General features: G+C 40.3%; 45 protein-coding genes, 2 tRNA genes and 2 pseudogenes (1 of these 49 cut by a window edge). 29 read left to right on the top strand and 20 right to left on the bottom strand.

The window, feature by feature from the left end:
- The 5 genes from FXV91_RS07980 to FXV91_RS07960 all read right to left on the bottom strand — a co-directional run.
- Positions 1-159, bottom strand: partial view of a hypothetical protein gene (locus FXV91_RS07980; RefSeq protein WP_229390053.1) — the 5' end (the start) only. The gene continues 270 nt to the left of window position 1, outside the view; the window shows 159 of its 429 coding nt (coding positions 1-159); its start codon is at positions 157-159; its stop codon lies off the left edge, out of view.
- Between the two features lie 394 nt (positions 160-553).
- Positions 554-628 (bottom strand) — tRNA-Pro (locus tag FXV91_RS07975).
- A 175-nt stretch (positions 629-803) separates the two neighbouring features.
- On the bottom strand, positions 804-1,355 hold the full coding sequence (locus FXV91_RS07970; protein WP_229390052.1) for a UbiX family flavin prenyltransferase: 552 nt from the start codon (positions 1,353-1,355) through the stop codon (positions 804-806).
- 2 nt (positions 1,356-1,357) lie between these two features.
- Positions 1,358-1,735: a hypothetical protein gene (locus tag FXV91_RS07965; RefSeq protein WP_229390051.1), complete on the bottom strand. Its 378-nt coding sequence runs from the start codon at positions 1,733-1,735 to the stop codon at positions 1,358-1,360.
- 35 nt (positions 1,736-1,770) lie between these two features.
- Entirely contained in the window at positions 1,771-2,988 is a 1,218-nt protein-coding gene (locus FXV91_RS07960) for an HD domain-containing protein (RefSeq protein WP_229390050.1), read from the bottom strand.
- A 122-nt stretch (positions 2,989-3,110) separates the two neighbouring features.
- Here FXV91_RS07960 and cofD point away from each other — a divergent pair, with 122 nt between their 5' ends.
- The 8 genes from cofD to pscS all read left to right on the top strand — a co-directional run bounded on the left by cofD (position 3,111) and on the right by pscS (position 12,911).
- Positions 3,111-4,040 carry a 2-phospho-L-lactate transferase gene (cofD, locus tag FXV91_RS07955; protein ID WP_229390049.1) on the top strand — a complete coding sequence of 310 codons (930 nt, stop codon included), beginning with the start codon at positions 3,111-3,113 and terminating at the stop codon, positions 4,038-4,040.
- Positions 4,041-4,475: 435 nt separating this feature from the next.
- Positions 4,476-6,584 carry an FmdE family protein gene (locus FXV91_RS07950; RefSeq protein ID WP_229390048.1) on the top strand — a complete coding sequence of 703 codons (2,109 nt, stop codon included), beginning with the start codon at positions 4,476-4,478 and terminating at the stop codon, positions 6,582-6,584.
- 418 nt (positions 6,585-7,002) lie between these two features.
- Complete coding sequence (hpt, locus tag FXV91_RS07945; protein WP_229390047.1) at positions 7,003-7,572, top strand: hypoxanthine/guanine phosphoribosyltransferase; 570 nt, start codon at positions 7,003-7,005, stop codon at positions 7,570-7,572.
- On the top strand, positions 7,553-8,560 hold the full coding sequence (gene dph2 / locus FXV91_RS07940) for a diphthamide biosynthesis enzyme Dph2 (protein WP_229390046.1): 1,008 nt from the start codon (positions 7,553-7,555) through the stop codon (positions 8,558-8,560). Before hpt ends, dph2 begins: the two co-directional genes overlap by 20 nt.
- Before the next feature lie 135 nt (positions 8,561-8,695).
- Complete coding sequence (locus FXV91_RS07935) at positions 8,696-9,289, top strand: METTL5 family protein (RefSeq protein ID WP_229390045.1); 594 nt, start codon at positions 8,696-8,698, stop codon at positions 9,287-9,289.
- A gap of 475 nt (positions 9,290-9,764) precedes the next feature.
- Positions 9,765-10,838, top strand: coding sequence for an exosome complex RNA-binding protein Csl4 (locus FXV91_RS07930; RefSeq protein WP_229390044.1), 1,074 nt, complete (start codon positions 9,765-9,767; stop codon positions 10,836-10,838).
- Positions 10,839-10,950: 112 nt separating this feature from the next.
- Positions 10,951-11,229 carry a DNA-directed RNA polymerase subunit L gene (locus tag FXV91_RS07925; RefSeq protein WP_229390043.1) on the top strand — a complete coding sequence of 93 codons (279 nt, stop codon included), beginning with the start codon at positions 10,951-10,953 and terminating at the stop codon, positions 11,227-11,229.
- Between the two features lie 521 nt (positions 11,230-11,750).
- Positions 11,751-12,911 carry an O-phospho-L-seryl-tRNA:Cys-tRNA synthase gene (gene pscS / locus FXV91_RS07920; RefSeq protein ID WP_229390042.1) on the top strand — a complete coding sequence of 387 codons (1,161 nt, stop codon included), beginning with the start codon at positions 11,751-11,753 and terminating at the stop codon, positions 12,909-12,911.
- 355 nt (positions 12,912-13,266) lie between these two features.
- On the opposite strand, the gene FXV91_RS07915 is transcribed toward pscS, so the two are convergent.
- Positions 13,267-13,605 (bottom strand): winged helix-turn-helix domain-containing protein, encoded by a 339-nt coding sequence (locus tag FXV91_RS07915; protein WP_229390041.1) that lies wholly within the window; start codon positions 13,603-13,605, stop codon positions 13,267-13,269.
- 98 nt (positions 13,606-13,703) lie between these two features.
- Between FXV91_RS07915 and FXV91_RS07910 the strand changes: the two genes are divergently transcribed.
- Positions 13,704-14,258 carry a ferredoxin domain-containing protein gene (locus FXV91_RS07910; RefSeq protein ID WP_229390040.1) on the top strand — a complete coding sequence of 185 codons (555 nt, stop codon included), beginning with the start codon at positions 13,704-13,706 and terminating at the stop codon, positions 14,256-14,258.
- A 161-nt stretch (positions 14,259-14,419) separates the two neighbouring features.
- Here FXV91_RS07910 and lysA read toward each other — a convergent pair whose 3' ends face one another.
- The 3 genes from lysA to FXV91_RS07895 form a co-directional block, all read right to left on the bottom strand.
- The gene (lysA, locus tag FXV91_RS07905) at positions 14,420-15,682 is read right to left on the bottom strand and encodes a diaminopimelate decarboxylase (RefSeq protein ID WP_229390039.1); all 1,263 of its coding nucleotides are present in this window, start codon (positions 15,680-15,682) and stop codon (positions 14,420-14,422) included.
- 212 nt (positions 15,683-15,894) lie between these two features.
- The gene (gene polX, locus FXV91_RS07900; protein WP_229390038.1) at positions 15,895-17,649 is read right to left on the bottom strand and encodes a DNA polymerase/3'-5' exonuclease PolX; all 1,755 of its coding nucleotides are present in this window, start codon (positions 17,647-17,649) and stop codon (positions 15,895-15,897) included.
- 196 nt (positions 17,650-17,845) lie between these two features.
- Positions 17,846-19,588, bottom strand: a complete 1,743-nt coding sequence (locus FXV91_RS07895; RefSeq protein WP_229390037.1) for an ATP-dependent DNA ligase — start codon at positions 19,586-19,588, stop codon at positions 17,846-17,848.
- 212 nt (positions 19,589-19,800) lie between these two features.
- On the opposite strand from FXV91_RS07895, the gene FXV91_RS07890 reads away from it, so the two are divergent.
- Positions 19,801-19,872: transfer RNA gene (locus tag FXV91_RS07890), tRNA-Gly, on the top strand.
- Positions 19,873-19,989: 117 nt separating this feature from the next.
- Here FXV91_RS07890 and FXV91_RS07885 read toward each other — a convergent pair.
- Positions 19,990-20,397 carry a PaaI family thioesterase gene (locus FXV91_RS07885; RefSeq protein ID WP_229390036.1) on the bottom strand — a complete coding sequence of 136 codons (408 nt, stop codon included), beginning with the start codon at positions 20,395-20,397 and terminating at the stop codon, positions 19,990-19,992.
- A 352-nt stretch (positions 20,398-20,749) separates the two neighbouring features.
- Here FXV91_RS07885 and FXV91_RS07880 point away from each other — a divergent pair, with 352 nt between their 5' ends.
- The 4 genes from FXV91_RS07880 (at position 20,750) to FXV91_RS07865 (ending at position 25,600) form a co-directional block, all read left to right on the top strand.
- Positions 20,750-21,430: a dienelactone hydrolase family protein gene (locus tag FXV91_RS07880; protein ID WP_229390035.1), complete on the top strand. Its 681-nt coding sequence runs from the start codon at positions 20,750-20,752 to the stop codon at positions 21,428-21,430.
- A gap of 320 nt (positions 21,431-21,750) precedes the next feature.
- The gene (locus FXV91_RS07875; protein ID WP_229390034.1) at positions 21,751-22,872 is read left to right on the top strand and encodes a hypothetical protein; all 1,122 of its coding nucleotides are present in this window, start codon (positions 21,751-21,753) and stop codon (positions 22,870-22,872) included.
- A 548-nt stretch (positions 22,873-23,420) separates the two neighbouring features.
- Positions 23,421-24,551 (top strand): hypothetical protein, encoded by a 1,131-nt coding sequence (locus FXV91_RS07870; protein WP_229390033.1) that lies wholly within the window; start codon positions 23,421-23,423, stop codon positions 24,549-24,551.
- A 278-nt stretch (positions 24,552-24,829) separates the two neighbouring features.
- Positions 24,830-25,600, top strand: a complete 771-nt coding sequence (locus FXV91_RS07865) for a potassium channel family protein (protein WP_229390032.1) — start codon at positions 24,830-24,832, stop codon at positions 25,598-25,600.
- Positions 25,601-25,748: 148 nt separating this feature from the next.
- Here the strand turns inward: FXV91_RS07865 and FXV91_RS07860 are convergent, their stop codons facing one another.
- Positions 25,749-26,000 carry a hypothetical protein gene (locus FXV91_RS07860; protein WP_229390031.1) on the bottom strand — a complete coding sequence of 84 codons (252 nt, stop codon included), beginning with the start codon at positions 25,998-26,000 and terminating at the stop codon, positions 25,749-25,751.
- 474 nt (positions 26,001-26,474) lie between these two features.
- Positions 26,475-27,149, bottom strand: coding sequence for a ferric reductase (locus tag FXV91_RS07855; protein ID WP_229390030.1), 675 nt, complete (start codon positions 27,147-27,149; stop codon positions 26,475-26,477).
- Between the two features lie 915 nt (positions 27,150-28,064).
- Between FXV91_RS07855 and FXV91_RS07850 the strand changes: the two genes are divergently transcribed.
- Positions 28,065-28,436, top strand: coding sequence for a hypothetical protein (locus FXV91_RS07850; protein ID WP_229390029.1), 372 nt, complete (start codon positions 28,065-28,067; stop codon positions 28,434-28,436).
- A 331-nt stretch (positions 28,437-28,767) separates the two neighbouring features.
- On the opposite strand, the gene FXV91_RS07845 is transcribed toward FXV91_RS07850, so the two are convergent.
- Both FXV91_RS07845 and FXV91_RS07840 read right to left on the bottom strand, forming a co-directional pair.
- Positions 28,768-29,259 (bottom strand): GNAT family N-acetyltransferase, encoded by a 492-nt coding sequence (locus FXV91_RS07845; protein WP_229390028.1) that lies wholly within the window; start codon positions 29,257-29,259, stop codon positions 28,768-28,770.
- Positions 29,260-29,507: 248 nt separating this feature from the next.
- Positions 29,508-29,984, bottom strand: coding sequence for a MarR family transcriptional regulator (locus FXV91_RS07840; RefSeq protein ID WP_229390027.1), 477 nt, complete (start codon positions 29,982-29,984; stop codon positions 29,508-29,510).
- Between the two features lie 451 nt (positions 29,985-30,435).
- On the opposite strand from FXV91_RS07840, the gene FXV91_RS07835 reads away from it, so the two are divergent.
- The gene (locus FXV91_RS07835; protein ID WP_229390026.1) at positions 30,436-30,825 is read left to right on the top strand and encodes a rhodanese-like domain-containing protein; all 390 of its coding nucleotides are present in this window, start codon (positions 30,436-30,438) and stop codon (positions 30,823-30,825) included.
- Positions 30,826-30,955: 130 nt separating this feature from the next.
- Here FXV91_RS07835 and FXV91_RS07830 read toward each other — a convergent pair whose 3' ends face one another.
- Positions 30,956-31,624, bottom strand: a complete 669-nt coding sequence (locus tag FXV91_RS07830; protein WP_229390025.1) for a hypothetical protein — start codon at positions 31,622-31,624, stop codon at positions 30,956-30,958.
- Between the two features lie 405 nt (positions 31,625-32,029).
- On the opposite strand from FXV91_RS07830, the gene FXV91_RS07825 reads away from it, so the two are divergent.
- On the top strand, positions 32,030-32,218 hold the full coding sequence (locus tag FXV91_RS07825) for a DUF2769 domain-containing protein (protein ID WP_229390024.1): 189 nt from the start codon (positions 32,030-32,032) through the stop codon (positions 32,216-32,218).
- A gap of 223 nt (positions 32,219-32,441) precedes the next feature.
- On the opposite strand, the pseudogene FXV91_RS07820 reads toward FXV91_RS07825, so the two are convergent.
- The 3 genes and pseudogenes from FXV91_RS07820 to FXV91_RS07810 all read right to left on the bottom strand — a co-directional run bounded on the left by FXV91_RS07820 (position 32,442) and on the right by FXV91_RS07810 (position 37,701).
- A pseudogene (locus FXV91_RS07820) lies at positions 32,442-33,695 on the bottom strand (transposase).
- A complete protein-coding gene (tnpA, locus tag FXV91_RS07815) occupies positions 33,658-34,098 on the bottom strand; it encodes an IS200/IS605 family transposase (RefSeq protein WP_229390023.1) in 441 nt (146 codons plus the stop codon). Before tnpA ends, FXV91_RS07820 begins: the two are co-directional and overlap by 38 nt.
- Before the next feature lie 489 nt (positions 34,099-34,587).
- Positions 34,588-37,701: a PGF-pre-PGF domain-containing protein gene (locus FXV91_RS07810; protein ID WP_229390022.1), complete on the bottom strand. Its 3,114-nt coding sequence runs from the start codon at positions 37,699-37,701 to the stop codon at positions 34,588-34,590.
- Positions 37,702-38,720: 1,019 nt separating this feature from the next.
- Here FXV91_RS07810 and FXV91_RS07805 point away from each other — a divergent pair.
- Positions 38,721-39,251: a serine protease gene (locus tag FXV91_RS07805; RefSeq protein WP_229390021.1), complete on the top strand. Its 531-nt coding sequence runs from the start codon at positions 38,721-38,723 to the stop codon at positions 39,249-39,251.
- A 46-nt stretch (positions 39,252-39,297) separates the two neighbouring features.
- Here the strand turns inward: FXV91_RS07805 and FXV91_RS07800 are convergent, their stop codons facing one another.
- A complete protein-coding gene (locus FXV91_RS07800; RefSeq protein WP_229390020.1) occupies positions 39,298-39,720 on the bottom strand; it encodes a secondary thiamine-phosphate synthase enzyme YjbQ in 423 nt (140 codons plus the stop codon).
- 1,183 nt (positions 39,721-40,903) lie between these two features.
- On the opposite strand from FXV91_RS07800, the gene FXV91_RS07795 reads away from it, so the two are divergent.
- The 5 genes from FXV91_RS07795 to FXV91_RS07775 all read left to right on the top strand — a co-directional run bounded on the left by FXV91_RS07795 (position 40,904) and on the right by FXV91_RS07775 (position 46,180).
- On the top strand, positions 40,904-41,260 hold the full coding sequence (locus FXV91_RS07795; RefSeq protein ID WP_229390019.1) for a circadian clock KaiB family protein: 357 nt from the start codon (positions 40,904-40,906) through the stop codon (positions 41,258-41,260).
- Complete coding sequence (locus tag FXV91_RS07790) at positions 41,250-41,636, top strand: circadian clock KaiB family protein (RefSeq protein ID WP_229390018.1); 387 nt, start codon at positions 41,250-41,252, stop codon at positions 41,634-41,636. The genes FXV91_RS07795 and FXV91_RS07790 overlap by 11 nt, the downstream gene beginning before the upstream one ends.
- A 42-nt stretch (positions 41,637-41,678) precedes the next feature.
- Positions 41,679-42,929, top strand: coding sequence for a histidine kinase dimerization/phosphoacceptor domain -containing protein (locus FXV91_RS07785; RefSeq protein ID WP_229390017.1), 1,251 nt, complete (start codon positions 41,679-41,681; stop codon positions 42,927-42,929).
- 912 nt (positions 42,930-43,841) lie between these two features.
- A complete protein-coding gene (locus FXV91_RS07780; RefSeq protein ID WP_229390016.1) occupies positions 43,842-44,219 on the top strand; it encodes a hypothetical protein in 378 nt (125 codons plus the stop codon).
- A 722-nt stretch (positions 44,220-44,941) separates the two neighbouring features.
- Positions 44,942-46,180 (top strand): hypothetical protein, encoded by a 1,239-nt coding sequence (locus FXV91_RS07775; RefSeq protein WP_229390015.1) that lies wholly within the window; start codon positions 44,942-44,944, stop codon positions 46,178-46,180.
- Positions 46,181-46,367: 187 nt separating this feature from the next.
- Here the strand turns inward: FXV91_RS07775 and FXV91_RS07770 are convergent, their stop codons facing one another.
- Positions 46,368-47,000 (bottom strand): hypothetical protein, encoded by a 633-nt coding sequence (locus FXV91_RS07770; RefSeq protein WP_229390014.1) that lies wholly within the window; start codon positions 46,998-47,000, stop codon positions 46,368-46,370.
- Positions 47,001-48,116: 1,116 nt separating this feature from the next.
- On the opposite strand from FXV91_RS07770, the gene FXV91_RS07765 reads away from it, so the two are divergent.
- The 6 genes and pseudogenes from FXV91_RS07765 (at position 48,117) to FXV91_RS07740 (ending at position 57,264) form a co-directional block, all read left to right on the top strand.
- Positions 48,117-49,487: an MBL fold metallo-hydrolase gene (locus tag FXV91_RS07765; RefSeq protein WP_229390013.1), complete on the top strand. Its 1,371-nt coding sequence runs from the start codon at positions 48,117-48,119 to the stop codon at positions 49,485-49,487.
- Between the two features lie 564 nt (positions 49,488-50,051).
- On the top strand, positions 50,052-51,341 hold the full coding sequence (locus FXV91_RS07760) for a DUF1015 domain-containing protein (RefSeq protein WP_229390012.1): 1,290 nt from the start codon (positions 50,052-50,054) through the stop codon (positions 51,339-51,341).
- Between the two features lie 1,407 nt (positions 51,342-52,748).
- Positions 52,749-53,078 (top strand): zinc ribbon domain-containing protein, encoded by a 330-nt coding sequence (locus FXV91_RS07755; RefSeq protein WP_229390011.1) that lies wholly within the window; start codon positions 52,749-52,751, stop codon positions 53,076-53,078.
- A gap of 4 nt (positions 53,079-53,082) precedes the next feature.
- Positions 53,083-53,763, top strand: coding sequence for a zinc ribbon domain-containing protein (locus tag FXV91_RS07750; protein WP_229390010.1), 681 nt, complete (start codon positions 53,083-53,085; stop codon positions 53,761-53,763).
- Between the two features lie 553 nt (positions 53,764-54,316).
- Positions 54,317-54,472 (top strand): DUF1328 domain-containing protein, encoded by a 156-nt coding sequence (locus tag FXV91_RS07745; RefSeq protein ID WP_229390009.1) that lies wholly within the window; start codon positions 54,317-54,319, stop codon positions 54,470-54,472.
- A 692-nt stretch (positions 54,473-55,164) separates the two neighbouring features.
- Positions 55,165-57,264, top strand: a pseudogene (locus FXV91_RS07740) (PGF-pre-PGF domain-containing protein).
- Positions 57,265-57,671: the final 407 nt, after the last annotated feature.

Below are 57,671 nucleotides of genomic sequence, written 5' to 3'. Positions count from 1 at the left end.
TATCTCGAGCAGGGTGATGTTTGCAGGTGAGACGTTCCTGACGATCGGGGCTCCTTCCCGCATACTTTCTTTCAGCCTATCCGTAAATGCAAAGATGTCGTCGGATGTCAGGGTATTTTCAGCTATCTTTTCTTTTAATGTTTCAAGAGTCTGTTTCATGATATTTTACCCCTACATAAAATGGCTCACGTAGTATAATTTTAAATGGTGAGTTCCAGGGAGTACTTATTCACACCTAAAATAAGTAATCAGTTTCTGTATTAAAATGATTCTAAATCAGTCAGTTATGCGGAGTTATTCACTCACGCTTAAAATAAGATAGCGTGTTTTCTGTATTAAAATTATCCTTCATTTATAAAGATATTACACAAGAATTATTATTTTTTAATTGTAATTATTTGAATTAATATCTTCTATTCTATAAATTGAAGTAATAAAAAACTGTTAAGCAACCGTAAAAACCGTTAACTAAACCATAAAAACTATTAAACAATAGTAAAAAGTATTATTCAGTTATTTTCGGTGCAGGGTTTACAAAAAAGATGATAAAGAATGGGATAGCGCGGATTTGAACCGCGGTCCAAGCGTCCCAAACGCTCGAGGATGGACCAAGCTACCCTACTATCCCAAAGGGTACCTCCTCTCAAAGGAGATTATCCTTTATATAGCTTTCGTTAGAACATGCGCCTGTACTCTGAACTTACGGATTAAAACTTCCAGCTTTACCTACTTCGATTCTTGATTTACTTACTTAACTTCCCGGGTTTGTGCCGGGGTTTCCCCCTGATCCTCAGCCCTTTTTCTCACTCCCAGCGCTGGTAAATGTCATTTTCAATTCCTAAAAGGTCAAGCGCCCTGCCAGCCATGGTGTCTATGAGTTCTTCCAGGGTTTTCGGTCGGGAATAGAAGCCCGGACACGCCGGGAGGATACTTGCGCCTGCCCGTTTAGCCTTCAGCATGTTCTCAAGGTGGATAAGGTTCAGGGGAGTTTCCCTTGTCATGAGGATAAGTTTTCTCTCTTCTTTCAGGCAGACGTCTGCAGCCCGTGTTATCAGGGTGTCAGATATCCCGTTTGCAACTGCCCCGAGAGTCTTCATACTGCATGGAGCAATGACCATTCCTGCAGTTTTGTAAGAGCCGCTGGCTATGGGTGCTGAAAAGTCTTTCTGGGAATAATTCCAGGTTGCAAGTCTTTCCACTTCAATGGGTAAGTAATCAGTTTCGATCTCGATTATCTGTTTTGCAGCTTCGGTCAACACAAGATGGGTCTTAATCCCTTTTTGCGCCAGCACTTCAAGAAGGCGGATCCCATACTGTACCCCTGAAGCTCCGCTGATACCTACAGTTATTTCCATTATTAGCTTCTCCTTGCTGTCATATCATTTTTTTCACAAGAGGCAATGAAGTTTCCAACCATTTCCTCTGCGGCTGAGACTATTTCCCTTATCCCTTCGGGATTAATATTATCTACATGGATTCCGACAACAACTACCGATGTTTTTTCTGTTGCCTTACTTACTCGCCTTGCACTGTCCAGAGCAAGCTGTTCTTCCCTATGTCCTGGCAGCGTGAGCACAGAAGAACTGGCCCTCCTGCTGTTTTCATCAAAAAGCCCGACCGAAATTGCACCTGCATGCTCCTTCCCGCCGGTAAGGGTCAGCAGGTAGTCTTCCCCGAGCTTTTTAACTTCGAGTGTGATTTCGACTCTGCTGACTTTCCTTGTGATTTTAAACAAAATACTTACTCCTTACTCCTGTACTTTAGTTTCCCTTACCCCTGCATTTTAGTTTTTTCCAGATCGCTCAGCTTAAATTGTTTTGTGGCTTTTTTTACGTTAAAATATTCCTTTGCAGCTTTTTCCACGGCTTCGCAGTGTTCCTTCGGGCAGTAGACTCCCATCCTCCAGTTATCCATGTGGGCTTCCTGCAGGATGGACACGAAATGCGAGGCTTCGTTCAGAGGGATCATCCTGTGATTTGTTTTTATCATTGCTTTCATTTCAAGCATTTCGGGAGTCTTTGGAATATCCACAAGTACGCATTGTGGGTCAACTCCTGCCAGTTCTGCAATCTCTTTCTCTGCCCTCTCAATTTTATCACGGTACTTGAGCACACCTTTTCCTGCATCCTCAAGCCCTGTATAGAGCGCCCGCTTATAGAGTCTGCGCGCATCCAGTCTCCTGGCAAGTTCTCCAGCATATCCGCTTGCGTTTCGCATGGCTGCTATCAGGTCCGTGTCATCCATCTGTCTGAGCCTGGACGGATCAAGTTCCCCGTTTTCAATCATATACTCTACGGCTTTTGAGCACATTGCTTCCGAGATCCTGGTCACGTGATGATAGTAAACCGAGGTATTCATCCAGAATCTGGAGACCAGAAGAGATTCGGCAGCTTTCAATCCCCCGTAGTCGACAACGAGCCTGTCTTCATGAAAACGCATCTGGTTGATCAGGCGGTTATAGTCCACAACCCCAAAAGCAACACCTGTGTAATGAGCGTCCCGCACAAGGTAATCCATCCTGTCCACATCGATCTCACTGCTGAGGATCTGTCCCAAAGAAGTCTCACCTTTGACATGTTTTGCAAGGTCTCCGGGGGAAATCCCGTGTTTTTTCAGTACTTCTTTTATTTCCCCTTTCCCTACAATTTCCTTTACATCGTCATGCCTGCGCCGGGTATATTTATCGATAACGTTTTCGGTTACGTGAGAAAAAGGCCCATGTCCTACATCATGCAAAAGTGAGGCAGCTCTTATCTCCTTTTTTTTATCCTCTTCAATCGAGTCGAGGTTTTTCATCAGCATGGAGGCAAGGTGCATGGCTCCGAGAGAGTGTTCAAAACGGGTATGGTTTGCTCCCGGATATACAAGGTTTGAAAAGCCAAGCTGCCTGACTCTTCTGAGGCGCTGCATCTGGGGGGTAGCCAGAAGTTCCTGGACGATTTCATCCATTTCGATGTAACCGTGTACGGGATCAAGGACCACTTTCATTATTCTTTAGACAGATTTCATTATATATTGCTGTATCTATTACTTTGATGCTATTAATTTAATACTAGTTGCAGATCAGCTGCTACCCGAAGGCTGAATAAAACTCGGGAAAAGGTATTATCATGATTATATTCTCAGGCGGCACCGGAACTCCCAAACTCCTTGACGGGCTCAAGGAAATCCTCCCACCGGAGGAACTGACCATTGTTGTAAACACTGCCGAAGACCTGTGGGTTTCTGGGAACCTGATCACTCCAGACCTTGACACAGTTCTCTATCTCTTCTCAGACCAGATTGACCGGAAGAAGTGGTGGGGCATAGAAAACGACACCTTCAGGACTTATGAGCGCATGCAGGAACTTGGGGTCGAAGAAAATATGAAGCTCGGGGACAGGGACAGGGCAACCCATATTATCCGCTCGAACCTTATCAGGAACGGGGCATCCCTCACGGATGCAACAGTGAAACTTACATCTCTTTTCGGGATCGATGCGAACATTTTACCCATGTCCGATGACCCTGTTTCCACCTATATAGAGACCCTGAAAGGGGTTATGCATTTTCAGGATTTCTGGATCGGAAATCATGGAGAGCCCGATGTGCTTGGAGTTGATATAAGGGGAGTTTCCGAAGCTTCCATTGCTAAAAAGGTTCTGGAAGCCCTTGAGAAGGATGATAGAGTCCTCATAGGTCCGAGCAACCCAATAACCAGCATAGGACCTATTATTTCCCTGCCTGGAATGAGGGAACTGCTGATGCAGAAAAAAGTTGTTGCAGTCAGCCCGATTATAGGAAACGCTCCTGTCAGCGGGCCTGCCGGAAAACTGATGCAGGCATGCGGGCTCGAGGTCTCTTCTATGGGAGTTGCGGAATATTATCAGGACTTCCTTGATGTCTTTGTTTTCGATGAAAGAGACCAGGCAGACGAATTCGCGTTTGAAAGGCTCGGATGTCATGCTACCCGCGCCGATACCCTCATGACCTCTACCGATAAGAGCAAAGAACTGGCAGAGATAATAGTAGGGCTTTTCGACACTATTGTCTGTCCTTAATTTTCTTTTTTAACTTTCTTTTCTCTATTCCTTTTTTCTTTACATTTTTCTTTTTTAACTTCCTTTACTTCTTTTTTAACTTCCTTTACATTTTTCTTTTTTAACTTCCTTTACTTCCTTTTTCTCTTTTCTTTACCTTTTTTCTTTGTTTTTTTCTTTATCTTTTTTCCTTCTACTTTTCTTTCCCCTTTTTCCTTCCCTTTCTTTCCCGTAAACTTCCTTTTCCGTCTCTTTTTTTCTATTGATGTGTCTTCAACGTTAACAAAATTCGAAAGTTTTATGTATTATTTTTTTCATCTTTTGTAACACTAAAAAACATAAAATTGGAATTTTATCTTAACTATTACTACTGCTCTCTGACTAATACTGTATTTTGTCAGATTAAATAAATAATTTGTGGACAGTAGAGGAAAAAGCATTATCGGAGAAAGTGTAATGACTAACAAGAAAATCAAGACAAAAATCACGGATTTTGTCTTTCTGACAATACTTATTTTTTCCCTCGGCTCTATTCCGGGGATGGCAGCTGAAGTTAATAACGAGGGGTTAATGGCCCAGGTCTTTGCCGCAGCCGAAACAGATCTGGGGGTTATCGGACCTGAAGACACCCTTATAATTACCGACATCGGTTCTCCTGCAGAGTCTTATGTTTTTCTGGACGATTTCTATTCGGAGTTTTATGGACGGGAGTTACTGTATACACAGAACCTGCTTGTAGTCCAGAACGCAAGGAACGCCCCTCTATGGTTTGCTTTCTTTAACAAATCCAGCGGGAATTGCACTTTTGTCGAGGTTTCATATGGAGATGAGAATGAGATCAGCTATCAGGTCACAGAAAATATAGACTTTGATGAACTTTCAAAAAATAAGAAGTCCATAGCAGCCTGGAATGATAAAGTGAACTCAACGGTTTTTGATGGGCGTGAGTTTGCGATTCTTACGATTTCCAACGGCTGGGCTACCGGAAATCTTGATTATGAACTGACGCAGTGCCTGGAACTACACAATCACTTCTGTCCGGGGGTTTCCAGCGGCTTTGTGCTTGCAAACTGGCTGGAAGATAATTACCCGCTTGAGGAAGGGGTAAGTTACACTATTTTCTCCTGCCCCAACTGGTGCAAAGAAGATGTCTTCGTTAAGCGCTGGGATGCAACTCCCGGAAAAGGGGGAATCTTTGTCTCTGCGCTGGCAGACGAGGAAATAGAAGCAATCGGGAACTCTCCTGCCGGAATCTTTGTGGTTACGGATAAGAATGCCGGAACAATGAAGGCAGTAGTACTTGGGTTTGACTTTAATGTCACGCGTGCTAAATGCGGGGCAAAGGAAGGCGATCCTGATTGGGTCTCAAAATACCTGCAGGATCTCTGGCTCATGGACAGGGAAAACTGGGATGAAGAAGGCCTTGTTACAGAAATCGCAGTTATTGACATTGATAAGGATTCCCTGAGAGAAATGAAACGGGCAGGGGTCAATCCCTATGAAGTTCTCGGGCTTCTCAACTCAACGGGAAACGTTAATCCTCCAGTTAATGATAAGGAACTGATGGATCAGGTCTTTTCCGCAGCCGAAGCAGAACTGGGAGTTCTTAGACCTGAAGACACTTTTATAATGACTGATATCGGCTCTCCTGCAGAGTCCGATTTCTTTTTAAATGACTTCTATTCGGAGTTTTATGGAAGGGAGTTGCAGTATACAAAGAACCTCCTTATAGTCCAGAACTCAAGAAATGCTCCTCTCTGGTTTGCTTTCTTTGACAAATCAAGCGGGAACTGTACCTATATCGAGGTTTCATACGGAGACGAGGATGAGATCAGCTATCAGGTCACAGAAAATATAGACTTTGATACACTTTCCGGAAGCCAGGAGTCTATAGCAGCCTGGAGTGAAAAAGTGAATTCTACGGTTTTTAACGGGCGCGAATTTGCCATCCTTACAATCTCCAATGCCTGGGCTACAGAAAATCTCGATTATGAACTCATGCAGTGCCTGGAAATACACAACCATTTCTGTCCAGGAGTTTCCAGCGGCTTTGTGCTTGCAAACTGGCTGGAAGATAATTACCCGCTTGAGGAAGGGGTAAGTTATACGGTTTTCTCCACCCCTCAATGGTGTAAGGATGATGTTTTCTTAAAGCGCTGGGATGCCAGCCCTGGAAAAGGAGGGATTTTTATCTCTGAACTGACAGACGAAGAACTGGAAGCAATTGATAGTAACCTTGCTGGAATTTTCGTTGTCAGGGATAAAAGTGCAGGAACTCTGAAAGCAGTTGTATTGGGATATAACTCTGATGTAGTGAGTGCGAATTGCGGGGCAAAAGAAGATGACCCTTCATGGGTTTCAAAATATCTGAAGGACCTCTGGCTTATGGATCAAGAAAACTGGGAGGGCCTTGTTACGGAAGTCACAGTCATCGACATTGATGGGGATACCCTTAGCGAAATGAAACAGGCAGATGCAAATCCCTATGTAGTCCTTGGACTGCTCAATCAGGAGAGAAATGTCAGCACCCAGAATATGGAATCCCTGGAATCAATAACTATATGAATAAGTCTAGAACAGGGCAGAATGCCCGGTACTGGCGATTGAAGGCATTTGACGGGTTTTTTTCACCCATTTTCTTTTTTACTCTGGGTTCTTTTTTATTTTTAGCAATTTTTTACATATGCTTTTTACATATATTTTTTACATATGTTTTTTGCATATATTATCCTTAAATTTATTAACACTGACTTAACTATTTATTACAAATTCCCCTGCATCCCGGATGTAAGTAGAAATGGCATCTGGAAAAACCAAAGCTATATCAAGTACCTCAATGTTTCCTGAAATCGATTTATCTTTCCAGGTAGCATGTTTGTATATCTGCATCTTCTTCGGGAGACAGTATATTCGAGGTTGCAGGATATGATTTCAGGATTTTTTACTTCTCGGAATATTGAATAGCCAAAAAAAGGTTAAAACCATGCTTGAAAGACTTAGAGAGTCACTGATTAATTCCCCTGTGATCAAGCGGGGTGAATACAATTATTTTATCCATCCTATTTCTGATGGTGTACCTTCCATAGATCCCCATATGGTAGAAGAGATTTCCGATTACATCACAAAGATAGCAGATATGAATGTTGACACTATCCTGACTGTGGAAGCTATGGGGATCCCGGTTGCAAATGCCCTCTCCCTGAAAACCGGAATCTCTCTTACTATTGTTCGGAAAAGGCCCTACTTCCTTGAAGGAGAGGTGGAACTTTCCCAGAGCACAGGATATTCTAAGGGCGTCCTCTATATAAACGGGCTCAAAAAGGGAGACAGAATAATTATCGTTGATGACGTTATCAGTACAGGTGGTACACTTCTTGCACTCGTAAGGGCGCTAAAAATTATGGGCGTTGAGGTAACGGATGTAATTTCCGTTATAGGGCGTGGAGACGGCTATCTTAAGCTGAAGGAACTCGGGGTTGAACCCAAGATTCTCGTCACAATTGATGTGAGCGAGAAGGGTGTGGAGATTAAGAATGTCTTTGGGAATCAGTGAAGCATTCGATTTAAGGCCTGACTATATAATCAGCGTAATAAAGGATACGAAAGCAAAGCTTGTGGGCTTTCAGTTCCCCGAAGGGCTGAAGCGCAAAGGCCCGGGACTTGCGAAAGCCGTTGAGGAGGCTACCGGAGCTGAAATTATCATCTCAGGAGACCCGTGCTTTGGGGCGTGTGACCTGGACAGGACTCTCCTTGATCACGTTGATATTCTTTTCCACTTCGGGCATGCGGAACTTGAAGACGTTAAGCTTTCGGATAAAGTGTACTTTATTGAAACACGATCATCTATTGATGTCCGGCCTGTTGTTGAAAAGGCTGTCCCGGAACTTAAAGGAGAGAGAATAGGCCTGATAACCACTGTCCAGCATGCCCATAAGCTTCCTGATGCATGCAGTGTGCTCGAGAAACGGGGAAAGATCTGCGTTATCGGGCGTGGAGATTCAAGGATTGCCTATGCAGGACAGGTGCTCGGCTGCAATTTTTCGGCAGCGAGGGATGAAGATTGTGATGAGTACCTTTATATCGGAAGCGGTGACTTCCATCCCCTTGGGGTAGCTCTTTCCACAAAAAGGCGTGTCCTTGCAGCTGACCCGTTTTCCGGAGAGGTTCGTGAGGTTGACCCTTCAAGGGTTCTCCGCCAGCGCAGTGCGGTAATTGCAAAATCTCTGGATGCACAGGTTTTCGGGATCATTGTCTCAAGCAAAAACGGGCAGAAGAGGATGGGACTTGCCTCTTCCCTGAAAGAACTCGCAAAAAAGCATGGAAAAGAAGCACACCTGATCCTTATCGATCTCGTAACCCCGGACCAGCTACTTCAGTTCAAGGTGGATGCTTTCGTAAACACTGCCTGTCCCAGGCTTGCTGTGGACGAAGTGGGGCGTTTTCCTTCCCCTATGCTGACGCCACAAGAATTTGAGATCGTGCTTGGAGAACGCGAATGGGAAAAACTTGTGCTGGACGAAATTACTGAAGAACCTGTATAACCTTTTACCAGGTATAAAACAGAGAAAGCGCAAAAGATGTGAAGCATAAAAAGCGCAAAAGTTGTGAAGCATAAAAAGCGCAAAAGTTGTGAAGCATAAAAGCTCAAAAGATTGAACATAGAAAATTCAAAAGATATGAAACAGAGAAAACTTGAAATACTGCTTGAAGAAATAGAAGGTTTTTCCAATCCCGAACTTGAGCTGGAGCAATACCAGACTCCTTCCCTTCTTGCTGCGGAAATACTCCATTTCGCTTACATGCAGGGAGACCTTGACGAATCAGTTCAGGATCTGGGCTGCGGTACAGGCATTCTTGCAATAGGGGCAAAAATTCTGGGAGCCAGGAAGGTTCTGGGATATGATGCGGACTCAAAGGCGCTTAAGGTTGCAAAAAAAAATGCCGAGAAGCTCGGAGTGGAGGTTGAATTCGTTTGCTCCGATATTACGGAAGTCTCAGAACGCGTAAAAACCACCCTTATGAACCCTCCGTTCGGGGCAAGAGTTAAAGGCAGAGACAGACCCTTTCTTTCGTCAGCATTAAGAACAAGTGAGGTAATATATTCCATCCACAACCGCGGAAGCCTTGCTTTTATCCAAAAGTTCATTAAGCCTGCGGTCATTACACACTCTTATGTTGCGAAATTCCCTATAAAAAGGACTTTCGACTTTCATCAAAAAGAAAGAGAGATTATTGAAGTAGAGATTTACAGAATTGCTGTTCATGAATAAGGCCCGGGTTCACGAGTCATTTAGGCGTCATGTTTTACAGCTTTCACCTTCAGGTTCCTATTTAAAAGGCGGAATCCATAACTCATTGAATAGAGAACAGGTTATAACATAGCGAATAAATCCGTAACGTAGAGAATAAATACATAGCGTAAATAATCACATCGAGATACATAACCTTGGATAAATACTTACGATGGATACTTACGATGGATACTTACGATGGATACTTACGATGGATACTTACGATGGATACTTACGATAATTCCTTCTGTATGCACTGAACTGTACACACTGCCAGAAGGGAATAATAAATCTATGAAAATATGGGAATAGATGGTTCCTATTCCTTAAATGGGCAATCAAATGGGTTCAATTTCCGCCAAAAGCTCTATAACGATTACTGAAAAAAATAAGACAGTGACTATTTATAACGACTATATATATTCACTAATAGTGATAATTAGAATGAGGGATCATGATTAGAATTAGAAAAAATAAGACTACCAGGAAAAAATTAACAAGTCCTGGTGAAGGAAAATCCGTTGCCGAAAAGCCGGTTCCAGCAACTGCAGAAAACAGGGATCAGTTTAAAGGCCAGCAAAGGGACCAATCCCGAGACCAGTTTAAAAGCCAGCCAAGAGACCAGTCTCGAGATCAGCCCAGAGATCAATTTAAAGGCCAGTCCAGGGACCAGTTTAAAAGTCGTCAACCCCGAGACCAGCCCAGAGATCAATCTCGAGATCAGCCCAGAGATCAATCTCGAGACCAGCCCAGAGATCAATCTCGAGATCAGCCCAGAGATCAATCTCGAGATCAGCCCAGAGACCAGTTCAGGGGACACTCAAGAGACCAGTCAAAGGACCAGTTCAAAGGCGACCCTAACAAAAAGAGGAGATTTCCATACCCCAAGAAAGGTCCCAGAGATCGGAAGGAAATGCCGGGTTCCAGGCCGCCTGCCGGGGAAGCTGTGAAATCGGAAGAAGACCTTGAAAAAGGAGGTTTTGTTCTTCCGGGGGAACTTGTCGGAACTACAGAAGAATTCAAACCAGGCCCTGGAACAGCAACAATTGCTGGAGACATTTATTCTACTGCTACTGGCAATGTACTCATTGACAGAAAAGCCAGAGTAGTCTCGGTTAAGCCAAATACCCTTACTCCAAATATACTGAAAGTAGGGGACATAATTTACGGCAGGATCACTGACGTCCGCGAGTCCGGGGCAATGGTGGAAGTTGCAGGAATTGAAGGAAAAGAAAACAGGGAAATTGTCAACACAAGGTCCGGGGATATCCACGTTTCAAATGTAAGGGACTCCTATGTCAAGAGACTGTCAGATGAGTTCAGACCGTCTGATATCATAAAAACCCGAGTCATTGATGTTGATAGATTGCGCCTCACTACAGCCGAAGATTCTCTTGGAGTTGTAAAAGCTTACTGCTCAAACTGCAGAGGAGAACTTGTGCTGGAAGGGAAAAAGCTTAAATGCCCGGTATGCAATATGACTGAAACCCGTAAAATCTCAACCGAGTACGGGAAAGGAATCCAGTAAATTTCTCTTTCCCATCTTACTTTATGCAGGTTTCGGCATTTTATGGCGGATCATGCCTTTATGGCAGCTGTTATAACCGATTATTTTATTCACCATTTACAGGTGGTCACCAATGGAACTGAACATCATTACCAAAACAAATAACGAGCTCGAAGTTGAGCTCAGAGGCGAAACTCATACCCTTCTCAATCTTCTTAAGGACCTCCTGATTAAAGATGAAAGGGTTGAAGCGGCTTTTTACGACATGAAACATGTGAGCATCAGCGACCCTATCCTTTACCTCAAAACCGATGGATCAGACCCGATTCTGGTTTTAAAGGAAACGGCAGCAATCATTGTTGCTCAGTGTGACGAGTTTATCGATGTCTTCAGCAAGGCAGTAAATGCCTGAAGCCGATGACTGCAGGACGTCTTTTTAAGGCGTTTTGCTCCATTTTTCTTCTATTAGAGGCTTTCTCCTGCTTTGTACTTTAGTTAAAGGCTTCTTCAAGTAAAAGCTTCTGGATAGTGCTTTTCTTCCCATTTTGTGCCTTCAGGCAAATGAAATTCAGCTCTCTTCTATGGCAGTCTCCACTCTTCAGCAGTTTAGTGCTCTTTTTACAGGTTATTCCCGGCATACTTTTTTATGAATTCTTGGCATATCACTGGTACATAGAGCTTGCAGGTTAAGTTATGTAAGAAACATTCAAATCAATCTACAGTAAATGTTTCCATAATGTTATAATCAGTAAACCAGAAACGTACCTTCGGATTCATAAATCTTGTAATTAGCAATAAGTCTATTTACCGGCTAACAGGAAGTCTTATAATCTAGACAGAACCGTAAGTTTAACCAGAAATCCTAAATTTACGTTTTAACTTATAGATTCACACTTTGAAATTATTTTACAATTTCGCTGAGGTATAAAGAATATGACACTTGACGATTCATCCTTACAGAAGTTTGGTTTCATAAAACGAGAAACTCTTGGCAGTATAAATATCGACCCTCTCCAGACCGGCGGGCTTTTGACCGAGGCTGCCAGACAGACTCTTGTTGAATGGGGAGACGGTTACTCTGTCTGCGACTTCTGTGGTGGGGTCCTGGACCAGATTAAAAAACCCCCGATCCATGATTTTGTACATCAGGCACTGCCTGAATTTCTGGGTTGTGATGAAGCAAGAGTTACAAATGGGGCAAGAGAATCAAAATTTGCAATTATGCATTCCGTAGGAAAGCCCGGGGACTGGATCGTGCTTGATGGGCTTGCCCATTATTCCTCTTATGTTGCAGCCGAGAGAGCCGGCCTGAATATCAAAGTAGTGCCGCATGCAGGCAGCCCGGAATATTTCCTTGACCCTGAAGGATATGGAACTGCAATTGAAGAGGTCACGAAAGAAAGCGGAAAACCTCCAGCTCTGGCACTTGTTACTTATCCTGACGGAAGTTACGGAAACGTTCCAGATGCCAGAAGGATTGCATCCGTCTGCCACGAATATAACGTGCCTCTTCTTCTGAACGGAGCGTACTCTGTAGGAAGAATGCCGGTATCTGCAAAAGAAATCGGGGTTGACTTTGTAGTGGGTAGCGGGCATAAGTCAATGGCAGCATCAGGCCCGGTCGGAGTTCTCGGGGTAAGTGAGGAATATGCTCCGGTCGTGTTCAGGAAATCCGTACACAGTAAAGTAAAGGAAGTCGAACTTTTAGGATGCACTGCAAGGGGAGCTACGGTTATGACCTTGATGGCTTCTTTCCCTGAGGTGGTAAAGCGCGTCCGGAACTGGGACCAGGAAGTCGAAAACGCTCGCTGGTTCTCTTCAAGGCTTGAGGGCATGGGTTTTATCCAGCGCGGGCAGAAACCCCATTCTCATGACCTTATGTTCTTCGAAGCCCCGGGTTTCTATGAAATTTCCCAGAAAGTCAAGAACGGAAGGTACTTCCTGTACAGGGAACTCAAAGAACGCAATATACACGGCATCAAGTCCGGGCTTACAAAATTTTTCAAGCTCAGTACCTTCGGGCTCGGAAAAGAAAAACTCGGCACTGTTGCGGATGCTTTTGAAGATATCCTGAAGAAGTACGAGAACGTTTAAAATCCGCTAAAATTAGATCTTTTTTGACGTCCGGGAAGAATCTGACAGTTCCTTACCCTGGGCATTATAAATACTTTTTTGAATCTATCTTTTGAAATCGGAATTAGATTCCCATTCTGAATGACGGGTTCCTATGAAAAATGTCTCATTCTGAGTGATAAGTCGTTTGAATGATTTTTTTTCACTGGCTGAACACTTATTTTCGCCTCTGATTTTCAAGAAAAACTCGGATCTTGAGTTTTCTGCTATTGTCATGGCTAGAAAAATGCTTACAAAAAAAAGGTTTTAGGTTTATATGTTTTGTTTTTATTGCTTATGGAGCTAAAAACGGAATCCCTTTTCGGGTCAGTCTGTTTTACTTCTTCAACTCCACATTTTCTACATACCCTTCTCCCCGTGGGGTCAGGACATAATATGTAGATTCCTCGCTGTCCTCCTTTTCGATACAGAGGGTGCTTTCAAGCATATTCAGGTTGTAGCGTGCCTGGTAATCAGTGAGCTTGAACTCTGCTTTGATTTCTTCAAGGGACATCCTGCGCCTTTCAAGGGCTTTAAGGATTTTTCTCCGGGCAGGGTTCTGGAGCGCATTCAGGACGGTCTTATGGTCTTCGCTCATGTTCTCTTTCATTTTGCCTTCCTGCTTCATCTTTGCGACCCATTCTTTTTTTCTTTTTGCAGCTTCTTCGGGAGTCATGGTAGTCTTTAATATATCGACTTGAATATGTAAATAAGTTTGTGGGATAGACTCATCCCGGATTCACCTATTTATAGAATAGTTTCCAATTTCTCCGCATGAAATTAAACCCTGAACTCGAATCCATTGAAATGCTTGCAAAAATAATACTCACCGCGGCCCGGACAGCTCCGAAAGGCAAAGGTATTGACGATATTGTGACCTGCCTCCTTTCCCCTGAAGAAAAATCAGAACTTGCCAGCAGGATGGAAGAGCTGAGTGAAATCAAAGACCTTAAGTTTCTAATCAGGGACGCAAAGAATGTAAGGGACGCGGGCGCAATTGTCCTTATAGGCCTGAAAGCCTCAGGTGTAGGCAACCTTGACTGCGGAGCATGCGGTTTTGAAACCTGTAAAAAGATGCTTGAACACGAAAAAGTGCGGAAAGAGTTCCTCGGTCCCCAGTGCATGATCAAGTACCTGGACCTCGGGATTGCCGTGGGATCGGCTGCTGCAAAGGCAAAGGACCTCTGCATCGACAACCGGATCATGTATTCTGCAGGGGCTGCTTCCTGTTATTTTGAGATGATCGATGCAGACGTGGCAATGGGAATTCCGCTCAGCATTAAAGGGAAAAATGTTTTTTTTGACAGGGAATCCACAAGAAAACCCTAAATAAAAATCGATATTCCTTAATAAGTCGTTAAATGCCGGCATTGAATAAAATAAACCCGCAAAAGGAAAAACGAATTCACAAAAGAAAAGGTGGATTTTAAAAAATCGAGATTATTCTCCACCTTTTGCTATTTTTACTTACTATTATGCTGATGAGCCATTCACCTGAAACCTTTCAACTGCTCGAAATCGAGGGTTGCAAAGTAATCTTCAATGGTCTCTGCCCTGCGGATCTGTACAACGCTTCCATCTTCTCTAAGCAGGAGTTCGGCAGAGCGAAGTTTTCCATTATAATTGAAGCCCATTGCATGCCCGTGCGCGCCTGCGTCGTGAATTGCCAGAATATCTCCTACCTCCATTTCGGGGAGCATCCTGTCGATCGCGAATTTATCATTGTTTTCGCAGAGGGAGCCGGTCACATCATATTTATGGGCAGGGGCTTTCTTTTCTTTTCCGAGTACTGTAATGTGGTGGTAGGCTCCGTACATCCCGGGACGCATGAGGTTTGCCATACAGGAATCCAGGCCTACGTAATCTTTGTATGTGCTTTTGAGGTGCCTGACCTGTGAGACAAGATAACCGTAAGGACCTGTTATCACCCTGCCGCATTCAAGATAAACTTTGAGAGGGGCAAGCCCGTTAGCTATGATCGTAGCATCATAGGCTTCTTTTACACCCTTTGCAACAGCTTCCAGGGAAACCGGTTCCTGTTCAGGCCTGTAGGGTATGCCTATCCCTCCTCCGAGGTTTACGAACTCGAACCTTATCCCCAGCTCCTTAGAGATTTCAACTATGAGCTCGAAGAGTATCCTTGCGGTTTCAACGAAGTAATCGGGATTAAGTTCATTTGAGGCTACCATTGTGTGCAGCCCGAAGCGCTTTACGCCTTTGTCTCTGAGGATACTGTACCCTTCAAAAAGCTGCTCTCTGGTGAAGCCGTACTTCGCCTCTTCGGGTTTTCCAATGATTGCGTTTCCTTCTTTCAGGGGCCCGGGATTGTATCTGAAGCAAACGATTTCCGGGAGCCCTGCATATTCTTCCAGGTAAGAGATGTGGGTGATATCATCAAGATTAATAAAACCGCCAAGGTCCTTTGCCTTTATAAACTCGTCAGAAGGAGTATCATTGGAACTGAACATAATATCATCGCCGGACATCCCTGCTTTTTCCGCAAGGATCAATTCCGGCAGGGAACTGCAGTCCGCCCCGAAACCTTCCTCTTTAAGGATCTTAAGGATGAAGGGGTTGGGGAGAGCTTTTACGGCAAAAAACTCCTTAAAGCCGGGAACATCTTTAAAGGCGGATTTCATTCTTCTGGCATTCTCCCGAATGGCTTTCTCATCGTAAATATGAAAAGGGGTGGGATATTTCTCCATTATTTTCAGGATATTTTCTCTGGTGAAGGGGAGGTCCTTTGAAACCATTATTGTAACCTTTTGCCTCTTGTTTAATCAGTATTATATCAATTTGAACTTTTATTCCTTTATTAGTTTTCCCACTATCTCAGGCACTGGCATAAAAAGGTATTTATGGTTTTGCTGAAGTGGAACACGTCCTATAAAAAGATAAATTCTGTTATTTAATATCAATTACAGATAAGCCAGATTTTTTTGATTCTGTTTTTTGATTATCCCTATCAATCCCGGATTTTTTTAAAGACCTCCTTAAGCTTCGAGTACGGGTAGGTATTCACAATGTCTTCTTTTTCAAGCCAGCCCCTTCTTGCCTGCCCGAGCCCGTAGCGCATGGAAGAAAGATCCGGTATGGAATGGCTGTCCGTCGAAATACAGAATTTCAGACCATGGTCTTTTGCCCTCAGGATAAGCTCATCGTTAAGGTCCAACCTTGAGGGTTGACAGTTAATCTCCATAACTTTCCCGCCTGCCGCTGCCGCCTCAAAAACCTTTCCGAAATTAACAGCATAAGCCGCCCTTTTCCCGAGCAGCCTGCCTGATGGGTGGGCAAGTATGTCAAGGTGCTTATTTTCCAGGGAAGCTACAATTCTTCCTGTCATTTCTCTTTCTGAAGCGAAAAAACCTGAGTGTACAGCTCCGACTACGATATCAAGCTCCTTAAGGATTTCATCAGGATAGTCAAGGCTTCCGTCTTTAAGGATCTCAACCTCTGAGCCTCTGAGGATTTTTATTCTGAAGCGCTTTGATAACTCTTTGATTTCTTTCCACTGTGTTTTCAGAGTTTCGATTTCCATCCCGTTTGCAATTCTCTGGGAGCGTGAATGGTCTGTGACAGCAATATACTCGTAACCCATAGCTTCGGCTTTTTCTATCATAACCTCAAGGCTTTCCCTCCCTTCACTGTAGTTTGTATGCATATGGAAATCTCCTCTGAGATCTCCCGCATCTACAAGCCTGGGAAGGGCATTTTTTGCTGCAGCTTTAATTTCCCCTCTGTTTTCCCGGAGCTCAGGCGCAATGTACTCAAGCCCAAGCTTCCTGTAGATTTCTTCTTCACTTTTGCCTGCAACCTGTTCTCCCGAACCTTTTGCATATAGCCCGTATTCGGAAAGCTTGTAACCTTCTTTGAGGGCGATATTCCTGAGTTGTATATTATGTTCTTTTGAGCCCGTGAAATACTGTAGAGCTGCCCCATAACTTTCAGGAGGGACTACTCTCAGGTCAATGCCAAGACCTTCTTTAAGAATCACGCTGCTTCTGGTCCTCCCTTTTGAGACAACCTGTCCTGTTGCAGGAAGAGAAACAAAAGCGTTCATTACCTTCCCTGCCTCTTTATCTTCCGCTTCTGCGAGGATATCAATATCTCCTATAGTCTCTTTCAGCCTGCGCAGAGAGCCTGTATAGATTATCTTCGAAAGGTCAACATTAGGAGTTCTAGTCTGGAGTTCGGTTTTCAGGGCAGATATGATTTCTTCGGCAAGTGGGAGTGCCTTTCCAAGTGCTATTCTGGAGTGGCTTTTTTCGTAATTTTCAATTGCTCGTGCGATATTTTCTTCGCTTTTTTCCCCGAAGCCTTCAAGCTTCCTGATCCTGTGCGCATTAACTGCATTTTTCAGGTCTGACATGGTTTTTATCTCAAGCGCATCAGCAAGCCTTTTCATCTTTTTTGCTCCAAGCCCTCTGATCTCCATCAGCTCGGCAGTGCCTGAAGGAGCTTTCACTTTCAGTTTTTCAAATTTTTCCACCTTTCCGGTTTCCAGGTATTCGGCTATATGGTCAGCAATAGATTCGCCTACTCCCGGAATCCCTGTCAGCCCCTCTTTTCCTTCTCTCTCATAGACCTTCTCAATATCCTCACCAAAGTTTTCTATATTCTGAGCTGCCCGCCTGTAGGCTCGCGGTTTCCATTCAATCTGCTGGAACTCCATAATATCAGCAGTTTCATATAACAATTCGGCAATCTCACGGTTTCGCAACGGCTCCCCAACCCCCTTTTCAGTGTTTTTTCCTTCCCTCTCGTCAAGATTTTTTGCTTATACTTTTTTCTCTTTTCTTTTACTCCATTTTTCTTTTTCTCCTCCTTCTCAACCTGTCCTGTTAACAGCTTTCCTTTTCTCCTACTTTCTCAGCCGGTTTTATTACCAACTTTTCTTTCTATTATCCTGCCAGCTTTCAAGCTCCGTCCTTCAAGTCCCTTATTTCCTTAACCGTCGTGGCATCATAGGGGCCTCTGTCATACCTTATGCGCAAAAAACGGGGAAAACGTAGCGCAAGTCCTGTTTCTTCTTTTCCTTCCCCTGCCGTATGCCCGGGACTGTTTGTGATCTCCGAGCCAAGGACTTCAATAACAACTGTCGGTTCTATGAAAATGTCAGGAAGCATCCCTTTTTTTATGGAGACATTCTTTGGAGCTTCACTCGCAATATGGGCTGAAAGCAAACTATTGATTTCTTCTGCATCCGCTTCAGTAAAACCAGTACCTACTTTTGTTAAAGTTTCGAACCGCTGTTCCTCTTCATTCAGGACCGCACAGAGAAGCGCCCCAAAGGACCCTCTTCTCCTCCCCCTTCCGTAATAGCTCCCGACAACCACGAGATCAAAGGTCTCTCTCATTCCTTCTGAGTATTCCTGTTTCCATTTGAACCAGAACCAGCTCCTTTTTCCGGCTTCGTAAACAGAGCCGCTACTCATGGATTTGACTACGATCCCTTCAAGCCCTTTCTCGACGGTTTCGTTAAAAAAGTCTTCAATTTCCTCAATGTTTTCCGTAATGGTTCTCCTGGCCAGATGAACTATTCCCTGAACAGCAACATGCATTTCAAGCAAAGCTCTTCTTTCAGGATAGGGTTTCTTTAGAAGGGACTCTCCATTAAGGTAAAGGATATCAAAAAAGAAAACCGCAACAGGACATTTCTCCCTGTACTTTTCAATCTCGTATTTTCTGCGCCTCTGCATAAGCCTTTGAAACGGATAAAATTTTTCTATCCGATTACCGTCTTTCTCCAGTTCAGCGTATGCAACTATTTCTCCATCAAGCACGATTTTATCCACAGTGACACTTTTTTTAACTGCTTCGATAATATCCGGATACTGGGCAGTGATGTCCTCAAGCCTCCGGGAAAACGCTTTAATCCAGTCTCCGTCTTTGTGGACCTGTATCCTTTCTCCGTCATACTTCTCTTCAGCTGCTTTTTTGCCCTGAACCCTTTTTTCAAGCTCTTCAAAGCTTTCAACACGCTGGGAAAGCATTGATTTTACAGGTCTTCCCGGCTTTATGGAAAAATTCCCTGGAGTCCTGGCTCCGTGCTCTGCAAGGGTTTTTGCCAGTTTCCCTATATCCGTACAGACGCTGTAGCTTTCTTTTATTTTTCCTGCGTGTTTTTTATCTCCTGTGAAGGCGATGGAGAAAGCTTCGAGCAAAAACTGGTCTCCAAATCCGAGCCTGAGCCTCCCCAGTACGAGCCTCACAATATATTTCCCTTCTTCAGGCGTGGCTTTCTGCAAGATATCGGAAAGAAGCCCGGTCTTTTCCTCCTGGCTTCCTTTTCCTGAGGCTTCTTTTATCTGTCTCAGCCTTTCAAAAACATCTTCAATAGTCAGGGATGCTTCTCTTTTCTCGCTGAGCACAAAAGCCACATCTCCAAGGTCTCCTTCCCTTGCATACTTTCTTATGACCTCTTCTTCGGGAACTCCATAAGCCCCTGCGATGGCTCTTATGGCAAGCCTGTCCTTAATTCCTAATGTTGTGTTCTCAAAGGCAGGTCCTATGCTCCCAAGAAAAAGATACGCACTATCCCTCACCTCATTTCCTTTGAGCCCCTCAAAAAAACCAGCAAGTTTCCTTACGATTTCCTTATGGGACGTGATCTTCTCAAGCTCCTCAAAAAGCTCTGCAAGCTCTTTAAACCGCGCCATTGACCCCTCTCCGAATAAGCGGTTTGAAATTTTCTACAATAACTATTCCTTGCCCCGGTCTTTATCGCTTTGCACCCTCAAGTTTAAGAAATAGATATTCATTTCCAGTAAAGGATAAACCAGTACTCTTCGGCATCTCTCTCCTTTTACCGAAACATTTAATATCTAAAAGATGCATGAGAAGAGTACACAGCAGTTCTTTAAGACAGTCTGCGACTGTGGTTTAGTGGCTATGACCTGAGCTTCCCAAGCTTAGAACCCGGGTTCGAATCCCGGCAGTCGCATCCTGAGTTTTTTTAAAACTTTTACTGTATAAAAAATAACAATTTTAACTTTAATTGACATTTTTATTTTAGTAGTATTTTTTTGTTGCTTACAACAGAATTTCTGATTTCTGGAACTTAAACATCCGAAAAGTCAAGCGTAAACTTTTTTCTATAGACCATTCCCTGAAATATTGCTACGAGATCTCCTTCGTCGTCAGTGATATTCACAGTATATGTGGCGATTTTAGGGTTTATTGAAGTTTCCTTTGCTTCGGCTGTTAAAGTCCCTTTTGTTGCAGCTTTTACAAAAGAGATATTTGAATTGATCCCAACTGCAGCAATCCCGTATGCATTTGATGCTGCTGCAAAAGCAAGGTCTGCGAGAGTAAACAATGCCCCACCCTGCACTGCTTTTAACGCATTCAGGTGTTTTTCTTCTATCTCCATCATGGCTTTTGCATATCCTGGGGAAACTTCCAGCAATTCTATTCCTGTATGTGCAGCGAATTTATCTTTTTTAAAAAACTTTTTGAGATCTTCCATAAAATTACTCCGGTAATTGTCAGTAAAATCACTTTCCATTTGCCATATTTTTAATTAAAGTTATTCCTTGAAGGCTGCATTCAGGAATATTTTTCTTTTCTTTTCCGTTTGAAAGAAGGCTCCACTTTTTCTTTCAGTTATCTTTATATCTCTTTCAAATTCCTTCTTAAATCTCCTTTTTAAATCTCCTTTTTAAATCTCCTTTTTCAAGCTCCTTTTTAATTTGATTATCAATATATGACTTTAGAAATCGCTTTCTTATTTTGTTTTTTAAAGCCTGTTCCACAATCTGTTAATGAATAATTTAGTGCTATCCGTAAATGCCTAATAAGCCGGAGTTTTAGATAGGTTTATGGATGGGAGAAAGAGAACAGAATTCGGGGATGAAGTACTGGAAGCCAGTATTCTTGGTATAAATAAAGGGCCCGGAGATGGATTTGAACTCGTCACAATCGAAACAAGCCGTGGAAGGGTTGAATGCCGTTATTACACTGCTGAGGATACGAATAAGGCAGTAATTATGGTTGGAGGAATTGGAGGGGGCTTTGATACCCCTGCGGACGACCTGTATCCCCGTTTATGTATGGATTTGCTGGAGTCCGGAATAAGTTCGCTAAGAGTCAGTTTCAGGTATCCTACTGATCTGGCAGAAGCCACAATGGATGTGCTGGTAGGAATTGATTTCATAAAAGGCGAAGGCATTACTGAACTTGGCCTGATAGGACACTCATTTGGAGGAGCTGTCGTTGTTCAGGCTGCACATAATGAAAATGTGGTGAAAACAATAGTTACCCTTTCCACTCAGAGTTTAGGAGTTAGCCCGATCTCCAATCTTGCAGAAGGGGTTTCAGTACTCCTGATCCACGGAGATGAGGATAAAACACTGCCTTCAGGAAGCTCGGTATATGCATATTCTCTGGCACATGAACCAAAGAAGCTTACAATATACGAAGGGGCAGGGCACAGTTTAACTGAAGTCTCGGATGAAGTCTATAAGGAAGTAAAGAGCTGGATTAAAAATTACTTAATATAAATTCTCTATTTCTCTTTTTAAGTTCTCTATGTCTCTTTTGGATTTCTATTTGTAATAAGGTTGGTTTATCTAATTTCTTATTAAGTTTCTTATATAAAAATTATGTCATAAATAGTGGCATTGCTTAATAGTTAATAAAGCTTTCATAACATTTCATAGCTCTTGAAACTGAATTAACCTTCAGTATAATTAAAAAGAGATTAAGTATTTATAAATTCCGCCTTTATTATTAAATTGATTAATATTAAATCAACTTTTATTTAATTGAGTTTTATTAATATAGTTGGCCTGAAGGTCGAACTCGTATACGGGGGTAATGTATGAAAGTGAAATTGATAGTTTCTCTGCTAGCGCTGTGCCTGACCTTGTCTATCGTATCCGTGCAAGCACAAACTAATATGCTCGGAAATATGGAAGACATAGATGTGATCATGAAAGGAAATATTACTGAAAATATCACATGTAATATAACCGGAAATGCAGTTATAGTCGAAGAAACGGATAACGCCACCGATGATATGAATAATGTCACCGATGATACGAATAACGTTACTGATGGCATGAATAACGTTACCGAGGACATGACGTCTGATGTGACCGGGAAAATAATTCTAATCAGAGACCTGGGCAATATGACCGAAAAAGCGGTTATGATCGGAAGTGCGGATGATATCCCCGGAAACGTGGTTATTTTCGGAAGAACGAATAACATAACCGAAGATATGAACGTTACCGAAGACATGAATAATGTCATCGAAAATATGATCATACTCAAGACTGGAAATATGACCGGAACGATCACATTCAACACGGTCGAAGACATGGATAATGCCACCGGTATGAATAACATGACCGAAGATATGGATAATATGACTGTGCTCATGACCGGAAATATGACCGGAACCGTAACAGGCGATATGACCCGAAAAATGGTTGTAATCAGAAATATGGGTGACATTGACGAAGTTGCTGAAGCACTGTCCAATATGACCGAAATGGACGAAGATACGGATAATATGACTGAACCCATGACATGCGATCTTACCGGAAAGATGGTTGTAATCAGAAATATGGATGATATGGCCGAAATGGAAGATGAAGACATAGATGATCTGATCGCGATGGACGGAAATACGGCTATTATCGGGACCATGGATAACATAACCGGAACGGATGAAGACATGGATGAAGGCATGGATAACGTAACCGGAAAAATAGTCATAGTCAGAAGCATAGATGATATGATTAGAATCGTGACCAAGAACGTTACCTGTGATATAACTCAAAGCACGACTATAATCGAAGAAATGGGTAACATGACAGAAGATATGGATGATATGACCGAAGATACGGATGATATGACCGAAGATACGGATGATATGACCGAAGATACGGATGATATGACCGAAGATACGGATGATATGACCGAAGATGTAGTGTGATCATTGATCGGTAAAACTTTCGCGTAATAAAGTAGGAACAAAGGGATAAGTAATCAAAATGTTGATTACTGAGTTAGTTTAAAAGTAGAGACTGCAAGCTTGTAGTTTTACAGTTTGCTGTTCTTTACTCTTTTTTAACTATTTCTTGCATCTTTTTCTCTTATCTAATGTTTTCTTAATATCTAAAGTCAGTTTTTTAATCCAGCTTGATTCCACTATTACTGTAATACTGAAAGTTAAATACTGAAAGTTAAATGTAAATCTCCGATTTGAACAATTTTCTTGAAATATATTTTTCTAAGAAGTTTCTGGGCAAGCTATGAGTCATGCCTGTATGAACTTAATAAATTATAACAAATATTACTTTCAAAGTACCTACTGATTCTGAAAAGATGATTAACCCTCAGCATAGTTAAATAGAGATTAAGTATTTATAAATTCCCCATTTATTATTAAATTGTTTTATATTAAAATAAATTTTATTTAATTGGGTATTATATAATGCAGTCGGCACAAATGGCCGAATTTTTGCATACGGGGGGTATAGAATGAAAATGAAATTGATAGTTTCTCTGCTGGTTATGTGTCTGGCTTTTTCTCTTGGATCAACACAGGCTCAAACTGAAGAGAACAATGTCTCTGAAGAGGGAGATTTGGGCACGGACGGAAACGTTAGTACGCTTACAAATAAAGAGGTTAGTGTAAGCCAGGAATCTGGTGGGGATGTCAAATGGATTTTACCAGGTCCGCGGAGGCTCGATCCGGTAATCTTTGGAACTCCGGAAATGCCACTGGGCTTTGAAGAAGAAATTGGTGTTCCGATCGAAAACAGGTCGGTAAATGATGATGAGACCGAGTTCAATTCAACAATAGAAGATACACCTTATTCCGATAATTTCTCGAGTATCAACGGTTCCTTTACCATGGATTTGACAGATCGGACTCCTGTGGATGTCAACGAATCCGAGGACACAGCTGAAGCTGAATTCAACTTTACTGATCCTTCGGGTGAAATCGAATACCGCGTAGTCCTGACAAATGTCACTAACGTTGGACAGTTCCACCCGGTTCTTGGTGGCGTGGTAATTGACGGAATCGCTCACGGAAGATCATCAATAGATACACGCCTGGAGCCAACCTCTTATGCATACGGAGCTGTCTGGGGTGTAGGAGAACTTTATATAAACGGCACTCTTGTCAGCGATGACAGGGTCATACATGCTATGGCAACCGAACGTGTCAGAAGCTCGGATGAAGAAGGTTACAGGCTGCTCTTTGATAATGAATTACCTCACCAGGGCATACAGGTACACCTCGTGATGCCTGAGAAGATCATGGCTGACAACGGGACAATGGTTGAAGAGCCAGTACCTACCAATTACACTCTTCCAGACGGTGAGGAACAGCCTTTCATTCATGTAGCGTTTGACGAACCTCAGCTCGAAGGTCTTGAAATCCTTAATTTCATGAACGTAACCGAAGACATGATGGACAACATGACCGGAAATGTGACCGATAACATGACTGGAAATATGACCGATGACATGGTCGGTGACGACGAAGATGATACCGCCGGTGACGATGAAGATGTTGGTACCGTCGATGAAGGTGAAGATGTCGGCACCGTCGGTGATGACGGAGAGGATGATAACGCCGGTGATAATGACAACAATATGTGAAGCAGTACAGATAATTGATTAGAAGTTTACTCAGGAGATATATAAGCTGTAAACTTGTAATACTTACAGTCTATTATTTCCAAATTTTTTAATTTTTTCGAAATTAAAAAAGTCAGTATACAGAGTTTTTTTGTTTTTAAATAGACACTTTTTTACTGAAATAGCTATTAAAGAACCTATAAATGCTCTGAGAAGACTTATTATATTTACCAATTCTTCTTTTACTCATAGGAGTATACTCACTTTAATGCGATTATCATATTGATGAGAGTAAATATATGGATAAAAATCGATTGAATGAAGAAAGAGTAGAGTTACTTAGCCAGATCAATTCACTTTTTGATTTTCCTTTGATTCTGTTGTCAATCGTATGGTTGATCCTTATTATTCTCGATTTTGTCTACGGGCTTTCACCACTTTTGCAAACAGCAAGTACTGTTATATGGGGTATATTTATAGCTGATTTTTTCATTGAGCTGTATATTGCTCCTGATAAAAAGGTTTATTTAAAAGGAAACTGGCTTATTGCTCTGTCTCTATTTGTGCCTGCGTTAAGGATTTTCAGTTTATTCCGTGGGTTCAGAGTAATTAAAGCTACAAGTTTTATCCGATCTTTTAATCTTGTCCGAGTTCTCTCTTCATTTAACAGAAGTATAAGGACTGTCAGGACTGCAATGAAACAGAGAGGCCTGGAGTATGTCCTTCTCCTTACTGCTTTAATAACTTCTATCGGGGCAGCAGGCATGTATAGTTTTGAGAGTCCTGGGCTTAGTTCCTACGGGGATGCTTTCTGGTGGACAGCCATGATTATGACAACAATAGGGAGCGATTACTGGCCAAAAACTGTTGAAGGAAGAGCATTAACTTTTTTATTATCTGTTTACGCTTTTGCAATCTTTGGATACATAACTGCAGCTCTTGCCAGTCTACTTGTCGGAAAAGAAAAGGAAACATCCTCAAAAGAGATCACGGAGTTGCGTCAGGAAGTACAGCGACTTTCCAGTGAAATTAGCAGGCTTTCAGAAAGGGAAAAAAATAATTTTAAGTAAAATTCTCTGTAAATCCTGGTGTCTAGGAAATTTATTTATGAGCTATCATAATTACTAAAAAAGACTACGTATGAGGGGTAATCTAAATGTTAATGCCCCATAATTAAGTTGTCATGACACTAGCTGTTTCTTCTCACTTTACTCCTTTTTAATTTTCATCAGGGACTTTAAACAGCCTGATAAGCCCGATAAAGGCCACGAGCGCCCATGTCCCTTCAAGAACCACGAAAGGCACGTAGTCAATAAGTACCGAAGCATAGCACGATAGCCCTGCACCGACTATGTTTAGTATTGCATAGGTCTTTGTATCCTGCATCAAGATCTTGAAGAGATTAAGAAGAAATGCCAGTAGCAACAGGAGTACTCCTGTTGAGCCTACTATAACTGAAAATTCAACCATGGGCGAAAAATATATTTTACTAATATATCTTTTTTCCGCACATAGTTCAGTAAAATACACGTTTTGTATTGGAAACGTGAACTACGTCCACCTAAAACCTTCGTAAACTCAGATTTTGAGGAAGGTGCTTCCTACGAGTACATCCTTTCATATGGCTTCGATTCCTGGGAATCTCAGTTCCTCTGGGAGCCTGTTTATCGTAGATTCCCAGTAACAAGTTACTGAAAGCCTRTACMCAAGGCATTCTTTGATAGAGCGAAACGCTCAATATCAAAATATAAGTACGGTCTACATTACTTTGTAACCACAAGGGTGTAATGTATGATTACGCACGAATATTATAATAATTTCAGAGTATAAGTAGTTAAGCAGAACCAATAACAATAGAAGGTGTGGAAGTTGACGGCTTTCATCCCCCACCTGTCCGATGCGATTTATCACATCTACCGAGGAAGGGGACTTCCCGCCTTACAGTTAAATATTATCTTTATTCTTCCGAGGTTTCATCTTCGTACCTGACCTCTTATGTATGAATACACCTGTTACAGCAGCTGCCATCACAAATGCAAGCATTCTCATAATATCTAATCTGAAGTCACTGCCTATCAGTAGGGCGTGTGCTGTGACAAGTAAAAAAGCCAGGTAATGGAGATAATGCACCTTCTTCCAGTTTTTATATTTTTTCCTGTATATGGCAATGCCGGCAGCCAGCAGGAAGAGATACAGTGCTGTCCTGCCTCCTAACGCAAGAAATGCCCCCACCGGGTAAAATACAGGCAAAAAAATCCTGAAGTCCTGAGCTTCAATGGCAAGAGTTAGAGGATGAATGAGGATTAATAGGATCCCTATCCTCGCCAGATTATGGTGAGCTTTCAAAAAGGGCAACCCTAATATTTTTCTCATTTTAGCCATGTATTCAGAACTAAGTATTGCAATGAAAATTGTCAGATAACCGAATGTTGCTGCAAAACGGGCTACCATCCTTAGAGTTTCTCCAGGTCTCTGCAGAAGGATGTACGCTATAAAAATAACTATAGCCAGAATAATAGCATAAATTAAGTAAAATTGTTTATTCGGCGCCTTTTTACCTGAAGTTTCTCTGCCTGAACTATGATTACGCGTACTTTTTCCTGTATCATCTCTACCCAAACTTGTCCCCCTTTAATTAATTAGCTAATTATCTTATCCTGATAGCCATTCCGCATAGAGAATTTTCACCAGAAATTTATTATAAGTTCCTTATAATTCTCTTCATTTTGGCGAAAATTACCCCATATGATTGTACATGTTAATTACTTTAATCACATAAAGAGCTCATCCCAAAACAAGGTTTACTCTAAAATCAATAAGAATCTCAGAACTGTTTTCCGTGATCAAAAACACGATTGATTATTCAAAATTCGCAGTTTAGAGGAGTAGTTCTGAGTTTTGGGATCGGCTCAAAATTAAATTCAGTTAAAATATTCTTTTTCATACCTATGTTCTTAAGCTATTCTTAAGCAAGGGCAGTGTCGCGAATTTGCAATAAATTCAAAGTAAAGTTATTGTGTACTGTGGGGAAAATGGATCTTTTGATATGGAATTTTTGACTCAAAAACTTATTGAAATTTGTGATTTTACAGAAAAAATCGGCACACTGCCTAAGCAAGTGTTTATATCACTTTTACAAGACTATTTTTATCAAATTTAAGTAACTTTTGTAATCAAAACTGCACCCTAGATTAAAAAATATTGTAAAAAAATGACTTTTTGAGAGCCTGTTTATAAAAAACATATCACACATTATATATCTTAAAATAATATAGGTTCCTAATTTATATTTCTATATATATTATATCTTTCTGGTAATAATCTCTTGTTGGTACAATTCGTTGGCGTAATTTGGAATTACTTTCATTGGCACATAAGGCGAGGACAGAATTTACCAATTAATCACGATATTTGCTCTTCTAAGACTAATTGGTAAAATCGTATTATACATAGTGCATTTACCGACTGGAAGTATGCCGAAAAACCAGCGACCCTAAATTGTACAAGAGAATAAAATTCTGGGAGTGTAAACAAATGGTAAAGCTAAGAATAAAAAAGACACTGACCATTTTGCTAGCAGTCTTTTTCGTAATGGCATCGACAGCTGCGTCAGTAAGTGCGTGTGATAGCAAAGACAAATGTGATTATAAGGACAAGTGCGACTATAAGGACAAGTGCGACTATAAGGACAAGTACGACTTCAAAGACAAATGTGACTATAAGGACAAGTGCGACTATAAGGACAAGTACGACTTCAAAGACAAATGTGACTATAAGGACAAGTGCGACTTTAAAGACAAATATGACTTTAAAGGTTACAAGTTTGATGACTGTTTTTCCTTTGATATCCTGTGGATGCTTTTCGGGGATATCTTTGACGATGGAAAAGGCTTTTCTAAATACTAACCGAATGTAAAAATTAAATGAAAAGTCCAAAATAACTGGATGCAAAGCTAACGACGACCCGTTCGTATGAACCTGCATCATTACAGGAGTAGTAAGGCTCTAATCTCCAGTAAATAAATTGAGCCTTCTCCTGGTAGGACTTACACATTTGATGAGCGAAATCGAGTATGGGCAATCTGTTATGAGTATTATAAGTAGACAGTTTGGAATTCCATACTGCTGGTTTTTCGGTTCAACTGTATAAGTCCTATATGATGCTGACCGGCAACCGTCAAAGTTGATCTACGAATTATCCCTTTTTTATATTTTTTTATGAGTATTAGTTTGGTAATTACAGCAATTTTTGCATCCAGACAGTATCAAAGAATTTCCCGTTCTTTTTCCCTGCTTCCCTGAATCTACCGCATTCTGAGAACCCGTGCTGGCTATGGAAACGGATGCTTCCTTCATTGAGGGAAGAAATGTTTGCCAGGATACAGTGCAGTCCTTTTTCCCTGGCGCCTGAAAGGAGATATTCCATCATCATGGAGCCTATTCCTTTTCCCGTATACTCGGGACTGATAAAATATGAGATTTCGGCTGTTGCGGAAAAAGTGGGCATTGGCGAATGGGGACGGAGCATACAAAAACCCAGTAATGTTTTATTTTCGTCTTTTACAACAGCATTTGGATACCCTGAAATAGCGTGGAGGAAGAAGTCGAAGAATTCATATGGCACTTTATTTTCGGGATAAGCGGCAAAACTGTGCTCAATATAGTAATTAAAAGTATCAATCACACCCTCCCGGTCTTCGGGAGAGATAGGGGCGAATTTAAATTCCATTTTACTCACCTGTTTTCCCTGCTTCAAAGGCCTTATTTGCCTTTTTAGAAGTTCTTTTTTTGTTTCCTTACTATACTTTTTTAAACTCTTTTATTAATTCTATATGGTATAGCAGGTATACTATCTATTCACATACTTACTATTTTAATTTAGCTGCTAAACAAAAAGTTTCTCTCAGGCTGAAGTTTCAAATTTCAACTATAAGGCTGAATTTGTTCCTTTTTCCTGTTTTTGGCCCTGAATTCCACTTATTCGTATCTCTCCATACACCGGTCAAACATTCCTTCAATATGCCCGTAGACTCTAAGAAATGCCTCTATCTCGGCATCGTTCATCCGCTCAAGCTCTTTCCTTATTCCTTTCTCAATTGATTCATGAAGGGATCTATGCCAATCGAAAGCTTCCCTGCCGAAATCTGTCAGTTCAAGCATAATGTCTTTTTTATTTGCAGGAGTGTGGACCTTTTTTACAAGTCCCTTTTTCTCGAGTTTTTTGACCATCTGGGAGATTGCCCCTTTTGTCACTCCAAGGTGGAAAGCTATAGAAGTCAGGTTTTCTGTCGGGTTCTTTCCAACAATTTCAATTACATGGAATTCCGAGGGGTAGAGAAGTACACCGTGTCCTATATCTACAGGTTTTTTCTCCAGTGCATACGCTTTATTCAGGATTCGGATTCCACTCCCTATCAGAGAATCTACTTTTTCGTCCAGGCTTAATTTATTCACTTGCTGCATCCTCAGTAATGTTTTAATTTGCCTTTTATACCCCAAAATGAAAGCGAGTCTCTTATATTCTTTTTTACATTATAAGGCTCACTTTTCGTGTGGGCTTGCTGAAAGCTTCAGGTCTATTTTGAATGCTTTAGTTCATGTGAAAAAGTATTTACTAAGGATATATAAAACGGGTTTACAAATACCCGCAAATAAGTATGTTGTTAAAGTTAAAGATGTTAGAGCAGGGCTAAGATTTTTAGAATACTTCAGGAAACTTTGTGATACTCGGAATTGTTTTATATTTAAATAAGCTTGTATTCTCTGGCGACAGTTTAAGAGTTCCTAGCCTTCCCCAGGATCTCTTAGCTCTATATTAATTCAGTCCGGAGGAGCCCGAGTGAACAAACAAAAATTAGTATATATTGCTTTTTTTCTCGTATTTTTTATAGTAATACTGAACTTTATGCCGCGGACTGAAAAAGGTCCTGAAGAGGTTGAAAACATAAGTGTTGAAGAAGCAAAGAGAATGGTAGAAAGAGGAGATGTATTTGTGCTCGATGTCCGTACGCCTTCCGAGTTTAATTCATCGCATATCGAAGGTGCAACCCTGATTCCGGTGACCAATGCTTCAGGATCGAATTTGAGTCCGGAAAGTCTGCTTGAAGCGCGGATAAATGAAGTTCCCAAAAATAAAAAAGTGCTTGTCTACTGTAGATCAGGGCACAGAAGCACTTCAGCAAGTACAATCCTTATAAACTCCGGATATTCGCAGGTATATAATATGGAAGGGGGCATTAATGCCTGGATAGGTGCAGGGTATCCGGTTCTAAGTTCGGAAGATCAGGAAGCTTAGAGCCTATAATGTCGGAAGCCTTGGTGGGAATATACCTGATCCTTCCTAATCCTCCCTAATCCTTCCTAATCATACCTAACCATAGCTGATCATACCTTTTCTTCATCTTTTCGAGCTTTAGGTTCTATTCTCACAGCTCCATCCGTCCCTTTTCTTTTTTAAATTCTGGATGATCCTCTTTCAGGATTTCTATTTCCTCTTTTGAGAACATTAATTCGATCATATTTGCTCTCGGATATTTTGCGTAGAGGTAGCCTCCTGCGGAAACGACAAGTCCCCCTATAAATACGAAAATCAAATCTATCATTGTATCCGGGTGTGGTTGTTGCAATTCAAATCCGAAAAATGTATCAAGGATATATTCAATAATTTCCCAGATTCCCCCGGCAGCCATTGAAATGGCAAATGAGAAAGATGCGATCATGAATGGGCTTAGTTGAACGTGGGCTTTTACTTCCTTCAAGCGGAAAATAATCGAAAAACTGATTAAAGCTATGTTAATTCCCATCAATAAGTGCAGTAATATGTCCCACCACCAGATTTCCTCAAAGAACGATTTAAAGCTCCCAAGGTAAGTCCCAAGGAAAAGGTAAACCAGTATAAGAGTGTCAATGAGGCTTGGAAAATCTGCCCTGAAATCTTTCCGTATGAGTGCTGGAGAGAACATCAGAAGTAGAGCCAGTAAAGATAATGCAAAATCCAGCACATTGCTCACAAAATACGAGGCTGTTCCTATAACGACTATAAAAACAAAATATGACAGGTATATTCCCACTCGTACCTTATCCTTTCTTCTCATAATGTAATGTCAATTTTTATAAATATAAAACTTCTATTTCGCAGCTTTTTCCCCGGTATTTCTTTGATTTTTCCTCGATAAAACTGCTCAATTTCATGTTCATAAAGTCTTCCATAATAACTATTGTATATTTATTATGTAGCTGAAAAGACTTTTATGCCCTTAAACTAAAACCAGAAATGGACTACTAAGTTGAGTACTAATCCGGGGGATAAATATGAATAAAAGCAGAAATTCTTCATCTGAAGGTACAAGCTCTATAACACCCAGAGAAAGGGGCACGGACTTTGAAGTCCCTTATGCACGGGAAAACATTAACAAATGCAGATGACCACAGTGTCCGGTCCAGGCCGACAGCAAATGTGCACAGGACAAACTTGAAAGTTCAAAAAAGCAATGGAGGACATGTCTGGAGAAAAAGTCCCGAACCCCGAGGATGTTCCGGGAGTATACTGCTCGACCGGCAAAGCCACCTGTCAGGACCTTAACCCTGACAAGCAATGCATCTGTAATACCTGTGATGTCTGGAAAGAGTACGATCTCGGAGAAAGTAGACCGTCTCAATACTTCTGCCAGAACGGCAAAGCAACCTGATTTCTTACTACTTTCTGCAGGGTGGCGGTACCTCTGTTTTTCATGTAAGGACTGCCATCTCGTCAATATTTCCTATCATCTCTTTCTGCTGTCTATTTTTTAAAGATCAAACTGTTTCCTGTTGGCTTCTAATCTCTTTATTCAGCCTTTTTGTTTAATTGGATTTACGTTCGTGAACTACCCCGCCCTGCCTGATGGCGAGGACGGAGCTTCCTTCGAGTAATTACGTCACYTGGATATYTGCAGTAATGCAATTATCCATCTGTAAYCCTGTTTGTCGAAGATTATCAGAAAACTTCTGATAGCTTGTCCAYAAAGCATTTTGTGATAAGAACCGTTTCATGATGTTGATAGCACTATTTCTATCCCTATCAATTACGTTTCCACAATCACATTTCATAGTTCTTTCCCAAAGAGGCATAKCATGTCTTTTTCTACAGACACAGCACTCTTTTGAGGTGTAAGCTTCATCAATTCTTATTACTTTTTTACCTGCAAGCTCTGCTTTGTAGGTCAAGAATTCGATAAAACGAGAAAGGTATCCTTGATTTTGAGTAGACCTGTTCTGAGAACGTTTTCTTTTTCCAGTTACTTTCTTTGTTTGAGCCATGTTTTTTACGTTAAGATCACCAACAATTATTGTATTAGATCTTGTGTTCTCAATCATGGTTTTAGAAAGCTTATGCTAAAAATCYTTAATCTGATTAGACTTTTTTGCTTCCATCTTTCTATATGTTTTGTGCAGTCTATCCCATCTATTGCTTCCTTTTTTACAATGATCTCTTCTAGATTTGATTGTATCTATCTTTGCATTCCAGTATTGATCTGAACGTGGTGTTTTAACTTCAAAGAATCTTCCTTGAGTGTTTACTGCTGTTACTATTTTTGTAATTCCTAAGTCAATAGCTTGATAAGAATCGTTATCAATATACTCTTTTAATGGATTTTCTTCATATGTTATTGATACAAAGAAATTTCCTCTACCCTTGTATGGATCATCATTGYAGATTTCAATCTGCTTGATTGCCAACAAATCAAAAGCATTTCCAATTTCGAAAGATAATTGAATTTCGTTTGCTTTATKTGAGAAACTGATTTTCCTATCTTTGATTTTGAATCCACTTTGATTATATACAAGAGTCATGAAATATTTTCCACTTCGGAACTTTGGTGGTCTTGCAGATTTGTCACCATTTTTCCAGAGTGAGAAGAATGATTTGTAATTAGCATCAAGCTTTTTCAGGACTGATTGCAGTACTTTGGAATACACTATATTGTACTGTGGAAATTTCTCTTTCAACATTGGAAGCTGATTCTGCTGTTCCACATATTTTACACTCTTCTGTTCAGTTTCCCATGCTTCTTTTCTTTCAGCTAAAGCAGAATTATAGAGGCGTCTACACTGCTCAGATAATTGCCAGAGAACATCTACCTGTTCTTCAGTTGGATTGATCTTGATCTTCTTCGTCAGATGCATATTTGCCTTGATTCTCCACATATTCTTTAAGTACGTCYAGGGTTACTTGCCCTGTCGATGCTATAAAATACGATCTTGACCAGAACATATCTTTCCATAGMATAGTCTTTACTTCAGGGAAGTTTTTACGAATCTCCCTTGAAGTTATGGTTTTAATGGTGTTGATGTACTTTGGAATATCAAGAGAAGGTTTTGCTGTGAATAATAAGYGAAAGTGGTCTTTATCACACTCAATATTCAGTACTTCAACATCGAAAGTTTCACTTATGTTATGGATTTTAGTTTTGAGAAAATCAACAAYYAGCGGATTYGTTAGAGCCTTTCTTCTATACTTCACACACTGAACGAAATGATAATGGAGTGAATATACAGAATGGCTTCTCCGATCCAGTTTATAMTGCATAGTTATCATTATGTTGATGTAACTATAAGTATAAATGATTATGCTACTGTTGTTTTRTGGAAGTTGACRGCTTTCATCCCCCACCTGTCGGGCTACGCCCTCCGAGGAAGGGGACTTCCCGCCCTAAAGTTAAAACTTAACTCCTTTAAGCTTTAACCTGACCTCCCAAAACTAAATTTCCCAGGCCTTAATCCTCTCAAAAACATAGCTGTTAAGGGTGAACAGCTTATCACTTTTGGCGTTTTGCTTCATTTAATGTAAAGCTCCTTTAGAAAGCCCAATTTTTCTAATAACAATAAGGAATACTCAGGATCTTTTTCCTTATTTCATGGGAATTAATCCTCTAACCCCAAAATTCAGGGCTAATAATATTTTTTGAAACCGCCTTTGAAAAACAAACTTTGAAAATCCCAAACAAACTTAAAAATAGGTAAGGAATTAGATGGTAGGACCAGTTATCCCTACCATCTAACTGCAATTTATTCAATTTTATCTTCTTCTATACAGGAACACTCCAAGCAGCCCGATAATACAATAAATCATTTCAAAACCAGGCATACTTATTCTTTTCTTCTGTTCAATTTCTGATGCGGTATTGTTCTGTTTATCTTCCTGTGTTTCAGGTTTAGGCGTTATCACATCTTCTGCTGGGTTTACTTCATTTTCTGTTTCGTTTGCTGTTGTTTCACCTGTTATTGCAAAGGATGAGTAACCTGAGACGCTGGAAGTGAAATACAGGTATTTGTCATCTTCCGCTAGCAAGGTGGTTGGAAGCTGAGTCCATTTTTTCTCGCTGTACCTGTTCAGGCCAATGGAAGACTGGTCTATCTTTTTATCCTGTATCCAGGATTTTACAACCCTGAAACATATTACCGGGTTTTCGATGTTCTTCGAAGTTGCATAGCCGCTATTTCCGACCCACACATTAAAGGATTTATATACTTCTCCTTCGGGCAATTCGGAGACAAGTGCGGACTTATTCTTTAACTGCTCGACAATTGTTGTGGTCTTGCCCGCAGTCTTCTTTGCATCAAAGCCCACAGACACTACGCAGGTTGCGTTCTTCGTAAAGTCAAACTGTATAGCTTTTCCGTTTGTGATGAAGGCCTGGGAAAGTTCCTTTACTTCAACATTTCTTGCAGGCTCAGGAGATCCGCCACCGCCACCGCTGCTTCCGCCGCTGCTCTTCTCATCCACAATTATCTGAGCAGTTTTTGTATTCATGCCGTTTGAGTTGATTGCGGTCAGTTTAACGGTATAAATTCCTGAAGAAGCATACTCATAAACAAAACTTGATTCGTTTGAATCCTCTAATCCGTCATTGTTAACGTCCCAGCTCCTCGATGTTGCGTTTTGCGAAAGGTCAGTAAAGAGGACAGAAAGGGGAGCATAGCCACCTGTTGCACTCATACTGAAGTCTGCTACAGGAAACACCTTACTTTCATTTCCTCCCTGCTCTTCCAGTACAGTTATAACAGCAGTTTTTGAATTCGTGCCGTTTGCATTGCTTACTGTCAGGTTAACGGTATAGTTTCCTGCTGAGGAATAAGTATGTGCTGGATTAGGACTTATTGATGTATGCCCATCTCCAAAGTCCCAATTCCATGAAGTTGGAGACCCGGTACTGGTGTCACTAAACTGGACAGTTAATGGAATATTTCCGGATGTTATATTTGAATAGAAATTAGCAGATGGTGGCCGCGGCAATACTGTTATATAATTTACTTTTTGAATATTATTTGATCCTCTGTCATTCGTCACATTCAACTTAACAGAATAGTTTCCTGCTGCAGAGTAAGTGTGCGTTGGGTTCTGGCTTATTGATATATGTCCGTCCCCAAAATCCCATGACCATGATGTTGGAAGTCCAGTTGATGTATCTGTGAACGCTACATTCAGTGGCGGGAATCCAGCTGTGAAATCACTGGTGAAATTAGCAACCGGAGCTGCCGGCAGAATAACCGTAATTGTTTTGGTCATTGATTGACTGGAAACGTCATTTGTTACAGTTAGATTAGCCGTATAAGTTCCTGGTGTTGTATATGTATGAATAACATTTGCAGTACTACTGGCAGGCGAACCGTCACCGAAATCAAGCAGTTCCGTGGTCTGGTTGACGCTGTAATCTATAAACGTCACACTTCCCCCGACCAATAAATTAGTTGTAGAAACTGTATAATTTGCAGTCACATTAGAAAACCTGGAGGGTCGCACCCAGGACGAATTACCCAGATCTCCCATGTGATAAAATACTCCACCATTCTGGCTGGTATAGTTTAGAATTGAATCCAGTCTGGATGTTGAAGTTTGATATGGTCCAGTAACAACTGGAGTAATTGTATGCCCGTATAACACCAGGACGTTGCCTGTTCTTATTGCATAATCAATTCCATATTCTATAGATTGTAAGCTAATATTCCTCTGGTCGTCTATTTCAACACCATACAGGAGCCGAGAATTGTCCCAATCATAATAAGCCAGCGGTGTCTCATTTACATTATTATTTATGATCGAGGGGACCCCTGTTCTAAGAGTCCTGAAATATGGAGCTAGTATTGCATCAGTCGTTGGATTTCTGGCCGAATAGGGATATGCTAAGGTATAAGATGGATAACCATAACGGGTGATTTCTACGATGTTCGGGAATATTTCCTGATCCAGCCACGCTGCAGAAGTATTATTGTTTAAGAATTGAACCGAATTTACGTGATTGTACCCATGCCCGGCTATTTCCCATCCAGCCGAATGCAGCTCATTTAATTCATTTATTACAGTCTGTGGTCTGTGGCTTACTTTATTTATATTCATAGTGCACGTAGCGTCATACTGCTGGAATATTGACAGATATTGATAACATGTATGGATATTTCCGGCATCGTCCCATGATAGAGCAATGCCTCCTGGTTTATTTGAATCCCTTATGCTGTGGATATCATTTACATATAAATCTAATATTTCAGATGAACCTAACGTTCTGTCATACACATAAAAAGCATATATTTCCCCATTTAGTCCGTATGTGGTATCAGGCGATGACCCTATCGTCCAGCTATCCGTGTTATAGCTGGAACTTAAAGTAGTTGCCGTATAATCTACACCTTTTCCGTTGGCAATTCCATTGATGTACAATTGAGCATGAGAACCATCATATGTCACAATAGCCTCATAATCTTCATCAGGCTCTATCTGACTCTCACTATAGCCGGAAATAGCATGACCATCTACATAAATTTCATAAACCAGTATTGAATTCGTATGATCAATACTGATACTGCATGTGTTATTGCCTTTAGAAACTAAATATGTGCAATTAGTCGGATTAGTTGTATTGTCGTAATTATAACGGAAAAACACCCCAAATGTTATATATGGATCAGTGAATGCCAGTTGTTCATTGTCAGGTATTGTTACTCTGTTTTGTCCGTTAAAATGCCTTGCAATTTTTCCGGTTGGCAAAATAAAAGTTGTACTGCCATCATTTATACCATCATTTCCATGTCCAGAATTATCAACTATAGTATTTCCATTGTCTTCACACCAGTTATAGTACACAAGTTGATCCGTATCTGCATATGCAGTGCCAACCAGACTAATTATAACCATGAGAAATAATCCATATTTTACGTATGGTTTTAAATTGTGAAATTTCATCGTGATCAGACCCCTTTAAAAGACAATATTAAACGTTTTTCTCTTATGCAGCGATTCAAAAGCCTCCCTTTTCCAATTCTAATGCAAAAGCTTCTTTTTTGATAAATAGAGTGAGAATTTTCCTTTTTAGTATGCTGCAACTTCATTATACCCCCAGAATATGTCCCCGGCATAACTTCGTGTTTGGACTGTGATATGTTCAAAAATACTCATTTAATTAGAGATTAAACCAAATAACATACACGCAGCCTTCTTTTGAGTGGAAATTTAATTGGAAAACAATACTAAGATTGTTATACAGACGATACTACAACATTATAATATTTATACCTAAGTCCGCTATGTTTGAAAAGTATTCATGAATGATTAATCAATAAAAAAATGGCATAATCTCGGAGTGTAAGCAGTCGTACTTCAGTCATTTGATAATGTATAATCACTGTCGTCGAAAGGTTAGACCGGAATTGCGATCACCAGTTCCAAAAAGGCCAGGCACTGATAAGGATAATGGAAATTAAAAGGCGCTTCTGTTATTGATGCAGGATGCTGGACAGAGCGACAGTATATGGATGTCTCGAGGACTATAGGGCCGGACTGCCAGTTCACGGGTATCGACTTATCTTCATATCGATTTTTCATATCGATTTGAGCTTGAACTGAAGAAGTTTAGCGGAGATTCCATCGGCAATGTCCTTTTTCTTTTGGGACAGACTAAAGACCCCGGTGCCCTGCCAGGTAATTCAATCAACCATACCTTTTTGCCTGATTTCTTAAGAATTAACCTTCAAAACCCCAAACTCAGGACTAATGAAATCAACTTTTTTGTTTCTCTGGTAAAACTGCAAGCTAATTTTCAGCCTATATATAATGCTAAATATAATTAAGAAATAATTTAATCTAAGCACCTGAAATACCATAAACCAGGACTAAGTGAATCAGCAGGTAACAAATCAGCAGGTTGATGAAAGATCATGATAAAATCAGGCGGTTCTTTTTTCTATAAGGGAAAACGCTGTACAATCGGCGCTGTTATCTTACTCAAAGGATTGCCTTACATGGTCACGGTTTCTCATATATTTCGTAGTGGAAAAGGAGATCATTTAACAGTTGACGGAATGGAACTCGCTGTTTCGAGCATTTTGAAAGATTTTGATTTAGCCCTGATAGAGCTTCCCCCTGCCTGCATGTTTGAAATTACCGTGCTTGATAAGGCAGCTGAACTGGAACAGGCTGTGCTTGTCAATGATATTCATACTATCAGATGCAGGGTGGTTAATGCCGGGGCTTCACTACTTTTTCTCGGTTTCCAGTGCTATAATATGCCGGAGCCCGGAGATAGCGGTTCTCCTATAATGCAGGCAGGGAAAGTAATAGGGCTTATGTCCTCGGTGACGCTGGATACCTGCATGGGAATTGCAATTTCATCTGATATTATCCGCAGCCTGAAGGATAACGACAATGAAATAAAAGATAAAAGAAATAAGGCTCTTTTAAAGAAATGAAATTCCTTTAAAGGAACAAAGTTCTTTAAAGAAAATAAAATCTCTTTTAAAATTCCCCGATAATCTGTAGCACAATTTTCCTCACCTTCTTAATCCTATCAAAGTTTATGCATACAATCTGCTGCCATGTTCCGAGTGTCAGGCTTTTTTCAACAAAAGGGATTGTAAGGCTCGGGCCAATAAGTAGTGCCCTTAAATGGGAACCCCCGTTGAAATCGCCCCATGTCTGATGATGATGATAGTCCATATTCAGAGGAATCAGCTTATCAAACGTTTCTGAAACATCTTTTGAGAGGTTTGGCTCAAATTCCATTGTGGTTATTGCTCCTGTTGACCCGATGCAAAAAACCGTAACTGTTCCATCTCTTATTTTTGAATTTTTGACTTCCTCTGAGATTGTTTCAGTGATATCAACAATTCCGCAATCTTCTTTTCCAGTGACTGAAATTTCTCTTGTTTCTACAGGCATGAAACGATATTATGAGGCTAGATTAATATATTCTTGCAAGTCCTAAAAAGTAATATAAATAGATTAACAGAATAGATTAACAGTCTCCGTAATTTCATAATTTTATTTAGAAACTATTCCGTAATCGAGGAAAATTGAGGAAAAAATAGATACAATTCTAGAAACGGAATCCTGAAGTTTCTTTGGATTGAGTTTTTACTGGTTTTCAATTAAGATGACCACTTACTTTACTGAAAAAGTCCAGATTTGTTATTAAAACTAGTTAAAAATTTCTATATTGAAAACTAGTTAAAAATTTATATATTGAAAACTAGTTAAAAATTTCTATATTGAAAACTAGTTAAAAATTTCTATATTGAAAACTAGTTAAAAATTTCTATATTGAAAACTAGTTAAAAATTTCTATATTGATAAATTACATAATATCTTCTCGCCTTATTTATGCAGTGAGTTTTGGTTGCTGGCTTTTTACAAAATAGTTTTTTTTGGTTGAATTTATAGCAGTACCGAAGTAAGAATATTAATATACAATAAATTTTATTTATAGTAAGAAATTAAAGATCCCAACAGATTATAAAACGTCTTTTTAAATCTTACCTGTAACATTCTTACTCTAAAATTATTTAATAGTCAGGCAAAAAAATATTAACTGAATGAAAAACTGAAAGGTTAATTCCAATATTATTAGAGATGCGTACTGGGAACATATTTTTGCCATTTCTACTAAAACAAAAGAAGACTTGCCATAATAGGTCAATTTGCAGTCGTTTCCATCCATGAAAAGAGTTACCCCGGAATCTCATAGGGACCTATCAAATTCGGAGAAGCTTCTTGAGGTTCCGGGCTTTAACACATCTAATTTGATGAATATTTTTAACGAGAACGCTCTATAAAGAAGAATCTTCGCAGGAAAGTTAAAAACCCGTATCTTGAAAGCATGAGATCGAAAAACAATAAGATCGAAAAACAATACCATTCTTCACGGCAGTATTTATGCACGTGGATATCCAAGAAGCTGAACAAATGAGCATTATTTGTACCATAGCCAACATTACTATAATGATGGTTTCCAAGTCTATAAGTGAAGTACAGCCAACATTACTATAATTGATGGCCCCAAGGCTATAAGTGAAGTTCCGGCCCAAGCAAAGACAGCTTTTTAAATTAAAGTGACGGATATTTGATGAAAAATATAGTACAAAATTATGAAGGACCCGATCCTATTGAGTCCGATACTGCGCCTGAAGAGGAAATGTATATCTTGAGGTTATATGTAGCTGGCCAGACCAAGAAGAGTTTGACAGCCTTCGCCAATTTAAAGAAGATCTGTGAGGAGCACCTGTGCGACAAGTACAGAATTGAAGTCATAGACCTCCTGGAAAACCCACAGTTAGCTAAAGGAGATCAGATCTTAGCTATTCCAACGCTGGTTAGAAAGCTCCCTCAACCTATAAAGAAAATCATAGGGGATCTCTCGAATACTGAGCGCGTCCTTGTAGGCCTGGATCTGCGCCCTGCGGAGAGATCTCATGTCCAATAACGAAGAGATCGCTATATCGGATATCAAGGATTCCACAGCAGCCTTTGAGGAAGCCCCGTACAGAACCGGAGATGTCAAATATGTCTTACGCCTCTATGTTGTGGGGATGGGACCCAAATCGGTGCAGGCAATAGATAATATCAAGCGCATATGTGAAGAGTATCTGTCCGGCAGGCATCAGTTAAAGGTTATCGATATATATCAAAATCCGGTTTTCGCCATAGATGGCCAGATAGTGGCAGCTCCAACTCTCATAAAAGAGCTTCCGCCACCTTTAAGGAAGCTAATAGGCAGCATGGCGGACACCGAAAGGGTCCTGGTTGGGATGGATCTGAAATCCAAAACTAATAAAGAATATAAAGAATATGGAAAATAATCAACGTTTGGGAGTCGATTTTTGGGGAAGGGCGTTGTAAACATGAGTTCGAAATTGGCAAAAAACCAGGAGTCCAGATCGTATCAAGCACTGTTAGATGAGAATCGTGGCTTGCGGGACGAGATCGAAAGCCTGAGGACACGTCTGGGGGAGGCTGAAGAACTCAAGAGAGCCATAAGTGAAGGGGATCTGGATGCCCTGGTGATACCTGGATCCAAAGGGCAAATGATCTTTACCGTAGATAGTGCCGACCACGCATACCGTGTTCTGGTGGAAACTATGAATGAAGGCACTGCTACCCTCGCCTGTGATGGCACCATCCTTTACTGTAACCGTCATTTTGCAGAACTTCTGAGAATGCCTTTACCGACCATTGTAGGCACATCTGTCTATCGATACATAGCGCCTGAGAACGCTGTAATCTTTAAATCATTTCTTGAGCACGAGAAAGGCAAAGGAGAGATCAATCTCCTGACTGGCGGTGGTATATCTTTGCCCGTGTACCTTTCCAGTAGCTCATTACAGACCGAGGGACTTCCGAACGCCTGGTGCATAGTGGTCACAGACCTGACAGAACAGAAGAAGAATGAAGAGATCCTCGCAAAAGCCGAACTTGCACGTAAAAAGGAAATTCATCACAGAATCAAAAATAACCTGCAAGTAATATCCTCCCTTCTGGATCTTGAGGCTGAAAAGTTAAGCAACAGGGAATCTATTGAGAAGTGGGAAGTTCTTGAAGCTTTCAAGGAAAGCCAGGATAGAGTAATGTCTATTGCCCTTATCCACGAGGAACTGCATGAAGGCGGAGAAATCGACAAACTGAAATTCTCGGCATATCTTGAGAAACTTGTTGAGAACCTTCTTCAAACATACAGTCTTGGAAATGCTGATGTCAGCTTAAATCTGGATCTTGAGGAAAACGTTTTCTTTGATATGGATATTGCGGTTCCGTTAGGGATGATTGTTAACGAACTTGTTTCCAATTCCTTCAAGTATGCATTTCCAAATAGGGAAAAAGGAGAAATCCAAATTAAGCTACTTAGAGAAGAAAAAACCAGAAATGGGCCGAGAAATAATGAAGAAGAATTTACCGAAACATGTATCGGATACACACTGATCGTATCAGATGATGGAATTGGTATTCCCGAAAGAGTCGACCCGGAAAATTCGGATACACTTGGCCTGCAGCTTGTAAATATTCTGGTAGATCAGTTAGATAGTGAGATTCATTTAAAAAGGGATAGAGGTACCGAATTTGAAATAAGTATAAAATGTGGAGCAAACGGGCTGTAAAGTAGCGGGCTGTAAAGTCGTCGGTTGATCAAATTTAATTATGAATACTGGTTTTTTTTAAAAATTAAATAGACTATGACCGTATCATTCATACCGCTTATCCTATTATTTCAGGACGGTCTCACTAATTATGCATTGATTCAACCAGTCGGATGTTCAAGAGTGAACATAATTTATGCCCTGACCAACAAATGAACTCATTTCTCTGGTTAAGTTGTGTACTGAAATCTATACCGTATATTAATGATAACAATTTGATTACACATTAACAACCTAAATTCACTGCACACTAAGGGTCATGTTAGTGGATTATATAGAAACATGTTCTTTCGCCGGCATTTGTGATCGTCTCAACCAGAGATGGTAATTATATTCTTCCTTCCTGCAGGGAAATATCAGATTCTCATGTCAATGATTGTGACATTCAATCTCTTTTCCATCCTTAACTTCTTATGTCTGCGCAAAGCCTTCTTATATGTGATTTCCATATGAAAAATAATGTTTTATGGATTTCCATAAAGGATCATTGAAAATATTTTTTAAAATTTTTTCTTTTTTTTGAAGTGATCATTGACTTATTTTATAGAAATCTATTTCTGGTAGACATTGAAATTAGTAAAGTAAATATAGGAATAAATCCAAAACTTGCTAATTAAATTAATTCAGTTAGTAAATTACACTAAACTGTTTGTCCGGATCCAGCATGTGTATATTACTTCACAGCCGGAAGAAAAGCCGTTATGGAATATTAATATAGGTAATTTCTGGACATTTATGAGAAATTATATTTATGAATTATATTTATGATGGAATAGACCAGATAGTTAAATCGGGACTCAGGGAGGGAATTGTATAACCAGAAAAACAGATGAGGTAGTGTGTCAGAATCCGGAGTGCGAATATTATCTCCGGATGGAAGGAAGAGCAGTAATAAAACGTGGAAAGTACAAGACCGGACATCAGAGATACTACTGCAAGCATTGCGGGAAATTTTTTATGGAGACGATAGGTACGGCTGTTTATCGTAAACATCTGCCCGGAACTGAAATAAAGCTGATATATCGGCTTTTTCTCGAAAAAAACGGGATACGGAGCATTGAAAGGATAACAGGGCACCACAGGGATACGGTAAGCAACCTGCTAAAAGGAACTATAAAAAATGAAAAAACCGAAGAATATCTGGTCAAACAGATCGGGCTGACAGCTGATGAATGTGAGAAGTTATGGGCACTTTTAGAAATAAAAAGAAATTCTTCCCGAAAGTCACCTCAAAAAAGAATAGACGAATAATCTTAGAATAATCTTTATGCATAAAAACGCCGCAACGTACAACCGAAGTACATGTTCTTAACCGAAACTACATATTCTCACAAAATCGAAAATATGTTGTCACAGAATTAAAAATATATTCTCTCAGAAGTGTCATCAATAAAATATCACTGTAAACCGTGTTAAACCGTTATTGATAAAACTTCATTAATATGTAGTATACGAGTAGGTATTCTATATACTGACATTGGTTTGGTTTGAAGCTTCAGCACTGTTCAAAAGTCTATTATTTGTCTGTTGTTTGAGATTTAAAGTCACATCTTAAAAGGTATTATTTGCATTATTCAATTCAGTTATGAATCTTTTTACATTCTTTCTTTTTTGAGCTTTTCATGTGAAACACAAAGATTTGTCAAAGTAAGAAGTATTTTATACAGGGACATGCTTCATTTATTGAACTTACGCACTTTGTAAAATTGTCCTATGTCTGAGATATGATTACAAGGACCATTTGCAGAGAGTAAAATTGCTTTGCACTGCTGGTTTCTCAGCTCAACCGTATTCTTCCTGTGATAAGGCAAGCATTGCAAGGGGATCTTGAGTGCGTTGGTTATATAGGCTGTATTCCTGAATGAAGTCCAGAAATCATGAGATTATGGAATTTAGCCATGGTGGAAATGCAAAATAAAACAGACTGGAATAAATAGTTTTTGAATGTAACACACAAAGAAGGAGTCAGAAATATGAGTAAAAGTACATTATTGAGGGCAGCGTCCCTATTTTTAGGGATACTGCTTTGCCTGGGATCGGTACCGGCTGCATTTGCTCAAACAGGGGATGTTGGAGAATCAGTAGCAGAACCAGCTTATACCTCGGTTTCGAATAAAACCATAATACACGATATAAATCCAAGTTACTATGACCTGTACCTGCAACAGGGAGAGAGCAGCAGTTTCGATGTAAGCTTTAGAAACAATGGTAAGAAAGCGCTTTATGTGGAACCGAAACTTGTAGCCGTGCCTGAGAGTTATTATAATTTTGACGAAAGCTGGATAACCATATCCCCAGCGAACGTAACGGTAGATTCAGGCGCAGAACAGGAATTTACCATTGAAGTTAGTATTCCTGAAGATGCGGATGAAGAGAACTATCAAACTTATATTGCCTTTGCAGACGATATAATATTAGATCCAGAAGAATACTACCCTCAGTATGTCAATGTAATGTACCTTTCTGTAATGGTCCCGATTTATCAGAAAATTGAGCTTCAGACATATTACATCTATGATACCGTTGAGGCTGGAAAGGAATATGAGTACACGACGAAAATCAAAAACGTGGCAGCCAGAAATATTACCATCGATCCGGAAGTAAACGGATATGATTATTCATTTGGTGAATCCGGTATTGACGACGATGCAATCGAAATCTCTGCACCTTCAGTCTTAGCACCAGGTGAAATCGCTGACATGGTGATCCGGGTCTCTGTTCCGGAAAGTGCTGCAGGATCTTACAATGGGTACATCAAAATGAATGTTGACGGGAAAGAAAATTATGGATATGACCCGCAAATAGACCTGAACTTCATAATTAGACAGCAGCCTTCAGTTCCTTATGCAAAAACCTTCAAAACCAGGACTGCAGACCCGATAACAATTGAGATTTCTACTTATGCATACGGCTCGGATTCGTGGCTGCGTTACCCACCGAAAAATGAGGATCCATCGTTTGAATTGAACCTGAAATACGACTCCAGCCCTGTTGATATGAGCCTTGTAAAAATAACGCAAAGAGGCAGTGTAAATGTCGGATGGAGTAATTTCCCTGTATGGTCAAATAATGACGCGATCTATCAAGATAACGACAGGTATTATACTGAATCGTATACGATACCAGGAGCAATCGGAGATTGGGAACTTACGATTCTCCCGAAAAATACGGAAAATTTTGAATATTCAATAACTGTTGGGGATTCGGAATAAAAGCAGGAATTATGGCTAAAGCAGGAAGGTTATGGAATAAACAGTAGGGTCCGACCTCTTTCATACGGATTCTGCCCTTACTCCATAATTTTTTTTGTTTTTCTTCCTTTTATTGTATGATTCGGTTCTCTATTGGAAAAGATGTTTTTGTGAGAATCGAAAGAGAAGAATCAGGACAGAACTGTATCTATAACTTTCCTGCTTGCAGTTCTGTAATATAGGGATCATAAGCAGCTGTTGAGCGGCCTGAAACGAGTGCACTATAATAGTCTGCAGCAATTGAAGCCTGCTGTTCGCGGTTATAGTTACACAGATAAGGTTTTGCACCGGGAATGTACCTGTATCCTTCTGTTGCTCGTGCATAAAATGCTTCGACCATGTACCTTGAGCCGACATATTCCATCTGTGCTACATGGGCTAATTCGTGAATAAGCCATTTCATGCTCGAATTGCCTGCCTCAGTGTTAATCTTTTTATTAAAATTGATTGTATGAAAGGTGGTGATACCCATACCCCAGCAATTATTAACCTTTGCCCCGATCCAGGCAATTAGCGAATGTTCGTCAATACGCACCTGCTGGTAATTGATGCTGTTCCCAAATACTTTTCGAGCTTCCTGTTCCTCTAAAGGAGTCAGACTCCGGCTATTGGGTTTCATGTTCTTCCATAAAATGTCCATAACCTCAGGAAAAATGCAGATATCAAGAATTTTTGCTATTATTCTGCCTATCCAGATAATAAGGAATAGCAGGCTCCCCCATACCCATTTACAAAAACGTTTCACTTCCAGCCGACCATCCCGAGTCGTTGAAGCTTTCAAATCATCCCGCCAATATTCGTTCGTCTTATGGAGCTATGCTTCATAGAATTACGCTTCATAGAATTACGCTTCATAGAATTATAGTTTTAGTCCCTCAAGATTCGTCAGCATTCTAGATATTGTGGAACTCTCACTGTCCTTATCAGGATGGACGATAAATTTGGTGAAAACAGGACAGATGAGCAGACAGGAAGGTAATGAGAAATTCAGAGAAAAAGGACGGAAAAATCAGTTTAAGAGGCCAGGAGAGAGAAAAGTGAACGGTCAGGAAGAAAAGATAAGGAAAATAAGTCAGGAAGAAAAAATAAGGAAAATAAGTCAGGAATGAAAAATCAGGAAAAAAGATTAGGAAGAAAAGTATAGCAGAGATAGAGTAAGAAAAAGCCCGAAAGCGCTATGTTCCCACTGTAGCCCCCGATACAGTTGTTCCAGAGATACGCTCCCCCAAGCGTATTGGTCAGGAACAGGATCAATGGCTTTCGGGCAATTCTTTTATTTACTTATTCATACCCGTTACTTACTCGTTCTATCTGTTCACTCCAAGTTACAAATATATAATTGACTCTTAATTATTTTAAATTAATTATACCAAAAATTGCCCGCTAGCGAAATATATTTCCACTCAAAATATTTCAAAACCAGAAATTATGTTTTTCTCAGATGAAAGACCGGTTGCATGCGAGAATTACAAGCGATAACAGTTTTTTTTAGTCAGCTCTCTTCTCCGATAAATGAATAAAAATTCAGAGAAAGTAAAATTAAAGCAGGTATTTAGATAAAAGATTCCATGGCTGCAACAGAAGAAGGAAAATAGATAAAATTTGCATTCAAAAAGTTATCTTAAAAAAATGCTTCAAAAAAACATATGAGGCATGCAGTTGTATACTTAGTGTAAGGGGAAATTAAATCAGCCGATACCGGATAAATCTTGACAGACACAGAATATAATTCTACAGAGGGTATAATAGAGGGTATAATCCATAGAGGTATCGTCCATAGAGGTATCGTCCATAGAGGTATCGTCCATAGAGGTATAATTCCGTACTATATCTGAATTTCTACAGTTATCCCAAAAATTTATTGCAAAATCGTAGAATATTGCTGAAGGGGTTTAGCATGATATTCGAGCGCATTAAGTCTGAAGGGCTGGCTCATCTTTCTTATTTCATCGGTTCTGGAGATGAAGCCGTTGTTATCGATCCTCGAAGGGATTGTAAGATCTATTTTGATCTTGCCAGAAGAGAGGGAATGAAAATAAAACATATCTTTGAAACGCACAGAAACGAAGATTATGTAATTGGCTCTCTTGAACTGGAAAGTCTCACAGGTGCTGAGATCTACCACGGCCAGGGAGTGGATTTCAAATACGGAAATCCTCTTTATGAAGGGAAGGAGTTCGGTTTTGGTTCTATGAAGCTGACTGCTCTACAGACTCCAGGGCATACCGACGAAAGCATGTCCTATACGATCTCAGATCCCGATACAGGTAAAGAGCCTTTAATGGTTTTCACAGGAGATGCCCTGTTCATAGGCGATGTTGGAAGAACTGATCTCTATGGACCGGAAGAAGCTCCAAGGCTGGCAGCAAACCTGTACGACAGCATTTTTAACAAAATTCTCCCACTGGGAGATGGGGTAATACTCTGCCCTGCACATGGTGCGGGTTCGCTTTGCGGAGGAGCTATCTCCAAAAGGGAATACAGTACTCTGGGACTGGAAAGTATCCAGAATCCTGCTCTCCAGAAAATTGAAAAAGAAGAGTTTATAAAGTTCAAGCTTGAAGAGAAGCTCGAATATCCGCCTTACTTTGAGAAAATGGAGGAGTATAACCTGCAGGGCCCTCCTCTACTAAAGGGACTTCCAGTGCCTGAACTGCTTTCTCCAAAAGAGTTCAAAGCAGAGATGGATAAAGGAGCTATGGTTGTAGATACACGCATGTCCCATTCTTTTGGAGGAGCACACATACAGGGTTCATACGGCATCTGGCTGAGAGGACTGCCTTTTTTTGCCGGCTGGATACTGCCCTATGATAAGCCCATAATTCTGGTACTCGAAGAAAAGGAGCAACTGGAAGCTGCTATCAGGTATCTGTTCAGAATTGGTTATGACAATATAGCAGGTTTCCTGAATGGCGGAATTGCGGCCTGGTACATGAAAGCCTTACCTGTAGACAGCTTAAACCTTATATCTGTCCAGGATCTGAAAGATAAAATCAAAAGGAACGAGGAAATGATATTGCTGGACGTTAGAGGGAATGAAGAATGGGACGAAGGGCATATCGAAGGAGCAAAACATATATATGTTGGACATCTGGAAGAGAATCTGGGTAAAGTTCCGAGGGACTCCCCGATAGTTGTATACTGTGACTCATCCCGGCGTTCCAGTATAGCGGCTTCGATTCTGAAAAAAAACGGCTATAGTGATGTGTATAATGTCCTTGGGAGCATGACTGCATGGAAGAATGCCGGATATGAAGTAGTAAAGTAAGACAGTGTTTTAACCCCTATTTTTATTTTAGGACTTACGCACTTGAGCGATAAAATCAAGTACAACAGACGTTGAAGCTAAATCCATATTTTACACAGTTGAAGGTTTAATGCTATTGATTTCCAGTTCAACCGCGTAAGTCCTATATTTTTAATTTCCTGCGGTTAAATGAGGACTGTTTATCCTGTTCCAGGGAAATTTGAATAGGGCATCCATTTTAGCCCTCTGCAGTTCCGCGCGCTGCTTGATCCCGCCTGTATGTTGTATAAAAAAGTATCAGGTATGCCCCCAAGATTTTAGTCAGGGATTTTAATCCGTGATTTTTATCTGGAATATTAACAATGTAGGCTGACTGTGACATGATTTTTAATTTTTCGATTTGGAAATTACCCAGCCAGGTCTTAATGATCACCGGAATATAGATTCCCGGTTAATTATATAAAGAGAATCTCACAATTTACGTAATTTACATAGATCAAAAGGGAAGTCTCTATTCTTTGCTTTTAGCTATTTCAGACCTGGAGTTTAGAAATCTTTATATCTCCTTTCTATTTTTTATTAACCATGATATTACACGTTCCCCACATTCTTCTTCCAGAGGCTAACTGGAAAGAATGGGCAGTAATTGCCTGTGACCAGCATACTCAGGACAGAGAGTACTGGAAAAGGGTAGAAGAATTTGTTGGAGACACTCCTTCTGCTCTTAATTTTATTTACCCTGAAATATATCTTCCTTTAGATGAAAATAGAGTAAATAATATCCATAAAGCAATGCGCAATTACAAAACCAACCTTGTTGACCATGGCCCCTGTTTCATTCTTGTAAAACGTGCTGTTTCAGGGAATGAAAGGATAGGCCTGGTCGTTGCAGTTGATCTGGAAGCGTATGAGTATGATGGATCTGAATCCTTCATCCGGCCAACTGAAAAAACAATCAAAGAAAGGCTTCCTGCAAGGGTAAAAATAAGAGAAAACGCAGAGCTGGAGCTTACCCATGTTCTTGTTTTATATGACGACCCGGACTTTTCTGTTATTCCCCTGAACACGGATAGTCCTGTTTATGAAGGGAATCCTGTTTATGATTTTGACCTGATGGAAGACGGCGGTCATATAAGAGGTTTTAAAATCAGCGATGAAAAGACAATTAAGGAGATTTCAGAAAGGATTCAGGCCCTTGGAACTCTCCTTGTTGGGGATGGAAACCACAGTCTTGCCGCAGCAAAGAGTTTCTGGGAGAAAATCAAAGGGACGGTCCCTGACAACCATCCAGCCAGATACGCACTTGTAGAGCTTGTAAACATTCATGACCCTGGGCTTACCTTTGAGCCAATTCACAGGCTTGTAAGAGGGGTTGACCCTGAGGAATTGCTTAAAAGATTCAATGCAAGAATTATAGAATCTCCATACGGCAATTCGGCTGTTGATTATTCAGTTACTGGTAATTCAATTACCAGTAGTTCGGTTATCGACAATCCAGTTTCCGACAATACACTTTTTGATAATCCAGTTGCTGACAATCCCACAGCAGATAATATGGTTCCCGGGCACTCAATTGGATTTGTTACAAAAGACAGGCGGGGCTTCCTGATATTTGATAACCCTGCTCATGATCTTGAGGTTGAGACCCTTGACGAGGTTATTGACAATTATTCGGTTGAATACGAACATGACCCTGAAGTAGTAGAGAAACTCGGAAAAGAGCCTGAAAGTATCGGTTTCTTCCTTCCTTCTTTAAAAAGGAGCGAATTCTTTGCTCTTATAAAAAAGAAGGGAATTCTCCCAAGAAAATCCTTTTCCCTTGGAAAAGAAAACGAAAAGAGATACTATATTGAAGCTAGAAGAATTATGCAGTAATTCTTCCAATCACCTTTTTAGTTATTTCCTTTAGTAATCTTTTGGAGCCCCTTATTAATTATTTAATCTATTCCGGCAATCCAGAGCTGAAACCTTTCACTTTTCTACACCCTGCGCTGCAAGAACCGGGGACTATCTGTCGGGTTAAAAATAACAGCCAGAAAAACAATCCTCAACTAAGAGATAACCTGGTGAAGAAGTCCCCTGACCTGAGCTAATACTTTCTTCAATCCCATAAGCCGCATTTAAATGCACAGATAATAATATACTGCTTCCCGGCCTTTCTGGCATCCCTTCAAAGAAGGAAAAAGAATCAAAATGTTGATTTCTTTTTCGCCCCTTATCGGGTTCTTATCGCTTTACTCTTTAAACCTCTTTTCCTCCCATATTTCCCCTTTTAAATCTTTTTTCACTTCGTTCTCCTTTTTTTTCGTTCATTTTGGGAAAAACCGCTCTCCTTTGTCAAACATGACAAAACCGGCTTAACATAGCGAATAAGGCTGCACTGATAAGAAATATTTGTAATTTAGTCCTTCTGAGAGCAAGGCTCACTCCTATACCTCATAAATTAGTCCTCCTGAGCGAAGCAAAGCGTAGCGAAAAGGACCTCGTGCTGTTGTACTTGCAGTGCAACTCCCAGGAAATCTCTGATTTCCTGTGATCCCGAAGCGAAATTCGGGAAGTAAAATCTGTGATTTTATAAATTAGTCTGCTTGAGCGAGCGAAGCGAGTGAAACAGACCTCGTGCTCCCGAAGCGAAACTCGGGAGGCGAAACTCGGGAGGCGGAACTCGGGAGGCGGAACTCGGGATGTAAACCATATAACGGAGATAACCTGTTTTATTCAGTAATTCTATGAATTGATCAGGAATCAATATCATCCGGTTGAATGAAATTGTAGTCAGTTATGGTATCTCTTTACCTCTGAATTCGCTGACAGGTAAAATCCGGCAGATAAAAATCTTTCAGGCACTGAGTAAGAGATACTGCATTTAATTTGAATAGTTTTAATCAAAATTTTTTGATTTTAAAATGCCTATTAATTTAGCCTATACGGTTGAGTTCCTGAAAATAAATATTAAAGATAAAATAGGCTCTTCAAGAAAATTAATTTTGCATTAAAAGTCGGAAAATAAGCTTTTTCCATATCAAAGAAATAAATAGCGCTTTCCGGTTATTTAGGCTTTCTAAAATGGTTCTATGCAGTTTACCTGTCATGAAGGCAGTTTATATAATGAAAATTTCCCTGGATGTACAGCCTTTAATCAAATTAAGTGCCAATTTTTTTGATGCCTCGGGTTTTGCAGTTCAGTACCGGAAATTTCAAAAACTACAATACAATAATTACTGATAGTATATTTGTCCGGGCATCTTCCAGGCAAATGTAAAATTAAGAAGGGGAAGAAAGATGGCCAGCTATAAACATCCGTGTAAATACTGCGGGAAATTAATCGCTCGCGATTCTAATTTCTGTCCGTTCTGCACGCAGGAAAACCCTCTTGGGCCCATGAGATGCCCGATATGCAGGTACCCTCTTGAGGACGGGGCAAAAATCTGCGGCCACTGCGGCATTTTGCTATGGAGCATGTGTAAAAGCTGTGGAAAAGAGACATTTCTCGGAGATAAATGCAGCAACTGCGGCGTTCCGATCGTCATTGTCTGCCCCAACCCCAGGTGCAGGACCGAGCAGCCCCCTACAGGCAAAAAGTGTATCAAATGCGGTAAACCATTAAGGTGATAAAATGGGATTCCAGAAATCACAACTCCAGCCTTTTACGAGGAATTACGAAGACAACAGTTCAGAGTCAGGTTTCCAGTTTACTTTCTACTGTGATATCTGTCAGGACGGCTACAAAACAAGATTCATTGAATCCAGGACATATAAGAAGACAGGCCTGTTTGGTATGTTTGGAAAAGCCCTCTCTGCAGGTTCTGACCTTGTAGGCCAGTACCGTGTTGGAAATGCAATCGAAAGAGGCGTGGATATACTCAACGACCGCAAGCAGGGTATGTCTCCCGAATGGCGCAAAGAATGGGAAGATGCCTTTGAAACAGCCCAGAACGAGGCAAAGGAACACTTCTGCAGGTGCCCGAGATGCAAACACTATGTTTGTGAAGCCGACTGGAACGAGCAGGATAATCTCTGTGTGGAATGTGCTCCACGGGAAAACGTTGAGCTAACTGCAATAAGAGCAGAACGCATGGTAGATGAAATGAGGGAGAAAGCTGTGAACACAAGTGTATTTAAAGGTGATATTGAGAGAAGGCAGACTTTATGCCCAGAATGCGGCAAACCCTCAGGTGAAGGAAAGTTCTGCAATAACTGCGGAGCATCTGTTTCACTCACGAAATGCCCAAGCTGTGGTAATAAGGTATCCATTGGTACCAGGTTCTGCGGAGAATGCGGAACAAAGCTGAATTAAAATAATATAAGTAAGGGGTCAGGGTTTATTTGGGTTTAACCCCTTTTTCCATTTCTTTGGCAGATCTCCTTTAGAAGAGAGGCTCAGGAAGTTCTTTGATGTTACTTCTTTGATATTGCCTGATTTTTAAAATAAAATGAATCCGGATTGGCATACCACACATAATACAATTTTAATAATTAATAAGGCTTTTATTTGAGAGTCTGTCAGATAAAAAGCAGCAGGTTATGAGTTTTACCATTGATGAAATCCAATGGATGCTTTCTGTTTTTTGTTTAAATGGATTTATAAGAGCTTTCTTTGACCACTTTTGTAAAATATGATGAATATATTTTACTTAACTATAAAACCGTAAATGTAATAAGAAATGGGAGTAAGTAATCAAATTAAGACAGCATAATAACAAAAATACCTGAATTAAAATACCAGTCTGTCGAATTCGGGATAGAAAACATCCTTATATGCAAAAGCGAGTTACTTTGACAGCCAAATTATAAATACCTTTAATCTAATAATTAATTTATTAATTAAATGAACATTAGGGGAGTAAAATATGCCAGATCTGATTGGTTTAGCAGTGGTATTTTTAATCTTAGCATTGATTGCATATATATTGGGTGCACGGGGGATTGCCGGATTCTCTATGACTATCGCAAAGTGGCTTGTTATAATCTTCGTTATACTTGCAATACTTTCGCTATTATTATGACGGTATCCCATACTAAAGCAGTGTTATAAAGGTGGTAATGGGCATAAACCAGTTTGTGTCCATGTTCTTTTTTCACCTTGACGTAAGAAAACTGAAGGAGATGACAGCAATTTTTTATTTTCATTGCTGACCTGATATAGCAATATTACATTATGTTATTTTTTTAAATCTATTATTATTTTTAAACGTATTATTTATTTTTGAATAAATGTACCATTTGATCACGAATAGCTGGGCCTGTAGTATTTCTATGTCGTAAGCAAACACTTTTTCGATATTTATAAATGAGAACTGAAGATTAACCTCCTGGGAAGGGATTAAACTTCTTAAATATTTGAATTATCTGATTTCCATTTAAAAAAAAGTAAAAGGAAATAAACTGTTATTAACATAAAATATTGTCTAAATAAATCTACTATGTTTTTAACAAAAAAAGCAAATCTGATAACCTTGAATAAAAAGTAACTATATGATTAATCCTGAATGAAAATTGTTCTATTTTTCAGTTAAATTCAAAGTAGAATAATCGGTAGATATTGTAGACATTGTATTGTTTTTTAATATATCTTTCTTCTAATATTTATTTATACCAATATATTTATATTGTTTATTATGAATCCCCATTTAATTAACAGAAGTATTAATCCATACTTTCCTGAATGTACGGAGGAATCTGAATAAACAGGTTAATAATGTTACTGGCAGTTTTTCTTATCTTAATATCAGGCTCTGGTATTGTAACTGCAGCTGAGATTTCAGTCCAGCCGGGTGGTTCGATACAGATAGCAGTAAACAACGCAACCTCAGGCGATGAAATTATCGTAAAACCTGGAACCTATACCGAGAATGTTGTAATTAACACTGACAGTCTGGTAGTCAGGTCAGAATCCGGAGATCCTGAAAACACAATAATCAAAGCCAGGAGTTCAGGCGCCCATGCTCTCTCCGTGCAAGCAGATAACGTAAGGATTAGCGGATTTAAGATTACTGGAACAAAAACCAGCTATGCAGGGATCCAGCTATCCGGATGCAATAACTGCATCATTGAGAACAACAAACTTTCGAACAACGGGTACGGGATTTACCTTCTGAGTTCCAGAAGGAGCACCGTTTCAAACAATATTGTAACAAATAATGGAGATTACGGGATTGTGCTCGCAAGTTCTACCAGCAGCACACTCTCAGGAAACACGGCTTCTAACAATAATGGTCGTGGCGTTCATCTGGGCACTTCTGATGGCAACACACTCTCAGGCAACACTATTGCCTCAAACGGCATCAGTGGGCTTTATGTCTGCCCAAGAAGTGATAACAACCTCGTTTTTAATAACTATCTGGTTAACATTGTTAACGCAGAAATAAAGAACGGAACAGGAAATTCATACAGCACAGAAAAAACTGCAGGCGAAAACATTATAGGTGAACCCTATCTGGGAGGCAATTTCTGGGGAAAACCTGATGGATCAGGCTTTTCAGAAACCGCTCCTGATGCAGATGGAGACGGCATTGCCGATATCGCATATAGTTTCGAAAACAGTATCTATGCAGATTCTCTCCCTCTAGTATCTATTACTGGAAAAACCATAGAAGAACCCTCACCTGTATTACCGGTTGCAAACTTAGAAGCCAATCTTACAAACGGTCCTGCTCCTCTTTCAGTCCGGTTTACCGACCTTTCTGAGAACGCTGTAGAAAGGGAATGGGACTTTGATAATGATGAAAAGACTGACTCTATTGATAAAAGCACAGTTTACATATATGCAACCCCAGGCACCTACACTTCCAAGCTCACAGTAAGCAATGACAACGGCACGGATTTAAAAACTGCTACGATCACTGTTACGGAAAAGAATGAAAACAATTTCGGAGATAGTGGAACTGGGAGCAATGAAATCGTAGGCAACGAAACTGTGGGCGCTGGAATCGGAAGTGATGGAACTGGAGAAAGTGAAGTTGTAGACACTGGGCCCGAAGACGGTGAAGTCATAGATGATGGACCAGGGAATAATGAAGCAAGTGACAGCGTATCTGAAGAAGGTGCCGGCTCCGATGATAGCGAAAGTATCAGCGGAGGGAGCAGCCGCAGCAGTAGTAGCAGCAGCGGCGGTGCTGGTGGTTCCCCCGAACCTGCAAAAAATGTTGAGGCTAAAGAAATCTCCCAGGTCTTCATTGAAAAAGGGAAGGAAGTAAAATTTGATTTCATTAAGAATGCAACCTGCGTAGTGTCTGTGGGCTTTGATGCAAAAAAGACCGCTGGCAAAACAATAACAATTGTTGAAGTGCTTAAAGGAAAATCCGCACTTGTTTCCGAACTGCCTTCGGATGAAGTCTATGAGTCTTTTAATGTGTGGGTAGGAAACAGCGGGTTTGCAAGCTCTGAGAACATAGAAAATTCTGTTATCTACTTCAAGGTTGAAAAAGCATGGATGCAGGAAAATAGAATAGAGAGCTCTGCCATCGCCCTGAACTGATATGACGATGAAAAGTGGGAACAACTGCCGGTCACCATATTGAAAGAAGATGACGAATTTACGTATTTTACAGCCGAATCAACAGGTTTCTCTTCCTTTGCAATAACCGGTAACGTAAATACCTCTTCAGAAAATGTAACTGAATCAGGTTCTGAACCGGAGACTCGCTCGGTTGACCTGAAGGATGCGGAAAGTACAGGGCTGACAGCTGAGATGTCCGAGCAGGAAAAAAGTATGAGTCAGGGATTTGAAATATTCTCTGGAATAACTGGCTTGCTTTCAGAATGGATTGAGCATATGAGAGCCTGGGCGAAAGTTTGATCTTTTCTCCCTGTTTTTATTCTTTTTCCTTTATTTTTCTTTTAAGTCTATCCTCTTTTTTAGCGTCCCTAAGTCTGACAATAAGTATTAATATAAGAATACTATTATAATAGTCTCCCGGGGGAGCACTGTTTGGGAAATTTTCGTTTAAGATCAGAAGAATAATCATAATGATAAATCATGATGTTCTTGTGGTTTCATTGTGTCAATTTGCTTTTCAGAAGAGGTGTCTTTTATTATCTTTTCCATTTAAAAACAGAATAATAAAAGACTTCTCTTGAGCCTGAAATCCCCTGACATGAAGAATTAATTTAGGAATGTCCGGAAAAGGCAAATCAGGCTTTTTGGTTTCGATATCGCATTTTTAGGACCTATTTCCAGAAATCGAGCCGGAATATGACTCCAAA

It is taken from the genome of Methanosarcina sp. DH2 (assembly GCF_020804225.1).
Lineage (GTDB): Archaea > Halobacteriota > Methanosarcinia > Methanosarcinales > Methanosarcinaceae > Methanosarcina.
Note: the sequence above shows the minus strand (reverse complement) of the source record. Positions and strands in the feature narration are given on the sequence as shown.

What these genes read in the sequence shown, in the direction of transcription:
- FXV91_RS07860 (WP_229390031.1), bottom strand. Translation starts at nt 26,000, where the DNA reads ATGGTTGAATTTTCAGTTATAGTAGGCTCAACAGGAGTACTCCTGTTG.
- FXV91_RS07745 (WP_229390009.1), top strand. Translation starts at nt 54,317, where the DNA reads ATGCCAGATCTGATTGGTTTAGCAGTGGTATTTTTAATCTTAGCATTG.
- FXV91_RS07885 (WP_229390036.1), bottom strand. Translation starts at nt 20,397, where the DNA reads ATGGAAGATCTCAAAAAGTTTTTTAAAAAAGATAAATTCGCTGCACAT.
- FXV91_RS07895 (WP_229390037.1), bottom strand. Translation starts at nt 19,588, where the DNA reads ATGGCGCGGTTTAAAGAGCTTGCAGAGCTTTTTGAGGAGCTTGAGAAG.
- FXV91_RS07810 (WP_229390022.1), bottom strand. Translation starts at nt 37,701, where the DNA reads ATGGTTATAATTAGTCTGGTTGGCACTGCATATGCAGATACGGATCAA.
- lysA (WP_229390039.1), bottom strand. Translation starts at nt 15,682, where the DNA reads ATGGTTTCAAAGGACCTCCCCTTCACCAGAGAAAATATCCTGAAAATA.
- FXV91_RS07910 (WP_229390040.1), top strand. Translation starts at nt 13,704, where the DNA reads ATGAAATTAAACCCTGAACTCGAATCCATTGAAATGCTTGCAAAAATA.
- FXV91_RS07790 (WP_229390018.1), top strand. Translation starts at nt 41,250, where the DNA reads ATGTCCAATAACGAAGAGATCGCTATATCGGATATCAAGGATTCCACA.
- cofD (WP_229390049.1), top strand. Translation starts at nt 3,111, where the DNA reads ATGATTATATTCTCAGGCGGCACCGGAACTCCCAAACTCCTTGACGGG.
- FXV91_RS07775 (WP_229390015.1), top strand. Translation starts at nt 44,942, where the DNA reads ATGAGTAAAAGTACATTATTGAGGGCAGCGTCCCTATTTTTAGGGATA.
- FXV91_RS07785 (WP_229390017.1), top strand. Translation starts at nt 41,679, where the DNA reads ATGAGTTCGAAATTGGCAAAAAACCAGGAGTCCAGATCGTATCAAGCA.
- FXV91_RS07795 (WP_229390019.1), top strand. Translation starts at nt 40,904, where the DNA reads ATGAAAAATATAGTACAAAATTATGAAGGACCCGATCCTATTGAGTCC.
- FXV91_RS07780 (WP_229390016.1), top strand. Translation starts at nt 43,842, where the DNA reads ATGGAAGGAAGAGCAGTAATAAAACGTGGAAAGTACAAGACCGGACAT.
- FXV91_RS07805 (WP_229390021.1), top strand. Translation starts at nt 38,721, where the DNA reads ATGATAAAATCAGGCGGTTCTTTTTTCTATAAGGGAAAACGCTGTACA.
- FXV91_RS07875 (WP_229390034.1), top strand. Translation starts at nt 21,751, where the DNA reads ATGAAAGTGAAATTGATAGTTTCTCTGCTAGCGCTGTGCCTGACCTTG.
- FXV91_RS07760 (WP_229390012.1), top strand. Translation starts at nt 50,052, where the DNA reads ATGATATTACACGTTCCCCACATTCTTCTTCCAGAGGCTAACTGGAAA.
- FXV91_RS07950 (WP_229390048.1), top strand. Translation starts at nt 4,476, where the DNA reads ATGACTAACAAGAAAATCAAGACAAAAATCACGGATTTTGTCTTTCTG.
- FXV91_RS07800 (WP_229390020.1), bottom strand. Translation starts at nt 39,720, where the DNA reads ATGCCTGTAGAAACAAGAGAAATTTCAGTCACTGGAAAAGAAGATTGC.
- FXV91_RS07960 (WP_229390050.1), bottom strand. Translation starts at nt 2,988, where the DNA reads ATGAAAGTGGTCCTTGATCCCGTACACGGTTACATCGAAATGGATGAA.
- FXV91_RS07970 (WP_229390052.1), bottom strand. Translation starts at nt 1,355, where the DNA reads ATGGAAATAACTGTAGGTATCAGCGGAGCTTCAGGGGTACAGTATGGG.
- FXV91_RS07930 (WP_229390044.1), top strand. Translation starts at nt 9,765, where the DNA reads ATGATTAGAATTAGAAAAAATAAGACTACCAGGAAAAAATTAACAAGT.
- FXV91_RS07765 (WP_229390013.1), top strand. Translation starts at nt 48,117, where the DNA reads ATGATATTCGAGCGCATTAAGTCTGAAGGGCTGGCTCATCTTTCTTAT.
- FXV91_RS07830 (WP_229390025.1), bottom strand. Translation starts at nt 31,624, where the DNA reads ATGAGAAGAAAGGATAAGGTACGAGTGGGAATATACCTGTCATATTTT.
- FXV91_RS07850 (WP_229390029.1), top strand. Translation starts at nt 28,065, where the DNA reads ATGGTAAAGCTAAGAATAAAAAAGACACTGACCATTTTGCTAGCAGTC.
- FXV91_RS07915 (WP_229390041.1), bottom strand. Translation starts at nt 13,605, where the DNA reads ATGACTCCCGAAGAAGCTGCAAAAAGAAAAAAAGAATGGGTCGCAAAG.
- FXV91_RS07880 (WP_229390035.1), top strand. Translation starts at nt 20,750, where the DNA reads ATGGATGGGAGAAAGAGAACAGAATTCGGGGATGAAGTACTGGAAGCC.
- FXV91_RS07835 (WP_229390026.1), top strand. Translation starts at nt 30,436, where the DNA reads ATGCCGCGGACTGAAAAAGGTCCTGAAGAGGTTGAAAACATAAGTGTT.
- hpt (WP_229390047.1), top strand. Translation starts at nt 7,003, where the DNA reads ATGCTTGAAAGACTTAGAGAGTCACTGATTAATTCCCCTGTGATCAAG.
- FXV91_RS07755 (WP_229390011.1), top strand. Translation starts at nt 52,749, where the DNA reads ATGGCCAGCTATAAACATCCGTGTAAATACTGCGGGAAATTAATCGCT.
- FXV91_RS07845 (WP_229390028.1), bottom strand. Translation starts at nt 29,259, where the DNA reads ATGGAATTTAAATTCGCCCCTATCTCTCCCGAAGACCGGGAGGGTGTG.
- FXV91_RS07865 (WP_229390032.1), top strand. Translation starts at nt 24,830, where the DNA reads ATGGATAAAAATCGATTGAATGAAGAAAGAGTAGAGTTACTTAGCCAG.
- FXV91_RS07925 (WP_229390043.1), top strand. Translation starts at nt 10,951, where the DNA reads ATGGAACTGAACATCATTACCAAAACAAATAACGAGCTCGAAGTTGAG.
- FXV91_RS07825 (WP_229390024.1), top strand. Translation starts at nt 32,030, where the DNA reads ATGTCTGGAGAAAAAGTCCCGAACCCCGAGGATGTTCCGGGAGTATAC.
- pscS (WP_229390042.1), top strand. Translation starts at nt 11,751, where the DNA reads ATGACACTTGACGATTCATCCTTACAGAAGTTTGGTTTCATAAAACGA.
- FXV91_RS07935 (WP_229390045.1), top strand. Translation starts at nt 8,696, where the DNA reads ATGAAACAGAGAAAACTTGAAATACTGCTTGAAGAAATAGAAGGTTTT.
- FXV91_RS07870 (WP_229390033.1), top strand. Translation starts at nt 23,421, where the DNA reads ATGAAAATGAAATTGATAGTTTCTCTGCTGGTTATGTGTCTGGCTTTT.
- dph2 (WP_229390046.1), top strand. Translation starts at nt 7,553, where the DNA reads ATGTCTTTGGGAATCAGTGAAGCATTCGATTTAAGGCCTGACTATATA.
- FXV91_RS07750 (WP_229390010.1), top strand. Translation starts at nt 53,083, where the DNA reads ATGGGATTCCAGAAATCACAACTCCAGCCTTTTACGAGGAATTACGAA.